Raw genomic sequence first — 57,671 nt, forward strand, 5'->3', positions numbered from 1 at the left:
GTGAAAGTAGTGAAACTGGTAAATTACCAATCCCATGCTCACTCATCACTCCGGCCAGCTGCTGCAATTGTTCGTAGCCTTTGACAACCGCTCGTTCAGCCCAAATTTCGAATGCTGATCGCACTCCCTGAGAGAGATCATGCCGGCCATCGGCGTACTGGATCAGGTCGGTAAGAATCGATATGGAGCCCAGCTCAGAGTTATGTTCGGCGACCTTTTCGAGGGTTTCAGTGATGGAGTCTGATTGATCTTCCAAGGCTTTCAGTGAATTAAAGCGAGCGCGATAGTCGAAGTACTGCTCACGAAAGCTCTCTCGCTCGGCCCTTCGATTATCCAACGAGCGACGAATTTCTTCGATCTGCTCCTCTAAGGCCTGCTTCTCAGCGATCCCTTCATCTAGGAAAGCTTGCTTTTCAGAGACGCTTTCTTCGAATAGACTTACCTTGCTATTCATCTGACTGAGATCTTCGCGAAGCTGGTCAATTCGTGCGCGGCGCTCCCCAACATCTCCCGTGATTCGCGTTCTTTCTCGCTCGATGGATTCACATCGCAGACCATTGCTTTCCAAAAGTCGGTCCAAGTTACGAATTTGATCACTCAAATCCTCTGACTTATTCTCAAAGACCAGCGCCGACTCTTCAACTTGCTCAACTTCATACCGAAAAGACTCAATCACATCGCGGCATTGCTGAAGATTTTCCTGAGCCTGATCATATTCCGTCATAATACGTTCGACTTGCTGCCTCAGGATGTCTAAACCCTGATCTTCGCTATCGAGTGATTCATCAAGTTCAATCAAGCGTTTTTCGCCAGACTCTAGCGCTGCCATCGCTGAGGAAATCGATCCCTCAGCCCGCGCGATCTGCTCTCGCAATATAGAAATATCTTCGCGAATCTGATCCAGCTCTGGATCTGCTTCAGCGAGAGCTTGCTGCAATTCTTGGACGCGAACATCAAGCTTGCCAATGTCATTCGAGGTTTCGATTTCAACATCGGTATCTTTTTCCAGCTTCAATGTCAGCTCTTGGAGCTTACCGGTGTAGTGAAAAAAATTATGACCAAAAAGATTCAGTTCTTGCTCTTTTAAGCGATCCGATAAGCCTTTCCACTTTTCAGCTTTTTCAACCTGGCCTTGCAAGGCTTCGAGCTGTCGCTCAAGCTCGGTCACGATATCTTCAATTCGATCGAGATTATCGATGGTGGCTTCAAGCTTCTTCTGCGCCGCCTGACGGCGGTTTTTAAAAACCATGGTACCCGCAGCTTCTTCTAGAATCTCGCGCACATCTTCCGGCTTCGCATTTAGAATTCGATCGACCTGACCCTGTTGGATCATTGAATAACTGCGGCCGCCAAGGCCAGTGGTCGCAAAAAAGCCCACGATGTCTTTCAACCGGCAGGGCTTTTTATTGATAAAGTATTCCCGTTGTCCGTCCACATAAAGGCGGCGAGATAAGGCGATTTCGGTTTCATGACGGTATTCTGGCGGGCAAAATGGGCTGCTATCTGAATTATCGAAAACCAAGGTTACCTCAGCCATGCCGAGGGCCTTTCGCTTGTGAGAGCCAGCAAAGATAATGTCCGTAGCAACCTGGCCGCGGAGATGCTTAGCGTTCTGCTCTCCCATGACCCAGCGAACGGAATCGATCACATTTGATTTGCCGGAGCCATTTGGACCGACAATTCCCGTGATGCCTTCATTAAAATTCAGGGTCACTTTGTCAGCGAAAGATTTAAATCCAGAGACGATCAGCTTTTTTAAGTGCATAGACAGAAACCGTGTTCAAAGAAAACAAAAGACCACAAGCCGATTAGAAAACAGCAGTCGGCTCCTGCGTCACGTCAATTCCCTTTTCCGCGTCGATGTCAAACACTAGCACAGAATCCCCGTAAAAAGAACATGAGATAATCTTGCTAGGACTTCCACTCTCTTCCAAAATCGCCAGCTGATAAGCCGATTGGCGATAGTCAACACCAGCCCAGCGCTCGATAGGGAAATCGGGCTCAACTGCTCCATCGATCCGCTTCGCATCAATGGCATAGATCAAATCAGACGCCGACCAATAGGCTTCATCCCTAAACTGGTTGACAAAGACAAACTCATTACTCCCCTTTTTGGCAACGCCAAAATCACCTGGGTAACCTGTTCTAGCAAGTGAGGTAAAGCCCATGACACGCTTCACCTGAAACATCTCTTTGAATGACTTAGTAAACCCTCCCTCAGCGTCATCAGCAAGGGTTGTAGGATCTGGGAGGTCAAACACTGAGCCATCGTCTAGAATGTTAAATTTAAGAATATTGTTCGCATCTGTGGAGCCATTGCTAGCCACACCTCGATGAGACAGGTAGATCACCTTGCTATCATCGGTTTCCTGAACTTCCCAGAAGTTAGTTCGATAATACTTGATTCCATCAGTCTGGCTAGCGACGTCTTCGGGAGCTACATCAGTGACGGTCGTTCCATCGCCAATGTCTGCAGCTTGACCGGCAAGTTTATCCAGAAAAAAGTACAGAAACTTGAGCTCGTTGTTCGCGTAACGGTAGACAGTCTTACTTGATCCATCAACTTCAATTACCTTGGTCTCGTCTTTGTCTGTGACGCTGCCCATTTCTTTTAGAGGAAAATCGTTCCTTTCCGCCTCAGATAGATTCAAAATCGCCATCTGAAATGGGTAGCGAGCTGATATGGTTCTGATTGCAGCTAGACTCGCTTCAAAATTATCTGGAATTTCATTTTCGCCGTCCACCGTGATGGTCGTTGTCGTGCTGTTGGCGTTGTTTGCCAGATTGATATCTAAGCTAAGCTTATCAATGGCACTGTAGTCGCCTTGAGTCTGCTCACCAAAGTCTGTAGGGAACGCCAGAAGATAATCATCTGTGCTTGTCTCATAGATATACATCGCGCGGCGAGCGTAAGCGTAGTCTCTGACTTTCTTAAAGCTCGTCGCTCCCACATCGCTACTGTTGATGGAAGCCACGTAGATTTCACCACCAAGACAAGACACAACAGCCCAAGTGCTTGATGAACTGATGATACCATTGATAGGTGAGCATTCTAGCTCTTGGGACACGTTTGTCACCAGGCTCCCATCGCTGCCTATCGTGTATATTTCCACAGAACCATTGCCGTCTAGGGCGGTTCTGTCAAAGGTAGCAATCATCAAGCTGCTGCGAGTAAAAATCGAGCGCCCCATTCGTGGTACTTTGTGAGTACCGACCTTTTCAGAGCCAGCCTCCTGAGAAAGATCCAAAGTTAGAATAGAGCCTGTGTTATAGTTGCGATCAAAGTCCGAGTTCAGGACAAAGGAGTACTGCCCGGATGTAGCTACGTCGACAGGGCCAGCTATCCGATTATCTATGCTCGGAAACTTCTCATCTGTGGTGCAAGATAGGACGCCCAGGGAGACGGAAATTACCGAGATTATTTTTCTTATATGGATTGAACCAACGAACATTGGTATATACTCCTTACTAAACAATACAATTTCGCGCCTTTACAATGTCATTGAATGACAATGGAAGGCAATGTTAATTTTTGGTTGTACCATGGTCTTGAGGCTAGTAATAACCGATTTGAGCCTACCCTTTGAGTAGGTAGAATCAGGACAAGAGTTAGGAGTAAGTATGGCGTCTGTTAATAAAGCGATTATTTTGGGGAACCTTGGACAGGACCCTGAATTAAAATACACACCTAGCGGCACTGCAGTGTGTACTCTCAGCGTAGCTACAACGGACGTTCGCAACGATCCTAATGGTGGCCGACAGGAGCGCACAGAGTGGCATCGCGTTGTCGTCTGGAGCAAACAAGCGGAAAATTGCGCCAAATATCTCAGCAAGGGCCGCAGTGTTTATGTAGAAGGCCGCATCCAAACCCGTAGCTGGGAAGATCAAAGCGGTCAAAAGCGCTACTCTACAGAAGTGGTCGCGCAAACTGTCCAGTTCATTGGTGGCGGAGCGTCATCTAGGAACAATGAGTACAGCAGCCAGCCCAGCGGCGGCTACCAGCAGCAGAACAAGAGCAATTTCACACCACCACCAGCTGATCCATCCCCAGCTGACCACAGCTTTGGCGGACCTGATACTGCAAGTTTGGATGATATTCCCTTCTAGAATATCGACTCCAGGGCAAAGGCGGAGTGGTTCACTTCGCCTTTTTTGTAAAAATAGCTACATTTTCTCACGCCCCCCTACAAGACTTCATAAACACTCGAAATTAAAAGATTTATACCTCATGCCTTGAGATTGGCCCGATTTCAGGGGATAATCAGGTCAGTTTTTGACCTGATTAGAACATTTAATCGGGTCAGATTTTGACCCGATTAGGAAGCTTAATTGGGTCATAAATCAACCTGATTATCTGAAACAAATGGGGCGTAGGAGTCAAAAGTATTCACTCATGACATACATCTGGCAAAAAAAGAATTGGACGCAGTTCAACTGGGACTCAAACGAACTGATAACACCCCTTGCAAAAGCAAGAAAGTGCCAAGGCTATCTATTAGGCAAAGCCGATTTCTTAAAACTAGAGTCCGAAGCTGATCTCTTTGTTGAGGAAGCTTATCAAACCAGCTCCATTGAAGGGGAAGCACTCTCCAAAAAGAGCATCAGGTCCTCCGTCGCAAAACGCCTTGGACTAACTGCAGCCGGATTGCCTGAAGCAGAGAGAAAAGCAGATGGCTTGGTTCAAATCCTTGTGGATGCAACCAAGAATTATCATACTCCCCTCACAAATGAGAGACTATGGGGCTGGCAGGCCGGACTATTTCCGACAGGGTACTCAGGTATCCGCAAATTAGATGTCGGCAAGTACAGAAGTAGTACTATGCCTATGCAAGTTATTTCTGGGCCGATGGGTAAGGAAAAGGTGCACTTCGAAGCACCCCCATCAATCTCTGTTGGACCCGAAATGAAAAGATTCCTCAGTTGGTTCAACTCCTTACCAAATCAAGAAACAGACGGAATTATCAAGGCTGCTTTAACGCATTTTTGGTTCATCACGATCCATCCATTTGAAGACGGAAATGGAAGAATTGCGAGGGCCATTACTGATATGGCCCTAGCTCAGGATGAAAAATCAAGTAGAAGACTCTACAGCCTGTCGTCCGCAATCAACAAGCATCGAACATCCTACTACAAGATCCTAGAGAGCTGTCAAAAATCTCAAGGCGATCTCACCCCATGGCTGACTTGGTTCCTAGAAATCTTCTGTGATTGCCTAGAATCATCAAAGAGTATGATTCTAACAGCAGAAAAAGTTTCTTACTTCTATCAGAACATCAGTCAGAGCACATTAAATGCTAGACAACAGAAAGTTATCGATAAGATTATCAGGAAACTACCAGAAGAATTCGAGGGAGGGCTAAGCAACAAGAAATATGTAAGTATCACTAAAACATCCCCAGAATCAGCTAAGAGAGACCTTAGAGACTTGTTAGACAAAGGAATTTTATTAAAGAACGAAGGAAAGGGACGTGCATTTAGCTATCGCTTGAACGAAAAACTTCTTGCTCCCCCCAACAATTGACTCATATCCGAATTCCAGCCCCGCCCATGATAGACAGCAAGTTATCAAACCCCTGCGAAGTTCCCAAGAGAAGCTGATTGCGAATAAAAATCTTTAGGTGAAACGAACCACCAAAGTGAAACTTCTGGCCAATCCCTAGATTGAACATGATATGGTTCTGAGAAAGAGGGTCAGGTCGACCGTTGCTGCCATAAGAGTCTGTTTCAGAAATAGTCGCACCGATCTGATTGTTAGCTATGGTAGCCTGCTCATTTTGCTCTTGGTTTTCGGTATTATCCGGGGTGAATAAGCCCCTAGGCACCTTGCCATTAGCTAAAACATCGCGTTTTTCATAAAAGGTGGAACTAGCAATCCCCGCCCCTAGCTCTACAAAAAGATCGAAGTAACTGGTGTTATTCAAGAACACCAACTGCTTGCCATAAACTGGAGTCCATACAAGGTTCGCCATGATGAGGTTGTTAATCTCACGAATAGGAACATAGGCGGGGCCAAATCGGGGGAAATTGTTGCCATCTTCATCGGCATTCTGAATCAGACCAGCATCCCCATCAACAAGAGCACAGGCGGGCCCCACTTCATCTTGGGGATCGTAGAAAAAATTCTCGATACAGGTTCTTTCAGATCGATCTTCATTGATACCGAGGGTTAAATCCAGCCCCACGCCCCAAGTTTCTGACATAAAATATGTCACCCCCCCACCGACAAGAACGGTATTGAGGTAGGATTGGTTCATGATGATTCCTAAACTAGGAACGCTTATCTCGATCTTCTTCCGCTTTGGATAGATCTTTTTCTTAACCACGTCCCGACCCTCGGTCGCCTTACGATAGGTCGCGCTCCAAGCCATCGGACTTAAAGCTAAGGATACACAGAGTCCTAAAGCTCCTAACCAGCAATATTTTTGCATGGTTGTTGGCCCCTTATCAAAAAATTTTGCCTAAGAGATAAGAAGGCCTTGAGCCTTCTTATCTTACTGGGTCATAGAAGCGAAGGTCGACTCGAGCAGTTGCAAGCGGTTGGTGCAATCGTCTTTGGCAGCGTTTAGGGTTTGATCATCAGCGTCAGCATCGATATCCTTAGGTACAGAAAAATAAAACTTTATTTTTGGTTCAGTACCTGACGGGCGCGCGCTGATTTTCGAGCCGTCTTCCAATGTAAATTGTAGCACGTTGGAACTTGGGAGTGGGACTTGATCTGTGGGCTGAAACTTCCCATCGATCTGTTCGTACTCTTGGCTCGTTTGCAAATCTCTCATCTTAAGCACAGAGATTCCGGTAATTTCTCGTGGTGGTGTGGAGCGCAGGCGATCCATCATCGCGCTGATTTTTGCGGCCCCTTCCATACCAGGTAGAGTCACCGTCTTAAGTGATTCCATATAAACACCATGACGGCGATACATCTGATCGAGAACATCACTACAAGTAAGGCCCTTAGCCTTATAATGGGAGATCATTTCCGCCGCGATGCAGCAGGCTGAAACTGCATCCTTATCCCGAACGAAGCTACCAGCAAGAAAGCCAAAGCTCTCTTCGCCACCACAAACATACTTGCGATAGGGCTTCACCCGACCAGCCTCGATATCCTCTACAAGTTGGCAAATCCACTTGAACCCCGTAAGAGTCTCTTCGCAGCTCGCCCCGTAGTGAGTCGCAATTTTTTCCTGCAAGTCGGTAGTAACAATCGTCTTAATCACCAAGGGGTTGTCAGGCAGCTTGCCGAGGGCCTTTTGCGAGGAAAGGACATAATCCACGAGCAGACACCCAATTTGATTACCATTGAGAATGGTGTAATCATCCCCTTCTTTGACTACAATACCAATCCGATCAGTGTCAGGATCAGTACCCATTATCAAGTCGGCATCAAGCGAGCGGCCGAGGTCGATAGCCATCTTTAATGCTTCTGGGTCTTCAGGATTAGGAAACTTTACTGTTGGAAAGTCACCGTTAGGATCTCTCTGTTCGGGAACAGAAATCACATCCTGGAAGCCGAACATGTTCAAGGCTTTTTCTACAGGAAAAGCTCCCGTACCATGGAGCGGAGTGTAGACGATTTTAATGGGTGCTCCATCTGTAAAGCCCCGAAGTTCCGCAACTCGCTCGAAGTAGGAGTCATCTAGCTCACGCCCCACCTCTTCGATCAAGCCCTTTTCCAGGCCCTTTGAAAAAGACATCACTTTGATATCCTCATAGGCCTTGAGCTTTGAGTAGCGATCAATCACAGCTTGATCGTGAGGCGGTACAATCTGCCCACCAGTCTCCCAGTATACCTTATAGCCATTATAGTTCGGAGGGTTATGGCTGGCTGTTACACAAACACCACCGACACACTTAAAATACCGAACCATGAACGACAGCATGGGAGTCGGTCGCAGCTCCTTGGTGATATATGCCTTGATCCCATTAGCCGCCATCACTTCAGCAGTTGCTTCTGCAAAATCCCTGGAAAAACGACGGGAGTCGTATGAGATAGCAATGCTTTTATCACTTCGCTCGGGAAAGAATTCGTTGATATGGTCAGCAAAGGCTTGGGTAGCCTTTCGAACGTTATAAATATTCATGCGACTGGTGCCAGCACCTAGAATGCCGCGCATTCCACCAGTTCCAAACTCAAGATCTTTATAGAATCTTTCTTTTAGCTCTTGGCTATTACCCTCGTCGAGAAGACCTTGAATCTCTCGGCGGGTATCTACGTCAAAAACTGCGGATGTTGCCCAATAATTTGCTTGAGCCTTCAATTCGCCTTCCAACCTGGCCTCCTGGGACGCAAATTTACGGTCTATAAGAGTCGAGCATAGGACAGGAGACGCTAGAAGAAAAGAGGAAAGGAGCGTCTAAGGCTCCCAGGGCCATTCAGCGACGATCGCTTCCAGCTCTGCATTGCTCTGACTTGCCTGAGGATAGGTCATAAGTGCAACTAAGCCAAAGCCATTGTAGCGATGGCCACCACATAGCTCTCGGCCGGTCATGAGCGGCTGAACGTTTGCCCCCACAGTCGGCAGGTTAATCATAACATTTGGGGCTTTCACCAACGGTAGATAAGCTTCCAATTGATTTTTATCACCGACGAGCGAGGTCACATGGGACGCATTGGTAGTATTTGCCCAAGAAATTGCCTCTTCCATCTCTTCATAGGGATATATCACAACGTCTGGGCACATGAAGACATTACTCTGATAGGAACTGCTATCATCAAATTCATTAAAAACGTGAACTCCTGGGGACACAAAAAATCCTTGGGAGCTTGGATCGTAGGCCTTACCCCACACCAAGGTTTCTTCAGCCTCGCGCTTGGCCATTGTTTGAAAGCGCAAAAACTTGTCCACAGCTTTTTGGGAGTAAAGCGGCCCCATGAGGGGTTTGTCCTCGCTGTCGGTCGGGCCGATACGAAGATTGTGAATCACCGGAACCACCTTCTCACCAAAGGCTTCCAGCTGATCTTTGTGAACAAAAATCCGGCTCGTGGATGTGTTCAATTGCCCAGCGCTCTTCACGACACCCAGCAAAGACAAGCGAATGGCATCATCCATACTAGCTGAGGAATGAATGATGACAGAGTTCTTGCCTCCAGATTGGAGCATCAACTCTCGATCGAGAACGTGGGAGTAGTCACCCCGAATTGTATCGCAGTGCTCTCGGGAGCCAGAGTAGATCACGCCTTTGATCCGTCTGTCCTGGAGCGCCTTTGAGAAGTACTGATAGTTGCCGAAAACCACATTCACAGCACCATTAGGCAACTCTAAGTTTGACAAGAGATGAGATAAAATAAGGCCGTTCAAGGCTGCATGGCTCGATGGCATGATTACCAAAGGACAACCAGCGACCAAGCCTGCAATCAAAGACTGAACGACTGTATTCAGAGGCGTTGAAAACGTCTGAAAAACCGCGCAGACCCCGAGGGGCTGTAGAGCGAACTTCGCATCGCCACCCTGAAGCCGGTAGGGCGTCACGATCGATTCAATTAATTGATCTCGCTTTTCCAACACTTGGTTGAGCTGACGTATGGCTGAATTAAAATCTTGTTCAGCTTCCCACAAGGGCTTGCCCGCCTCGTGCCGCAGGGCGAGTACCAAAAGATCTCGATAATCTACTGTAACCTGTCTAAATTTTTCGAGAAATTCTAGCCTTTGGTCCAGGCTTAAGGAGCTAAGTTCTGAAAATGATTGATGAGCTGCATCGATCGCTTGTTCCACAAGGAACTTGCTGGTGTTAACATGCACCAAACGCTGGCCGTTGCTGGGATTCAGGGAACCACTTAGGTCCTGGCCGCGACGATCGTTGACCCACTCACCACCAATCCAATGACCTTTGAAGTCTGCGGGATATTGTTTCGATTCTAGAACCTGTTGGATCGTATCCAGAGTCATCTCGGCCTCCCCATCGTCCGATTTTGGCTTCTTTTATTATAACTCCTCAAGCTCGCTTTTTAGAACCTAATCCAACAAATATCAGATGCTGTGTCATGCGGTGCTACCGTTCGGTATTTCGGCAGATTTTGAAAAAAACTTAAGTATTTTTACTATTTTCCCACACAAAATTCCGAAAAAATACGGTCCAGAAGATCATCATGCTCCACATCTCCAATAATCGAGCTCAAAGCGCGGATGGCGTGTTGCAGCTCAAAGGCTAGCATCTCTTCGTAAAGACCATCTTCGATTCCTGAAAAGAACCTTAGTAAGAAAGACTTACAGTCTTCAAGTGCTGTTGCGTGGCGGGCAGAAGTGATGAAAGGCTCTTCCTTTAGATTACCAACAAACCCATCCACTCGTGCAGCAATATCGCTACGAAGCAACTCTATCCCATCACCAGTCTTGCAAGAGATTTTGAGAGCCTTATCTTCGAAATCAAAGTCATTGGAGACTTGATCGATTTTATTAATCACCGGAATGCATTTTTCAGTCGGTACGGCAGCAATAGCCTCTTGAAAGTAAGTAAGCTCATCCTGGCTTGCATTAGCCGCCGTCAAAATAATCACCAAATCAGCCTCGTGGGCAAGCTTTACCGCCGCCCCTACGCCAATTTTCTCTACAACTTCTTCTGTACTTCTAATACCAGCTGTATCAACTAGCCGAATCAAGCGGCCTTTCACGAGGCAGCGCTCTTCCAGGTAATCACGGGTTGTCCCGGCAATATCAGTGACAATTGCCCTTTCCTTGTCGAGAAGTGCATTCATTAAAGACGACTTCCCCATGTTCGGAGCGCCTATGATAGTCACCATCAGGCCCGAGCTTGCAACTCGCCCGCTGTCATAGCTATTTTGCAAGGCCTCAACTCTGGTCAAGACCTGCTTCACTCGATCGCTAACGTGGTCCAACGCCACCCCTTGGGTGTCGCCTTCATCAGGAAAATCAATTCTCGCTTCCAGATAGGCCATTGCACCAATGATCTCGATGCGCAACTGCTCGATCACTTGACCCAGGCGCCCGGTAGCCAGCTGCCGAGCGGCCAGCCACTGCTGATGAGATCCGGCTTCAACCAACTCCCGAATACCCTCGGCAGCCGTCAAATCCACCTTGCCATTGAGAAAGGCTCGTTTGGTGAATTCCCCAGGCTCTGCTGGTCGACAGCCATGTTGAAAAAGACTCTTAAGGATTCGATTCACAATGTAAGGCCCGCCATGGCAGAAAAGTTCCGCCGAATCTTCTCCAGTAAACGACCGAGGCCCAGCAAAAAGCGCTAACATCAACTCATCCACCACATCACCCGTTTCGGGGTCAACAAACGATGAGAGAGTCATTTCTCGCTCAGGAAACTCATCTCGTTTTGGAAAGAAAGGAGCTAGCATCGAAAAGGTGCAAGCACCTGAGATCCTAATAATCGAAACCGCTGCTGCCCCTTGCCCAGAGGCTAGTGCGGCGATTGGTCTATCAGTATGCGAAAGCCCAGCATCTGCCGGGCTTGTCTTCGCATCCAATTTTTTAAGCTTAATCAGTTTAGACTTGCTCATACTGGCCGTCGGCCTCATCTTTCTTCTTAATCGGCAGAATCATCAGCTTACGATTGGGTCCAGTGCCTATTGATTTAGTATACACGCGATCGTCTTTGTCGAGGGCCATGTGGATGATCTTGCGATCGTATGAGCTTTTGTAATTCAGAACGATCGGTCGCTTGTTTTCATGAACTTTTTCAGAAAGGTCTCGTGCCAGTTCCACTAGATCAGTTTCTCGCTTTCGACGAACACCCTTCACATCGACGAAAATACGAAACGGCAATTCTCGCTTAAGGTGACGAGGCTTTTTGCGAAGGATGTGCTCTAGAGACTCGGCCAGTTTAGAGTTTTTAGCGATCTGTGCTGACATGTATTCGTCGTCTATATCAAGAATCAACCTTTGATCAGCAAGCTCTGCTGTGACCTTCACGTCCTGACCACTCACGTACTGACAAATGCCGGCGCAAAACTCTCGCAAATCATCTTTAAGTTCTTCGATTTCTCGATCACTCATATCTGCTTGCTCGTTAGTGCTTGCCGAAGCTGGCACTCTTTTTTTGCTGGAACCGTTGACTTTGCTCCAGGCTGCGATCTCTACTTTTTTCGCTAGAAATGAAAAGAATCCGCCATTGGTTTGAGAAACCACTCGATAATCAACATCACCTTGTTCGACATTGAGAAGGGACGCTGCTTCTTTTAGGGCTACATCTACTGTTTTTGCGGTTACTCTTACTTCTTCTGACGATCTATTCTGCATTTAACTCTCCTAATTAACTGTCAGTTTCTCTCAGCATCGGTTTGTCACAATTCTAAGTTGTTAGTTTCATGTATTGAAACCAGAATAAGACAGCTTTAACCAAACTGCTTGTCTAAGCGGCGATTGAGCCACTGCTGCTGTGCGATCGAAACTGCTGTGTTGGCTATCATATATAATACCATACCAGCGGGTAAGGACAGCATCATCACCGTAAATATGAGCGGCATCATGAGCATGATCTTCTCTTGATTCTTGTCCATACTGGGGTTTGGAGTCAGCTTCTGTTGGACAAACATACCAACCCCAAGCAATATTGGCGTTATGTAGTATGGATCAGCTGACGCAAGGTCATGAATCCAACCAAAAAATGGCGCATGCCGCAGTTCAATCGCTTGGGAAAGAACGTTATAAAAGGCGATAAACACGGGAATCTGAGGCAAAATGGGCAAACAGCCTTTAGCTGGGTTCACCTTATGTTTCGCCATAAATGCCATCAACTCTTTCTGCTGACGCTGCGGGTCATCTTTGTACTTCTCTCGCAGCTTTGTCATCTCTGGATTAAGCTTCTGCATCTTCTTCATCGAAACAGCAGCCGCCTTAGTCAAAGGGAAAAACAAAATTTTGAGAATGACTGTCACGATAATAATCGCAATGCCATAGTTATGTACCAGTGAGTAAAACCACTTTACTGCCAGAAGCAACGGCTTTGCTAGGATCGAGAACCAGCCAAAGCGCACCGTATTCGTAAACTTAGGATCTTCTTTTTCCAGAAGCTCAACATCTTTCGGCCCAAAATAGCCTTTAAAGTTGAGAGTTATCGATTGATTTGGCTCAACTAAACCCTGTTTTTGGTAAGCAACCAAACTAATCGGACAAATCGCGGCCTCAGAGGGAGGGCTCATGCGGTTCATAACAAAATTCATCTTGGTGTCGGGGCTTAAAACCGCAAGGAAGTAATGCAAATCAAAGCCGATAAAATCGAGACGCTCTTGATTCAAGGCCTCTCCAAAAACCATCCCATCAGAGTCTTCGCAATAGTCCTTGGCAATTTCTTCTTCTCGACTGCCATCAAGCCCATAGATGAATGCTTTGTTTTGGGCCATAAATGCTGCGGGGCCAAAGCCACCAGATTCCTGGGGGAGATAGACGTTTTGAAGTACAAGCAGGGAACTCGTCAGATCTGCCCGACTATCTGAAGTATTCGTGAAGGTCACAGCTAGATCAAGGCCATAGCCACTTTCTGGGACAACAAACTTTTGCTCTACCAGAAATTTATCCTGTTGCTTGCTGAAGCTGATTGTTTGACCATCACGGACCGCCGAGTAACCTTTTTGGGGTCTGCGACCCACAGGATCGAGGCTTCCCTGAACCATCATCGGGTTATCCAGAAGCTCGACGAGGGCATCCGATTTTTGTTCTTGGCGATAGTTCTTTAGCTTCACACTGAGCAAGGTCGAGTCCTGATCGAAAATAAAGACCCGGTTTTCAGTTTCGATGCGCAAGTCCTCTGGAGACAAGCGCTCCACTTGAGGCTCGCCGATGGCTGCTGGTTCGCTACTCGTTGCGACGCCTTCCTGGGGGCTCGTTTCGCCAGCTTTCTCTGCCGACTTAGCCTCTCGTAACTGCTCATTCAGAGCATCTAACTCAGCGCGCTCTTCAGGACTCATATCCTCTTTGATATTTTCCGCCATACGTCCGGAAAAATAATCTGGATACTTTTGTTGCATATAGTAGTTGTAGGCTACAAAACTGAACATGGTTGCGATAATGACGATGATCGTTCTTCTATCCATATTCATGGCAGGTCAATTCCTCCTGGATGCCATGGATGACACTTCCCTAAACGGGCCCCAATTTTGATGAAAGATTTTGGAACTGAGTATTTGTCGAAGCATTCCACCGCATACTGAGAACAAGACGGGTAGAACCGACAATTTTGTCCTAAGAGTGGCGATAAGAATCGTTGATAGGCCTTGATCAAAAGAATGAATAAGTGCCCCAGCATGGCTTCATAACCCTTTTTCCAAACTCTCGTAAGAACATACCTTGGTTGAGGATACAAAGCACGCGGCGTCTGCGGATCTCTTCAATTTTAGGAAACACGAGCCTGAATCTTCCGCGCCAACCTTACAAGCGAAGACTGTAAAGATTCTTTTAGCGTATGAACATCTGCATTAGCCGCCGGCTTGCGCGCGATGACTACAATGTCCATAGGAAGGCGATGATCCGAAATCGAACGGAAAGATTCTCTCAAGAGCCGTTTGACCTTGTTTCTGACAACAGCAATGCCCACTTTACGAGAAACAATCAACCCCATCCGTGTCTTGTCGAACTGTGCAGGTACACCTAAAACGACCAGATGCGGAGTCACCACTTTGATATTTTCATCTAAAGTGATCTTAAACTCCGCTCGCTTTAAGAGCCGATGTTCTTTTGGAAAACTAAACATGGCGAGGCTGTGGCCGGGATAAGCGGCTCACCCTTATTTTTGGTAGACAGAAACCGAAAGTCTCTTACGACCTTTAGCTCGTCTTCTTTTTAAAACGTTGCGACCACCAGGAGTTGCCATTCTGTAACGAAAGCCGTGAGATCGGATACGTTTTTTTCTACTTGGTTGATATGTTTTCTTTGACATAATTTACTCCCTTGATCTAGCCACTTAACTCGGTTTAAATAACGCACTTCATGAAATTCAATCTGCAAAATGTCAAGCAGCCGCAGGACTATATCAGAAGGTTTTTGCTATTTCAAGAGTACAAAGCTAGAAACTTCTCTCAAAAGCCATATTGACTTATTCACCAGACTAAGCTAATTTGCCTCATCCAAAAACTATCTCAAGAGTAGGTACCCTATGCCTGGACTCCAAAAAACACTATTTATATTAGTCATTTGGCTGTTGTCAGGCAGCTCTATCAGCGCGGCACCATCTCCTTACATCCGGATACAACCTGTTAAAATCATTAACGAGACAAAACGCGAGCGACTCGTCTACTGGCAACCCTGCGGCTCCGAATTTCAGGGTATTATCCTGGGGGGAAGTCAAAAACAACCTAAAATAGGCGCCGTTCTCAGCTTTCCTCAAAGCCAGTGCCTCAGCGCTTCCGAGAAGCGTGTGATCCCTTTGAGAGGACTACTCAGCCAAAAGCTAATAAGGAAAGCAATGAGCTTTAACCCTCTGCACGAATCGCAACGTCTCATGTGGCTTCCCACAGAGAATACGTATATCCACCGGCAGCAGCTTTACTCAAATTACCGAACTTATTGTAGCAAGCCTCTTGGCCAAGTCGTGAAGAAGGTAGGCTCTGGGCTTTCCGTAGCAGTGCTTGGCACAAAAAGTCCCAGCACTTGCCCCCTAATGACCAAGACCACAAAGTTTCGCGGATTATCAAAGTACATTCAGAACGTGCATATTAGCCGCGACTCGCACAAGCCTTACCGGACACTCTTACGCCCTATTCGCCAAGGTTCTATCACAAGGCACCAAAGCTACACAGAGCTACGCTATCTACGCTATTGTCATGAGGCTCCCATTGGCCTGGTAAAAAAGTCGGGCAAATTTGCTGTACTCGTGGCCCAATATAGCCGCGATATCTGCGCACCCGGCGTCGTGCCAAGGTCTTGGGCTGCTTTTCAAACTAAGCTATTCCAATCCCAGCTCGCAGACGACAACCTGATCTCATTTCAATCCTTACCCAACACACCCCTAAGCCTTGTCAGCCCAAACTCTATTGCGATGAAAGCCAACAAACTTCAAATCACCACGCCTAGGGCGTGCCCCGGCTACCAAGGACTGGTTTACCGTGAAACCAGCGATACCATTCTTGTATCCACCCTCAGACCACTCACACAGAGTCCGTGCAAAAACAAGCCAACAAGGGTATCGTTAAAGCTCAGCGGCTTCGCCGAGGAATCTCGCCAAGTCGCACCTCTTAGAATCGTTTACTAACTTGGATCATGAATGCGTTGTTGGATAGAACTATCGCGTAAGGCGCTGATTGAAAACTATAGGATTTTCGAACGCGTATCGTCACCGTCCGAACTCATGCCGGTGATCAAATCCAATGCTTATGGTCACGGCCTGAAAGAAGTCTACGCCGCCCTTTGTAGTGTGGTAGCTCCGACCTGGCTCGGGGTAAACTATGTGGAAGAGGCCGAAGAGCTAAGAAGCTTTGGCTATCAAGGCTCTATATTAGTCGTTGGCCCGGTGCCCCAAAGCCTTTACGAGCAGGCAGCCAGGGCGCGAGCGGATATATTCATCGGTGATCTTTTCAGCTTAGAGACCTGGCTGCAATTGCCTTTAAAACCAAAGATTCACATCAAAATCGATACGGGTATGTCTCGCCAAGGCTTCGAGCCTGAGATGCTACCTAAGATCTTAGAAACTCTTAAACCATTCAAGAGCGATATCGTTGGCCTAGCTAGCCATTTCGCCAACGTGGAAGATGTTGTCGAATTATCCTATGCACACAAGCAGCTAGAACGCTTCGAACAAGGTCGCAAGGCTCTAGATACCGCTGGGCTCCACATCAAAACTCACATTGCATCAAGCGCCTCAACACTGCTTTTAGAGCAAGCTCACTTTAATATTACTCGGGTTGGGATCTCTATGTTTGGCCTATGGCCGTCTCAAGCCACAAGGCTTTCCTACCTTCAAACCCACGATAAGTTGGAGAATCTGAAGCCAGTTCTGTCTTGGCTCACAGAAGTTGCCCTAACCAAGACCGTTCGGGAGGGCGACTGTATTGGCTATGGCTGCACGTACAAGGCCATGAAAGATATGACCATTGCTGTGTTACCCGTGGGTTACTACGAAGGTTATCCTCGGATTGCTAGCGGCCGCGGGAGCTATGTCTTAATCAAAGGGAAACGGTGCCCCATAGTAGGCCGTATATGCATGAATATGATGATGGTCGACATCAGCCACCTCAGCAAAGTGCAAACTGGCGATCGGGTAACTCTCATCGGGAGCGATGGCTCAGAAACCATAGACGCCGAAACACTGGGGGCTTGGGCAGAAACCATCCACTATGAGGTACTCACCTGCCTTAACCCTAGAATTCCGAGGAAGGTACTGGATGATTGATCCTCGAAAACTTTGCCAGATTGAGTTTCCAACAGAAGATTTAGATGCTGCCATCACATTTTACGAAGTGGTCTTAGGCTGGCCCACCGTGCCTATCGAGATTCATCGCTATGTCGTGCTACAAACCCCAAAAGACTGCCCCTACGGTATCAGCCTCGTGCCGAGCCACGAGGAAATTGGTCAGGGCCCCGTACTTTACTTCAAGTCAGAAGGGTCTCTAGCTCTGGATCAAGTTGAAGCCCTGGGAGGGCGGCTGGTATTTCGCGATCAGCGGCTCCCGGGGTATGGGGTCATCACTATGATCGAAGACCCATCCGGCAACCGCATTGGTTTCTTTAATAAGAGCTTAGATTAAACTCGCTCCACTAAACCTTGCTGGCTAAGACGGGCGTTATCACTAATATAACCATCTGTGAAAGCCGCACCATCTTTTACAGGCCACTTTCGCTCAATGAACGCCCGTGTCACCGCTTCCTTAATCCGACGATTTTCTGAAGTGGTATCAGATAAGAAAGGTTCCAGGTACTGAGCAACCTCATTGGATTCCTGCTCAATTAAGGACTCCGCAGCAGCAAAGCGCACTCGCTCGTCAGAATCTTTCAGAAAGTGACTGATACTTTCTTCAAAGCCACTTAGCTGGAAGTCTCTCATATAGCAGAGAATATCGTAGTTCTTGTCGACCTTTGCCTGATCGAATCGAACGTCTTCTAAAACCAAAGCCGCCTTGAGAGATTCGACAACTTGCTTCTCATCCGTCACAGCTTTGAGAGCTTTGATCGGCCAAGCGATGCGATCCGTTTTCTTGATCCACTCTTCGATCACAGGAACACCTTCTTCCCCAAAACGAATCACTCCTTTTAGGGCCAGATCTTTTTCACGACTATCTAAGATACCGTGCTCTAGACTATATTCGAAGCGCGAAAGCAGGGCATTAATCACTCGTTCCGCACCTTCTGCATCGTCTGCCAAAAACTTCAGAGCCGACCAGCGATCTTCCTTGATAGCTTTTGGATTCTTCACAAGCTTCGCTGCCTTTTCGAGCCGCTTTTCTGAGCGTGTGGCTTGATAGTCTTTAAATTTCCCAAAGAGTCCCATGTTTATCCTTCCAAGTGGACCTGTGACCACGAATACATCCTTCGACAAACTCTAGTCTAGAACGGGCTGAACATCCGTGACAACATCCTCACCAAATTTTTCTTGCAATTCCTTAAAAACGCCATTCATCAGTGTGATACGTGATGAAGGACAACCTTGACAACCGCCACCCAAGCGAATCGTTGCTACACCCTCACCATATGCTTCCAAGCGAGCGAAACCGGAGTGCAACTCCAACATCTTTGAAACCGGACCTTCTAAGTATAGAGCAATTTCGTTAGCTACCCCTTCAAAGAGATCACTAGTCAAAGGCTCAACAAAGCTGCCATCATCATCCATTCCCAACATAGCTCGCATGGCATCCATAGCCTCAGTTTCATTGAGCCCATGAGCAACCTTGCCCGACGGTCCGTGGGTCGCCTGCCAGCTCCCATCAACTTTTTGACTTAGTTCAACGGCATTAAGGGATTGTTCGATAGTTTCTTCCAAGGCTCGATCCTTTCTCTGCGCTCAAGTGAGCCGAATTTTCACCCTACTTTCCACGAGTCCCTAGCCCATGTCAAGGGACCAAGCCGCATTAAGCGGAAAAGTGTCCTCTAATACGGAGCGGCATTTCCAACACCGCGAGATAGCACCAGTGCAAATCCTGCATCCAACTCAGGAGTTCCTAGGTAGGTATCCTGGTTTACCTCAGATGCCAACACTTCCACCGTCCAAACCCCTTCTTCTGCCTGATCAATAATGACACGCTCAACCGTGTCGATCTCGTCAGGAGCACCATCTGGCTGGGACTGGGTCGAATCCTTAAGTCCAGCATTACCCCAGAACACCTGACCCGACGGAGACGTCAAACGAAGATCCAGATCGTTTACCCGAGCCAAACCGCTGCCAATAACCCCAGGAGGGTCACGATAAACCAATGTCGCCAGAACAGAATCGCCTGGGCCGATTACAAACTCTTGTTGAAAGCGGTCATTCATCTGCAAAGGCACCGACTCGTTAATAATGGTCAGGTCCTGACGCTGCCGATATATCTGGCGAAGATCTGGAAATCCCCACCCTTGATGAAACCGATTCATGTCGCCATCACGTCCGGCGAAGGCGTATTGTGCAGCACCATGAATGAGAAGAGCCTTAGCGGTCGCACTATGAAGCCTATCTTGACGATCGATACCATTCAAATCGCCGCGCATCGCCATTTCCAAGAGAAGTCCAACATGCCCGGCAACCATCGGGGTCGCTCCCGACGTACCTCCGAACTCAATATAGCCGCCGCCAAGATTGGTCGTGTAGGTAGTATCCATATATCCAACTAAATCTGGCTTAATCCTACCGTCCTCGGCGGGTCCGATGCTGCCACGACTAAACTTACCTGCATCCCATTGATCATCGCTGGGATCAGCAGTCTCAAAGTGGTAAACGCCACCAACGGATATAACGTTCTTTGCCCAAGCTTGAGGTCTTGACCAGCGCGTGCCAGCATTGCTTTGCGACTGCATGATAGGAATATCCAAATCAAAAACGATCTGATCCATTTCAGCCGAGCGAAGGGTATAATCCAATGTTGTGCTATATCCCCAAGATGCTGTTTGGAACATGACTCCATGATCTTCGATCAATCGCTCAGTAAGCTCATAACGGCCCCCTTGGGCCCGACTGCCCGGTTCCTCCAAATACAGCTGCGTGTAGTGGGTATAGTAGCCCTGGCCATTGGGCAGTAAACCACGAGACTTCTCATTGCCCAAACCACTGCCAAATAAGATCCCAAATGTCTTATGGCCATGGCTTGATACGGTGAGGTTATCAACGCCAATTGGCTTTTCACGAAATTCACTGGCAGCAAAATCCGGATGACTGGGGTCAATACCTTCTAATACATGCCCTTTAATACCTACCCCTGTATAGGCGGGAACTGCCGAATCCTGAGCAAAGTTAGTTTCTAGGTAGTTAGCCCCTCCTTGAATCCTGGCATTGTCCATATCCAATTCAATGTTTTGGGAGTCAGGCTCAGCCCAAATCACCAAGGGACTTTCAAGTAGTTCGTCCAACTGAGAACGGCTTTCAACAAGCCCATGAAAAAAGCCCGCTTTCGAATACGAAAGAACTTTGATGCCGCGATTGACTAACTCAGCCCGAAGCAGTTCCATTTGGCTCCGCTCTGCGGCCTGAATCAACCAAACCTTTTCTTCGGAGGCATACCCCCCAACTGGCACTTTCCAGCTGGAATGAAAGTTTTTAACCCAAGAAACAAAGGAGAGACCCACAAGCTGATCAACGAGCTTTTGTTCCCCAGCCAGCACAAGCCGATGGCCTCCCATCACCCGCAGGACTCGCGCCCCGTGACCCTGCAACCAGTCTCTTATGCTCGGTACAAGCGGCGTCTGTAACTGGACCAGATAGAGACCGGTGGGGGAACTCTCAAGACTTAAGTCAAAACGCAGTGGCAAGCTGGTTGATTTTGGCCGGGGCACGGACCAAACCTGATTGCCGTAATTTGCTGTATAGCTTTGTCCTTGTTCTCGCCACTCAAGAGACACAAGCTCCCCATCCAAGCCGAAGCTTCGCACAGAATCGATGCTGGCGTTGGTTTGATGAACTGTTTGACCTTGAACAACGATTTTCTCAGATGAACCTGTTTTTATAATTTGATATGGAAGCTCTCTGGCTCCACAAGAGCCGAGAAAGAAAACTGCTACGCATCCGATTATTGAAGTTTTCATAGCATCACCATGTCCTTGGATGGGGGCTGCGATTTTTTGACACATTATCTCCGATCGAGTTGTCAATTCAAATCAAATTTTGTGAAAGCTGTATCTGGTATGATAAAAAATCCAATGATCTTAAAGAACTTCAGGAGAAAACATGACTCATCCGAATCCTCACATTTGCGCCATCTTGCTTGCGGCAGGGAAAGGCACGCGAATGAAAAGCAAGCTTCCCAAAGTCCTCCATGAAGTCGCTGGAACACCCATACTCTCTAGAATTCTACATACACTCCGTAGCTCAGGAGTCCAACAGCACTGTCTTGTCCTAGGAGGAGACTTACAGAATTTTGATGGCATCTTAAAGGAAAATTCAGATATCACCTGTGTGATCCAGAAAAACAGGCGTGGCACGGGGGACGCCGTGGCTTCCGCCCTATGTGCCTTCGAGGGCTACAATGTGCCATCTTATGCTTCAGGCGAAGTCTACGCAGGCTCTGTCGTCAATGCCAGTCATGTTTTGATAAGTGCGGGTGATACTCCTGCCTTGTCAGCAAAGGTCCTGTCAGACTTTGTCGAACGCTCACTAGCTGAGGATGCCAAGCTATCTGTTATAGGCATGCGCCACCCGAAACCCTTTGGCTATGGCAGACTAGTTGTAAACGATGGCACCCTTGACAAGATTGTCGAGGAGAAAGACGCGGACGCAGAAACTCGGAAAATCAACCTATGCAACACCGGAGTCATATTCGCTGAAACCAAGTTTCTTTTCGATTTGGTCCATCAGCTCAACAATAATAATGCCCAGGGGGAGTATTATTTGACGGATTGCTTTGAGCTTGCTCGTGAACAAGGCTCCCCTGCGATGGTTTTTGAAACCGAAGAGTTCCGATCATTCGACGGGGTCAATAACCGTAGCCAACTTTGTCAGATCGAAGATTGGATCATTGCTCAAAAACGATTAGAACTCATGCAGGAGGGCGTTACCTTTAAACTGCAAGACACCTGCTATGTGGAAGACCAGGTTAGTATTGGCCCTGACTCAACGATTGGCCCCCACTGCAGCTTGATTGGTCATACCAAAATTGGAGCCAACTGCGTGATCGGTGCCCAGTGCATCATAGAGAACCAGATTTTACCCGATGGCACAGTCATTGAGCCAGGCTCAGTATTGCGAACTTAGAAACTTGTTACGAATTTGCGCCAAGTAGCCTAGCTTATTCTGAGGAGCGCTAGGCTCGATTGGTTAGATTCTTTTTCATAAGGAATTGAAGATATGTGTGGAATTGTTGGCTATGTCGGCCCGCGCAACGCGGTTCAACTTGTGTTTGATGGCTTAAAAAAACTTGAATATCGAGGCTATGACTCAGCCGGAATCGCAGCGATCAAAAATGGTCAAGTTTACCTAGAAAAAGAAAAAGGGAAGCTTGTTAACTTAGGGGCAAAACTCGACCAACTGCCTAGCGAATCTCAACTAGCTGTAGGCCATACTCGTTGGGCCACCCACGGCGGACCAAGCCAGGTCAACGCCCACCCCCACCAAAGTGAAGGGGTAACAATTGTACACAATGGCATTATTGAAAACTACGACACCCTAAAGTCCGAGCTAAAAGCTCAGGGTGTCGAGTTCAACTCGGATACCGATACGGAAGTGATCGCGCACGTCCTCAGCCAAGAGTATGCAAAAGACAGTTCTCCTCAAAAAGCTCTGCTCCGGGGAATTGCAAGACTCAATGGCGCTTATGCCCTAGGGGTTCTTTTTTCTGGTCAAGCCGACACTATTTTTCTAGCTAAGGAGGGCTCTCCCTTAGTCATCGGCGTGGGTCAAGACGAGAACTATTTTGGTAGCGACATCACAACCTTCGCAGAAGTAGCAAAGCAAGCCATCTTCCTTAATGATGGGGAATGCGCCTCGATTAGCGCCAAGGAAGTCAGGCTCTGGGATTTTTCAGGAGCCGAACTTAAACATCACTACACCAGCATCAACTGGACTCCTGGCAGTGCCGAGAAGCATGGCTATCGACATTACATGCTGAAAGAGATCCACGAACAGCCTTCAGTGATTTCCCACTCTATCGAACACTTTTTAAAAGACGGCAAGCTCAATGAAGAAGCTTTGGGTATTACCAAGCTTGACTTAGATAAGATCCAAGACATTAACATTGTCGCCTGTGGTACAGCGTTTATTGCTGGCTTACTAGGGAAGTATTTTATAGAGCCCCTCACAGGCCTGCCAGTAAACGTGGATCTTGCCAGTGAGTTTCGCTACCGCAATCCCCACATGCTGGACGAAGGCCGAACCCTGGTCATCGCCGTATCGCAGTCAGGGGAAACTGCTGATACCCTTGCATCGCTCAAGCATGCAAAGGAAGCTGGTTGCCAAATTTTCAGTGTCTGCAATGTCGAGTACTCGTCTATCGATCGTATCAGCGATAGCACCTTACTGATGAACGCCGGTCCGGAAATTGGGGTAGCCTCCACCAAAGCCTTTACCTCGCAGATCTTGTGCCTCTATCTTTGGGCTAACGCCTTTGCCAAGCAAATTGGCAAACTTTCTCCGGAGCAAGAAAACCAAATGACTCAGGAGCTGCACAGCCTTCCGGTTCACATCGATCTTGCCATGAATTCCGAAGACAAGGTAAAAACCATCATCAATGACTACTATGAGTCACCGAACTTTTTATATATAGGTCGCGGCCCTAGCTATCCTATTGCACTGGAAGGGGCTCTCAAGCTTAAAGAAATCTCCTATATCCACGCAGAAGGTTACGCCTCTGGCGAATTGAAGCATGGCCCCATAGCCCTTGTGGATCGCCACATGCCCATTGTTGCCATCGCGCCTCAGGATGAGTATCACGACAAGAGCATCAGCAATATTGAAGAGGTTCGCGCCCGTGAAGGCATGGTGATTGGAATTGGCCACGACAAGGATGACAAGCTACAAGCCGTTTGCAACGATGTGATCCCTTGTCCGCAGGTCAACAACCCGGCGTTCCAGGCAATATTGTCATCGATTCCCATTCAATTCTTGGCCTATCACATTGCTGTCAAGCGCGGCACCGATGTGGATCAACCGCGAAACTTAGCCAAATCAGTTACTGTCGAATAAAAAGACCGGGCTGCATAGCCCGTCTCAAGAGGATCATGTGAGCCACCTACTCGAAAAATTAAACCAAGCCCAAAAACAAGCTGCCTCCCACATGGATGGCCCCTTTGTTGTCTTTGCCGGAGCCGGCAGTGGCAAAACTAGGATCATCACCACACGCATCGCCTACCTCATTGAGCACGGCGTGAGACCCTGGGAGATCTTAGCTGTCACTTTCACTAATAAAGCAGCGGGAGAGATGAAGGAACGGGTCGAAGCCATATGCCCCGAAGCCAAGCGCGCTACGATTACCACGTTTCATTCTGCCTGCGCTCGCTGGCTAAGAGAGTTTGCATCAGAGCTTGGCTTTCAAACTAATTTTTCGATTTATGACGATAGTGACTCCAATAAGCTCCTAAAAAAACTACTAAAGGAGGCAAACCCTAAAGGGGATATTCCCAACCTCCTGGCCGACATGAAGTCGTTCCTTCACATTGTGAAAACCAACGGCTACTTTCCCTCCGATGTGGAGCGCCTTCACCAAGAGATGAGCCACCTGATCCCCATCGGAGGGGTCGCCCTGTACCGCCGCTATCAGGAGGAACTAGCCAACTGCAACGCTATGGATTTTGGTGACTTGCTACTTAACGTTTTGTTACTACTGAGACGCAACAAGACTGTTTCGGATATTTTAAGCCAAAGATTCCGCCATGTGCTAGTGGATGAGTTTCAGGATACCAATCGGACCCAGTTCGAAATTATCCGGCGCCTGAGCGAGCGTCACGGCAATCTTTTTGTGGTTGGGGACGACGATCAGTCTATCTATAGCTGGCGTGGCGCGACTCCTGCCAATATCATTGACTTTCAACGAACCTTTCCAGGTGCGAAGAAAATCGCCCTTGAGCAAAACTACCGGTGCTCCGGGAATATTGTAAAAGCGGCTAGCACGATGATCGCCAAGAACGTTAATCGAGCCGAGAAAACTCTTTTTACAGAAGCTCACGAAGGCGATTCCATCGACCTTCACATCGAGTCTGATGGTGAAATGGAAGCCTGGTGGGTGATCAATAGCATCAAACAGGAACGCCCTAACTTTCCTTATGATGATGTTGCTATTTTCTACCGAACCAATAGCCAGTCTCGCTCCTTAGAAGAGGCACTCCGACGCGAAAATATTCCCTATACGATATTTGGTTCTGTTGAATTCTACGATCGTATGGAGATCAAGGATATCCTCGCCTATCTAAAAGTACTCGTGAATCCCAATGATGCGATATCAATCACAAGGATTATCAATACTCCCACTCGCGGCATCGGTGCGAAGGCTGTTGAAACTATAGAGCGAGAGACCAAGTCACGGAAACTTCCGATGATGGACGTCATCCGCCAGCTAGCAGACGAGAAAATCCCACGAGTCAGCCCTAAGTTCCGTTTCTTCGTTGATTTAATGGATGCTCTCAAAAAAGATCTTTTGGGGCGCCCACTTCCTGAAGTCATCGAAACATTGCTCGAAGCCATCGAGTACCCGGAGTATCTTAAGAAAAAATTTCCCGATCAGTACATCGACAAAACTGATAATATCCACGAACTTGGATCTGCAATTGCCGATTTCGCCAAGCGGGAGCCAGAAGCGACATTGGACGATTGGATTCAATCCATCACCCTCGTCCGTGATCGCCAGGATCTCGATACTGTGTCTGGCGTATCGCTAATGACCTTGCACATGGCCAAAGGGCTTGAGTTCCGACGGGTCTATCTTACAGGCATAGAAGATGGGCTGCTTCCTCACCGCAATAGCGTTGAAGATAATCAGCAACTCGAAGAAGAACGACGCCTCCTATACGTAGGCATCACCCGAGCTAAGGAAAAGCTCAGCCTCACAGGAGCAAGCAGAAGGCGGACATTTAACAACTACGTCGTCAATAGCCCGTCTCGGTTCATTGCCGAGCTTCCTCAGGAAACCCTGAACGTAAGCTTCGCCGCGAAACAGGTGCTTGATGCCTATCGAGCTGACGACGAGCAACCCGACGAAGAATATTTTGAGCATACCCAAGAGGAATACTCATACGAACCGGAACCAGAAGCCCTAGAAAAAGGCAGCAGCGTGTCTCATCCCACCTATGGCCGTGGCGTGGTGGAGGGCTTCGAAACGAAGTTTGGCCAAACCAAAGTGATTGTTAAGTTTTATGACTTTGGTTTTCGCAAAATCAAAGCATCGCAATTGAATGCAGCAAGTTCGTCTTTAGATTACTAGGCTAGCTCCTGGCTGCGCTTCTTCTTATCTTGAACGCACGGAAGAGGCTCCGACACACCTACTCTTCGTCTCAAGTGGTATGCTATAATAAGAATCATTTAAGCTCTGATTTGGAATAGTCATGCCACCATACCGCATTATCATACTGATGGGAGCCCTGGTATTAACCGTGGGGATGATCCGCGGCGAGAACCCCATAAGCACCTATTGGGAGCTAAAGGACAGCCAGCAAATCCTTGAGGAAACCGTTAGTGGCTTGCAGCATGATGTCCGATCTCTCGAAGACGAAATTTACAAGATTGAAAAAAGCCCCCATTATGCCCACAAAGTCTTGCGAGACAAATATCATGTCACGGAAGCGGGTGAGTCTATTGTATTCTTTGCCGACTAAGGAGTTCGTATGAACAGGTTATTGACCCTAGCAAGCTGCAGTTTTCTCATTAGCGCTTGCGACACGAATTTTACCCAGTATTTAGCAACCACAGACCAACAGGAATCCATCGAACAGCAGCTTATTGAAGCCCAGTATGAGTATGATAAAGGTAACTATGATGATGCATTGTCAGCGGCCTTAGACGCTCTCGCTGTAAATCCAAACGATGAAGAAAGCTCAGTGACGGTTGGCTATATCTACTTGAGTAAAGCTGGTTTGGACGCCTTTTCACTAGCGAGTCGTTTGATCGACAACGGTGAATCCAACCAAAATACTGATAATAAGACTGCCAGCCTTTTCAGTACCATTGCTGATGTGATTGGTGTGACTAACACAGAGCTTCAAACCTTAACAACTGAGACTCAAGAAGTAGCAGGAGTTTCTATATACATCCCGGACACGGCGGGAAACGTTCGAGAAACAGAAGAAAGCCAGATTGTTGCAAACTTCAATAACGCTATTGAATACATTTGCCCGTTTGTTGACGAGAGCGCAAAGCTATTAGATGGTGACGATGCTAACGACGAAAGACACAACGAAACCAACTGCCCACCAACTGCTTATGAACGAAACTTTAAAGGCAAGGCGAACTTTGCACTGGCCTTAGCCCACCTTGGTGAAGCCATTACCTTTTATTCCGTCCTCTTCTACACCGACGCAGATCAAACCAACCCCAATATAGAGCGAGCTGTTGAAGGGATTGGCGATTCTACAAACAATGCTTCAGCATACCTGACCCAGATTGATGCGCTTTCAACGGCCATCGATGGTATATTTCCAACTGGAACGGATGATTCGATGATTAATGCGGTCTTTAATAATCTAGAGGTAACGAGTCGTGCCTTTGGAGCCATTGCAGGCTTACCTGATGATGTCACTAAGTCCATCACGGATGCCATCACGGATGTGAAAGAGAAGGCGAGCACAATTTCGGGAGCAAACGCTAACGCGACAGCTATGAAACAGAAGCTAACCAACGACTTAAGTAAGAAGTTGGCGAGACAAATCGAAAGCCTTCCCGCAGGCTCTGCAGAAATAGATGACATCTGCACCCAGTTTGAAGAGATCACTGACGGCGACTCTAGTGTAAGGACGCCAGACGAGTGCCAGTAGAGGCTAGAGGGACAGCCTCCCTCTAAAACTCATCCTCGTCACCAACACCCCGACCAGATTTTTTCATCCGCTCAAGCTGCTCTTTATACTTCACACTATGACGACACCAAGGCCGAACTTCCAAGCGACGCTTGGGAATCGGTTCACCAGTTCCTTCACAGTAGCCGTAGTCTCCGGTATCGATCTTGCCAAGAGCATGCTCGATCTCGCCGAGAAGCTTGCGATCGCGATCCAGAAGTTTGAAGGTTAGGTTTTGCTCAGTTGTCATTGAAGCGAGGTCCACTTCATCGAACATCTCATTCTTGTCGAGTTCGATGTTTCCGCTTTTGACCATGTTCTCAGATTTTTTGAGAATCTTTTCTTTTTCTTCTTTTAACAACGCCCGGAACTTCTCCAGCTCTTCTCTGGTGAGGAATTCATGGGTGTCTAACTGGTTTTCTGTCTGTGCCATCAAAATATCCCTTCATGGCAGATTCAGTTTGTAAACGGTTCTATCTAATGGACTTCACTCGTAATAACAAATAGTAAATTTTTTATTTTTGAATTTCAATAGATTACGACTAATGCGCAAAGTCTTCAAAGATATCTTGTTGTTTACACTCCTCTATCTGCGTTTGTAGTTGATCCAATAAACTCAAAGCCTGCAGCGGCGTCATCCGGTTAATATTTAGCCCTCGAAGCTTGGCAATCACACGGTCGACCACCTCGTGATCGTTTGTCATTTCGCCAGTTTGCGCATCGAAGCCCTGAACCTCAAGAGGCGGAATCGGAGCCGCGGCCTTATCGTCTTTTTTTGCCTTTGTTTTGACTAAAGACGCTAACTGATTTTGGCCCTCGGATAAATACCTTTTTGCACGGCCGATCACTTTATCGGGCACTCCTGCTAGCTTCGCCACTTCAATTCCAAACGAGCTACTGCTCGCTCCCGGGATCAAACGATGGGTAAACTGAACGGATTCACCTCTTTCCGAAACCTCCACCTGCACATTACGCACGGCTTCCAAAGAATCTGCTAAGGGAACCAACTCGTGATAATGAGTGGCAAAAAGTGAATAGCAACCAATGTCCTTGGCAAGACTTTCTAGAATTGCCGAAGCGATTGCCATCCCATCTTGTGTCGAGGTTCCTCTGCCGACCTCATCTAGTATCACAAGGCTTTGAGGGCTAGCCTGCCTCAAAATCGACGCTGCTTCAGACATTTCAACCATGAAGGTGGACTGGCCACGGGATAAGTCATCAGCAGCCCCAACTCGCGTGAATAAGCGATCGAATATGGGCAATCGAGCCCGTGAGGCGGCCACGTAACAGCCGATTTGATGCATGATGGCAGCAATGGCCGTTTGACGCATAACTGTAGACTTACCAGCCATGTTCGGACCAGTAATAAGCAGATGACGATCGGGTTTACTCATGACCACATCATTAGGCACAAACTCATGGCGGCCGACAAATCCCTCAACGACCGGGTGCCGACAAGCCACTAGCTCAATCTCACCTGACTTGGAGTGGTCAGGACAAACATATGAATTTTCGAGGGCCAACCAAGCAAAACCCTGGATCAAATCGACAAAGGCAATGGCTCCAGCAATGCGCTTGAAACTCTCACGAAAGCCACCAACCTGATCAAGAAGCTGGGTGTAAAGCTCATACTCCAACTGCAAGGCATCGTCTGTCGCGGTCGCGAGATCATCTCCGAGAGCGACCAGCTCATCTGTCACAAACCGCTCGTTATTCACCATGGTTTGGCGGCGAATAAAACTTTCCGGCACCTTGTTCAAGTTGGCTTTCGTAACTTCGATAAGGAGACCGAAAGTTTTATGATTTTTAATTTTGAGGCTGGCAATTCCAGTCTCGTCCCTCAACTTTTGCTCGTACTGGCTAATTTTATCGCGACCGTTGGCTGAAAGTTCCCGCTTTTGATCGAATGTTAGATCATGCCCTTCTGCAAAAACCCCCAGCGACCCTAGGGGACTTGGCGTTTCCGCCAGAGCTTGCCCTAGCAATTCAAGGGGTTCTCTTGCCTCGGAAAACACAGAGCAAGCCTGAGTCATCGCAGATCGCACTTGTTCTTTGGACTGAAGGATGTCTTTGAGTTCTAATGTAATAGCCAAGGTATCGCGTATTTGCGCTAACTCTAGCGGATGTGCCTTGCCACTCAGAACCCTAGTACTTAGGCGCTCTAAGTCTGGTGTTCCCTTAATCCGCTCCCGCAGATCTTTAAGATAGCTACCTCCAGCATCGAGACAAGCACGCACATGATCCTGCCTTTCCCGAATACAATTCAAATCTACAAAAGGTGCAGCTAATGATGAACGTAAAAGCCTAGCTCCCATCGGGGTGCGTGTTCGGTTAATCTCCCTGAATAGGCTACCGCGACTCTGACGACGACGGACCGTTTCGAAAATCTCTAAGTCACGTACTGCCGTTTCATCGAGAATCATTGTCTGACTCTCTTGAAGAGGACGAATGGAGAGAAACTGCTCGGTGGTAGCATGTAAGGCCACCAAATAATCAATGACTGCGGAGACTAGCTCCCGCCCCGCAGCGATTGCTCCACAAGGTAAATCAGCCAAGGACGATACCGAGAATTTTTCCTCAATGAGAGCCTGCTGTCGCTCAGGATCTCGCAAGATGCCTTCAGGTAGGCTAGCTAAGGATAGGCTGGAATCCGCCATGTAGGGTTCCAGTTGTTTCTTGACGTCGTCATGGATAAAGCGTCGCGCCAGCAGCTCTCTAGGGCGAAACCGTTGGACGTAGGAAGACAAGTCAGCAAAAGACTCAATCGAACCGGCCCTAAAATCACCGGTGGAAATATCGACCAAGGCCAAAGCCCAAGCTCGTTCATTCGGGCTTTCATAGACAGCCATCAGATAGTTTGGCGTATCTGCTTCAAGTCCTTCCAAATCTTCGATACACCCCGGTGTGAAGACTTGGACAATTTCCCGCCGAACCAAACCCTTGGCATCTTCGGGATTTTCAACTTGATCGGCAATTGCCACCCTATAACCCAGTTTCAGCAGCTTTAGCCAATAATTGCGGGCACTATGATGCGGTACTCCACAGAAAGGGATCTTTTTCTTGTCTCCCCGCTCCCGTGCCGTGAGAACCAGTTCAAGCTGTGGAGCCACCTCTTCGGCATCGTCACCAAAAATTTCATAGAAGTCGCCCATCCGGAAAAACAGAATGCTATCCTCAACCTGGGCCTTAAGTGAGAAAAACTGCCGCATCATAGGCGTCAGTTTTGAAGTATCGATCAAGTCCTTGCTCATTCTTGCCTCAATGAAATGCTGAAGCCAACGTTATAACCTTTGGATATTCTAGCCGCCCCTGGCGAATCATGGATTCGATGGTAGAACCAGTCGTAATCACATCGTCTACTAAAAGGGTCTTGGCAGGCACTTCAATTTGCCTTAACCGTTCTGGCCTATCAAAGCTGATGATCATATCACGTTTTCGCCGCAATTCACTTGGGATTTTGGACCGTTTTTTAATTCTTAAGTAGCTCCTGGTGGGCATCCTTTTCAGCATAGCTCCCGACTCTTTCGCCAGAACCCACGCCAACTCATACGCTAAATCATATCGACCTTGCCAGCGACTCCAGAGACTCGACGGCGCTGGAACGATAGACTCGACTCCCTCTAAACAAGCTGGCAGCTCCTTCCAAGAAAGCATGCTATCGATCAAGCCTGAGATAGCACCCCACTCTTCTTTAACCTTGCTGTTGAGTATCAAGCGCCGTACCAAGTCTTGGTAGCGAAAGCGTGACCATACAGCAGCAGCCTCATTGCCATAGGTCAAATACTGCTGGCCCCCAGACCACTCACACTCCTCAAGCTCGATGTAACATCTAGAACAAAAGCGCGTATTCATTTTGGATGGAGTTCCGAGGCGCCGGCAATGGCAACAAATGTAGATCATCGCATTCTTCCTTAGGTTCATCAGGAAGGACGTTTAGCATCGATACCTAAGCATCGCCAGGGACCTCAAGTCAAACGATCGATGACCTGAGCGAGGTCAAGATCCTTTTGGGTAATTCCACCCTGGTCATGCGTCCATAGCCGGATGGTCACGGTACGATACACAACATTGATGTCAGGATGGTGGTTAGCGTCCTCCGCAGGTGACACCATAGCTTCAATAAAACGGACAGCGTCGGGAAATCCCTTGAAGCTAAACACCTTCTTTAAAGCATGTCCATCGAGCATCCAGCCAGGATGCTTACGAGCAAAGGTAGCAACGGTATGTAAATCAAGAACTTGACTCATAAAGGACTCCGGTTTCCCATTGTTCATATGAAAACTTTTTAATATTATCTCGGCACAATATAAGGAGAACCTTCATGCGACTATTCACCTTAATCAACTGCTTGTGGCTAGTATCTTGCTTTCCAAGCGCTAAGTCTAGCCAGTCATTAAATGTTACCGGCTCTAGCACTGTGGCCCCTTTAGTGGCTGAGATTGCCAAGCGCTTTGAAGAGAGATACCCAGATTATAAAATCAATGTGCAGACAGGTGGCTCCAGCCGCGGTATCTCTGATGCTATGAAAGGCACTGCAGATATAGGCATGGTATCCCGAGCTCTTCACCAACAAGAACAAGCTTTGAAGCACTATACGATCGCCAGCGACGGCATCGGCCTCATTGCCCATCGGGACATCAACATAGAGGATCTTAGCCACAACCAAGTTTTAGCTATTTTTCAAGGCAAGGTTAAAAACTGGCTACCGATCACCGGCCAGAACCAAGCCATCACAGTGGTTCATAAAGCCCAAGGGCGTTCGACATCCGAACTGTTTATCAAACACTTCAAACTCAAATATCAAGATGTGGATGCTCAGATTATTATTGGAGACAATGAACAAGGCATCAAAAATGTTTCGTCAATTCCGGGAGCCATTGGCTATGTATCTATCGGAGCTGCGGAACATGCCGCCAAGCAAGGGCGAGCTATTAGGCTTGTAAAGTTGGAAGGCTTGCAGCCTAGCACTAAGGCCGTTGCCTCAGGAAATTACCCTATCCTACGTCCACTAAACCTAGTAATCAAAGACCAAAGCAACCCAGACGCTCTTAAATTTATAAAGTTCGCTCGATCCCAAGAAGTCTTCGATATTGTAAGGAAGCTCGATTTTGTCCCTCCTAAAATCTAATGGATTTATATCTCTGCTTCTAAGGTTGACTAGCCTTACAGCAGGTGCCTTAATAATCCTCATCTTTGCCTTCTTAGTCAGAGAGTCCTGGCCAGCATTCCAGTTAGGGTTCTTCAAGTTCTTTACCGACGGAACGTGGAACCCAGGCGACGGGGACTTTAATATGGTGCCTATGATAATCGGCAGTCTTGCCGTTGCAATGGGCGCGATTGTGATAGCCGTTCCAGCTGGGGTTGGTACAGCCATTTACATGGACTTTTACGCTTCTCCTTGGGGCAAGCGATTCATGAGAAGCACCATCGAATTACTTGCCGGAGTCCCATCGGTCATCTTTGGCTTCTGGGGACTTACTGTCATCGTTCCTTTGCTATATCAATTATCTCCTCCTGGGGCCAATCTTCTGGGAGGCGCTTTAGTTCTGGCGGTGATGGTGGTGCCAACTGTCGCTATATTTATCAGCAACGGTGTACAGAGTCTTCCAGCCTCATGGCTGATCGGCGCAGAAGCACTCGGCCTCTCGACAGCCAGCACCATCACCAAGCTTGTTCTACCAAGTATTCGAGGCTCTATAGTAAGTGGGATTTTGATTTCCTTAGGGAGAGCTCTTGGCGAAACCATGGCTGTGCTCATGGTTTGTGGCAATATTATCAAAGTTCCAACCTCTATCTTCGACCCTATCCGCACCCTAACAGCTAATATTGCCCTGGAAATGGCTTATGCTCTAGATCAGCACCGATCAGCTCTCTTTTTAAGCGGGTTACTTCTGCTTTTGATGGTGTTCGCTTTGATGGCTGTAGCTCAACATCGAGCCCTACGAGACTCTTATGCGCCCTAATCCCCAGCAACTCAATAAGGCTGCAATATGGATCATCTGTGGACTATCAGGATACTTGATGATCTCTATCTTCATTTGGATTTATTACGACATCCTTATGGAGTCTTTCAAGCACCTTGATATCGCATTTTTTATCGAAAGCCCTGAGAATGCTGGTCGAGCAGGTGGAATCAAACCAATCCTGATGAGTACCCTGCTTATTTTAGCAATATGCCTCGCGGTGAGCTTTCCTCTCGCTTTGGGCACTGCGGTCGTCTTATCAGGACAGTTTATCCCTTTAGGTAGTTTTGGTCGTGTGATACATCAAGCAGTACTTGTTCTTGCCGGAGTGCCATCAGTAGTTTTTGGACTATTCGGCAATGTCTTGTTTTGCCAGTACTTAGGTTTCGGCTACTCGATCTTATCGGGAGGCCTCACCTTAGCTTGCATGATTCTACCTCTATCAATCAAACTCCTTGAGGACAGTCTCCGCTCCGTTCCTAGCGAAACCTTATTGTCATCGAAAGCCTTAGGCCTAAGCTACTACAGCACCATTTTTAGAATTATCTTGCCAAGTATTACACCTCAGCTGACAGCAGCGTTTATTTTGAGCATCGGCCGCGCCATGGCAGAAACCGCAGCTCTTTTATTCACCAGCGGCTATGTTATGCGAGAGCCAAGTTCTATTTTCGACTCAGGGCGCACACTATCTATCCACATTTTCGATCTTTCGATGAATGTATCCGGAGGCGATCGTAACGCCTACCTCACGGCCTTCACTTTGTTGATCGGCTTGCTACTGGTTAACCTCATCGGACATGGGATCAATCGCACCTGGAGGTACTTCCAATATGGCCATTGAAATTGATGTGAAAAACCTATCCATGGCGTATGGCCAGCAATCAGTCTTTCAAAATATTAGTGCTAGCTTCGAAAAGAACACCATCAATGCGATTATTGGCCCATCCGGTTGCGGCAAGTCTAGCTTCGTCTCCTGCCTCAATCTACTTTCAAGATCTTTTCCAGATGCAAGGGTCAGCGGAGATATATTTTGGAACCAGAAAAATCTTAATCAGGATGACGTTGAATTAAAACAAGTTCGTCGCAAGATTGGGATGCTCTTTCAGCAAGCTACACCCTTTCCTAATAGCATCCGAAAGAATTTACTTATTCCTCTACAAGAACACTTCAAACTTAGCAAAGAAGAACAGAATCAGGCGTTGGAGTCGGCACTGTCGCAAGTCGGCCTTTGGGATGAAGTTAAAGATCGCCTTAATCGCAGCGCCTTAGATCTTTCGGGTGGCCAAAAACAAAGGCTTTGCCTTGCAAGAGCCCTAATATTAGAGCCCGAAGTGATCTTAATGGATGAGCCCTGCAGTGCTCTCGATCCCTTAGCAACTCAGACAATTGAAGCACTGATAAAAAAGATCAAAAGCAGAGTCACCGTAATTATGGTCACTCACAATATGGCTCAAGCTCGCAGAATCGCCGACCATGTCACACTATTCTGGCACAAGGAGCAAATTGGTGGCTATATCGATGCCACAGGACCAGCGCATCAGATGTTTGAAGACCCTCCTACAGAAACAGCGCAAAAATACGTCCAAGGGCTTATGGGTTAGGCTCCATAAAAGGTTGCAACAACCCGGCGGCTCCCTCCGTGATTGCGATGCTCACATAGATAGATCCCCTGCCAGGTGCCTAACATTAAACGGCCTTCATGAATAGGGATCGTCAGGCTACTTCCCAGCAGGCTAGCCTTAACATGAGCCGGCATATCATCAGACCCTTCCATAGTATGAGTATAGGGCAAGCCCTCTGGTGCAACATGTGACATCGCCATTTCTAGATCTCTCTGAACATCAGGATCGGCGTTCTCATTGATAGTCAATGATGCAGATGTATGTTGGATAAAGAGGTGGAGAAGACCCACTTTTATTTCTGAAAGCTCCCCGAGGGCACTCGATAGCTCGGATGTAATCAGATGAAAGCCACGAGCTTTGGGGCTAAGTTGAACAACAGATTGAAACCACTTCATATGGCACCTCAGGCGTGGTGATACGATGTCCCTCGGATGATAGTACTGGCCCGATAGACTTGCTCCCACACCATAACCCATGCCATATCACTTGGAAAGACCGCGTTTGATAGGCTCCAAACATGCTGAGATGCTTTTTTCAACTCTTCGGGCACCCCATAGGGGCCACCAATCACAAAGCTAACCGTTTTCACACGGCCATCATCTATGCTAGTGCGAAGAGTTTTGGCCAAATCTGGGGAACTAAAGTTTCGCCCTCGTTCATCTAAAGTATAAATTACATGCCCGGGGTCGGGCCGAAGCGTGGTGGGATCAATATCTAGTTTAGCGAGCAGATCGCGGGTGGATTTTTCAACTCCATCTTGGGCTTTCAAAATACGGCTATCTAGCTTACAGAAACTCTTGAGCCGAGTTTCGTATTTCTTAGCTAACTGCAGATAGGTCTTATCCGCTGGTTTCCCCACCTTGACGATCTGGATCTTCATAGGTCCTTAGTCTTCCAAATGGACAAGATCAGCATCGGACCATAGGTCTTCTAAGGCATAGTAGTCGCGAATTTCTTCTAGGAAAACATGAACAATCACCGACCCGTAGTCAATGAGAATCCAATGACCCGTTTGCTTTCCCTCAATAGCGATAGGCCGCACCTGAAGGTTTTTCTTCAAATACTCTTCGATGCTGGAGCAAATAGCCTGAGTCTGACGATCACTGCTAGCCGAGCAAACAACTTGATAGTCACAGATATCCGATCGATTGCGAAGATCTTGGATAACCAATCGCGATGCCTTTTTATCTTGTGCTGCCTTGCCAATCGCCTTCGCGATGTCCAGATTATTCATGGGTTTCGTCCCTCTATTGATAAAGTCTTTTATCTTTAATGATTTTGATCACTGCCGGATCTATATGTTCGGCGTTTCCTTCCGGTTTGGAGCGGAACGCGCGACTTGCTGCATCAGAAACCTCTGGCAAGATCACGACTTGCGTACCAGAATCCCAACGCCCTCGTTGTCCATCCCAATGAAGCTTTAACTCAAGGTTTTCAGCTATATTCACACTGAGATCTCGAAGATCTAAACCGTCTCGACCAACTATCAAAATCGACCACATCGACAAGATCTGCTTTGCCTGATACCAGCCTGCAAAAGACTGCCATTGATCAGCCCCGATGAGCAAGGCCCCACCGACTCCCCACTCTCGATCAAAATGCTGCAAGGTATTCACAGTGTAGCTGGGTTGAGGTAAATGAGACTCTATATCCGAGACCTCAACATTAGATCCGATAACCCGACTGCCAAACATCGCGTTCGTCATCGTCAGGCGGTCTCGGTAACTAGCAGTTGGAGACTTGACCTTAGCCTCCGAGACAGGCGGTACGTACGCGGGAACAACCACGCACCGAGCTGGCTTTACCACGTTGATCGCTTGGCGCAATACCGCTAAATGCCCCAGATGAGGGGGGTCAAAGGTGCCGCCATATAGAACCCAAGGAATCTCATCCATTATAACTGGCCTAGTTCCTGCTCAAGCGTTGTCGCTGTGATCATCTCATATTCTTGCTCGTTCTTGTGAGGCGGTATGACTTCAGACTTGTCATCAACCTCAACTTCGAGCTTTTCTTTTTCCTCTTGCACGATCTCCCAGAGTCGCAACTTAAAGTTCTTGATGCCCTTTTGAGCTACGGAAGACAATCGAATAATCTCAATATCTTCGCCTTCGAATGGATCAATAAACTCATCCCACTCAAAGTTCTCCCAACAAAGATCCGTCTTAGTGAAGATTAGAATTGATCTCTTGGAACTCAGAAGATCACCAAAGTTGGCCAACTCTTTTTTCAAAAGACGATATGCTTGGATAGGCTCAAGACCATCCCAAGCAAAAGGATCGATAACGTAAGCAATCACCTTAGTTCGTTCCAAGTGCCTTAGAAACTCGTGCCCTAAACCCTTGCCTTCATGAGCCCCTTCAATCAAACCAGGAATATCTGCAGCTACAAAAGACCGATCCCAGTAGTCGCCGCAATCTTGCAAGTCGACCACTCCAAGCTGAGGCTGCAAGGTTGTAAAAGGATAGTCAGCAACCTTAGGCCGGGCCGCACTGATAGCGCTCAGCAATGTAGACTTCCCTGCGTTGGGAAAGCCTGCGAAGCCTACGTCAGCGATCAGTTTAAGTTCAAGGCCGAGAAATAGTTCAAGGCCTTCTCCCCCTGGAGTATATTCTTCCGGTGCTTGGTGGGTCGCAGAAACGTAGCGAATGTTGCCAAGGCCTCGCTTACCGCCCTTGGCGACTAGGATTTTTTCCTCCCCCAAAACCTCACATATGGGTTCGCCTGTATCCTTATTGTAAGCAACAGTTCCCAGAGGCACAGGTATGATCATATCCTGACCATTTTTCCCCGTACAACCATTGCTACCACCTCGCTCACCGTGACCAGCTGCATAGAGCTTTTTATAATAGAGGCCACTGAGAGTGTTCAGCTGAGGATTGCCTACCAGGTAGACACTACCACCAAAGCCACCATCACCACCATCGGCACCCAGTTTCGGGGCGTTCTTTGCGGCGCGGAAACTCACCATGCCTCGGCCACCATTACCAGACCTAATATGAATTGCTGTTTCATCTACGAATTTCAATGAACTATTCCTTATGAATCAGTGATTCTAATCTTCTAAATAGTCGCGAGCGACTCGTCTAATTCTTTGGTCGTGACAGAGGGCAAGGAGTGCCAAATGCAGGGCAGATGTGGGGAAGGCACAGGGCTTCGTAGATCGGAAACCCTGAAACGTTCGCCTTAAACGGGAACGATGCTTACGCTTTTTCGCTTGGTGTTGGTGTTGTACTGAACAACGCCATCAGCTGTTGCGAAAAGAGTGTAGTCTTTGCCTGTTCCTACATTTTTTCCTGCGTGGAAAGTACTTCCCACCTGTCGAACCAAAATGCTACCTGCAGTGACTTTCTCGCCACCATAAGCCTTGATTCCGCGATATTGAGGATTCGAATCGCGGCCGTTCTTACTACTACCACCGGCTTTCTTGTGAGCCATATCTTACCCTTTCTTACGGAGCGCCTTAGTGAGAGATGCTGTTGATCTCGAGGACGGTTACTGGTTGCTTGTGACCCTTAGTCTTCTTGTAGTCTTTGCGTCGCTTGAACTTAAAGACGATGATCTTAGGGTTGTGAGCTTGCTTCTTAACTGTTGCTTCAACTTTTGCACCTTCTACGAATGGCGCACCAACAACAGTATTATCACCACCAACTAAAAGAACCTGATCAAGAGTGATTTTATCACCCTCTTTTTTTCCTTCTAGGAAATCGACAGTGAGTTCATCACCTTGGCTGACACGGTATTGATGGCCACCAGCCTTTACTACGGCATACATGCTGAACTTCTCCTAACAATAATTCCGGGCTCTTAACCCTTTTTCCATTTGCTTATATATTCACTTGAGCCAAAGTCGGTATAGCTAAATAGACCCAGAGAGCGTCACATATTCTAAAAATCGCCGTCTCTTGTCAAATGAAAAATACGACTATAAGCCTCTTTAAAATATGTCTAATGAGTATAGTAGGATAGTGAATTATCCTGGTGTATCAAACCCTTGACGCACTTCTCTTGGGGTTTAAATTAAGCCAAAATAACGGATAAGAATCGAAGCTCCAGCTCCGATAAACGGACGCATGTGTGGCCACGCCACCGAAGGCAAAGAATGCCGGGCACCAGGAAGGTATGAACCTAGCAAGTGGTTCCTTTGGAAAGTTAAGATCCTGAAATCATTTACAAGACTTATTGGCATAAGTCGTGCTTGGTTCAGGACACATCGACTCACTTTTTCTATCGAAACCACGTAGAGGAACCTTAAGCCGTGAACCTGGAATTTAATACCCAGCAAAATCGTTCCTTTTCCTTAGCTCCCCAACCGAAGCTACGGATGGATCATACGCCCGACTTGCGGGGCACACCGCCCTTGTTTGAGCGCACTTTGCGTTCAGAGAGCCCAGCTCCTGAACGCTTACGGAACCCTAGCCGAGAGACATCCGACCGCCTTTCCGAGAGACATCGACATAATTCATCGAATGAAACCCAAAATGAACCTGGAGACTCTAAACTCAGCGACGATCGCGAAGAACTACGAGAAAGAAAAGAGCATAAGCCAAGCGACATAACTTTCATGGTTCCTGTTCCACTTGCTGGACTCGTACCTCCACAAGCTATGATGCCAGATCAAGCGATTGCCACTGAAGGTCAAGACGTGATGCAAACCCTGGGGACGCTTTACAGCAACCAGGACCAACTCCGTCGGGATGCCCCAATCCTATCGTTACTGACGGGCAAGTTAGAACAGCTAAACCCCCAGGTGATTCCAGGACTTGTAACAGAGAACAACTTCATACAAAACGCCATGTCAGCTGAGGACATCTATCAGTTTTTGAGCACTCCTCAGGACCTACCTCAAATGATCGACGACTTAGGGCTAAGTAAAATTGCAGAAGCAATGCAGGGAATGGAGATCACGGACTCGTTCCGCACACCAGCCCAAGTACTCGATACATTAGGACTCGACTCCCAACTCATCCAGAGCGAGTTGAGCGTGTTGAAAGGCTATCTCGATACAGATGGTCTGAACCCATATATGGTTCGAGCAGCAGCACTTGCTGGCCAGAGCAAAACCATGGATTCGATACCAAGCCCAGCTGCCGGCCCTTGGGAGCAAATACCGATGAATGCAGACCCAAGCCAACAGACCAAAGGAAGTGCCTTAAGTCGCGCCTTTAATCAGATCCAATCGGAGCCAAACGCCCCTCCAAGACCGGAAACTCTGGGAGCCACACATACGACAATTCAGACCTTGCCGAATGTAGTCACAATCCCCCAAACCCCTGATGACTTCATATCGTTAGGGGAACAAGACCCCTTCAAGCAGATGGAAGGCAGTTGGCAAAACGTAGAATCTTTTGCCAACCAAAAGCCTACGGTCCCCATCGCCCCGACGGAAGAAATTCAACGAATGGCCGTCCTCAAAGATATTTCCTACTCAACTTTACAGAGGAACGCGGCCATTGCTGAACAAGTAGAAGCCGACAACCTTGACCAAATAGACATACCGATACAAGACTTAGGGGATGGTATTGCAGGTGCCGAGGAAGGCATCATGCCGAGCTCAACGCTCAGTTCTGACGACGGAGAGCGCAACCATCAAGACTCCCATGGAGAGCGAGGCCGCCAAGAGGAACCTGGACTGGGCCCCATCCGAAATGCAGTATCAGATACTTCAACCCCAACAAACTTCACTGTCGACGAAGCAGCGCCGCAGGACTCCGTTGACCAAGTCAAGCAAGTCCGTAAGCTTATTCTCGACAAGGCACAAATGATGCTTAAAGAGGGTGGCGGATCGATTAAAGTCGACCTTGGTACTCCCAGCCTAGGCCAGCTAGATCTTGCTATCGACGTGAGCAACGATGCCATTAAACTGAGAATCACCGCTGAATCAGATCGCGCCAGAGAGATGATTGCTCAAGAGCTTCCTGCTTTACGACAAGCCCTACTCGACCAAAGCTTGGATTTGAAAACTGTAGAAATTGGACTTCGCTATGAAGAACAGTGGAACCAAGGTCATCCAGAGCAACGCCAGGAACAGCAGCACGACCGCGGGCACGAGAGAGATGAGACCATTGTCTGGAATCGAGAGTCCGATGACCAAAAATCTTGGCAAAACGGAATCCAAAGACAACTTCATCGTCAGTCCATAACGAGGGCTCAACCACACTCTGGCAATATCCAGATTAGAGTATAGGTGATATATGGCAGAAATGAGCGGTGCTCTGCAAAATCGAATCGCCCCTCCTGTCTCACAGTACAACTCCCAGGAGTTTAGCGATGTAAAAGTCGACAAACAGACGGAAGAAAAGCGCCCCAACCCCAACCGAACTTCTTTCAAGGACCTTATTTCCAATTCCATGGACGAGGTTTATAAGGAGCGCGACGCCAAGAAATTTGGTGATCTGAGCGCAAACACTGAAGAAGAGTTTTTCGAAAAACTTGCGGAACAAACCAAACAAACGAGAGAAGTTAAAAAAGAACTCGGCAAGGATGAGTTCCTACAGCTATTTGTTGCCCAACTCCAAAATCAAGACCCTCTAAACCCCGACGACGGCACCGAAATGGCTAGTAAGCTAGCTCAGTTCAATGGCCTTGAGCAAATGATGAACATGAATAAAACCATGGATCAGATGGTAAAGGCCCAAAATGTCGGTCGCAACCTGCAAATGGTGAACTATGTAGGTAAAGAAATCGCTATCGATGGTGGTCGGGTCAAACTTAGAGACGGAGAACTTTCCCATTCGGACTTTGAAATCAACATGCCTGTAACCCGAGCTAGCTTAACTGTTCGCGACTCTTCGGGAATGGTGGTCATGGAAAAGGAACTTGGCCCCATTGAGAAGGGCAAGCACAAGCTGGACTGGGATGGAAAAAACTCCGCTGGCAACACTCTCAACGATGGTCTCTACACCTACGCGATTCACGCCAAGAACATGGATGGTGAAAAAGTCCCAGTAAACATATCGAGTCGCACTATCATTAGCGGTGTCGATGTTCAAAGCGATACCGGCGCCCTATTCACAGAGCTTGGCAAAGTTAATCTAGAAGATATCAAAACTGTCGGAAATCCTGGCTACGATCGAGATCGGCCCGCCGACAAGGCTCGCGCAGCCATGAATGACAAGCAAGCCATCGAGTCTTTTGAAAAGCGCAAGGCTGACAAAGTCGCTGCGGACGATGAGAAAAAGGCAAATGACAGCCTAAAGAATCTGGCCGCTGAAGCCATCGCCAAAACTAAAGCCCAGCAAGAAGCCAAAAAATCCCAGACAGAAAATCCCGATGCCAAAGCCTCCCTAACCCCAGCCAATGGGGAGAAAGACCAGAAGACCGCAGCAAAGGCAGGAGATGAAGCATCTCCAGACTCAGAACCGAAGGAATCTGCAAAGGTAACAAGCTAAGTCTATGAAAGCCTTGAATCAGAAACTACAAATTTCAGTGCTGACTGCACTTTACCAATTGATGGCTTTCCTGGCTATGGTCTCTTCGTGTACTACCGCGGAGGAAAAACCTCCCCTTAAAACATTAAAAAAACAAGATGCCATTGAACTACCACCCAGCTGTGAGCAAACAGTTTCATGTACGGATTCGGCAAAGAACCTACCCTATATGTGTCAGCTTGAATATCAAGCACAACCCCTCGCAGCATGGGGCGACTCGCGATGCCTTGCTGCCCAAAGCCTTCACCGAAAGCTTTGTATACTGAAAGCAGACATGAAAGACCTCGACGCCGTGAGCTGTGTTCCTGATCCGAGCGCTGGAGAATGTCCCATCACGCCTGGATTCTGCACTCTTGAATTTCGACCTAGCAAATGTGTCGCCTTGCAGTACAACCAATCCAACCTAGACTGGAATCTTCGTCCAACAGCTTGGGGTTCAAATCCCTGTGTAGCCAGAAAAAATCTCAAAATCGCGGCCTGTTTCCAAGGCCTTGTGCCAAGCCTCCTAAGTGACATCCAATGTGAAAATGACTCTACCAACGGAGCTTGTCCACCCAAGTATGATTGCTTAGGAGCTAAGTATGAAAACACCACCTGCTCCATCTCAAAGCTGGCAGACACAACACTTGATGAAGCCTGGTCAGTAAAGGCAAAACATCGATGCGAAGCCACATTCAAGCTCAAGCTTAAGGCTTGCCGCTTCGCAAACCTGGATAACAAAATAAACCCTAGCGACATGGGAGACATCGAATGCGATTAGCACCCCGATCAATCATTTGGCATTGGCCTATCTATCTAACGATCATGTTGTTCATCTCTTGTGGGAACGACGACGACGGCGAAAATCCAACTGAGTCTAACGACCAAAGTATCTATTCTGTAGACCTATCATCCGCCAGTGAGGGAGATCAGTATATCATCACTCCCTACATACTCGGTGATACCAGCACTATCAACGGTAAGCTTGCCACATCTGCTGGCTCCTACAGCATCAGCGTATCAGGGACAAGCTTGCAGCTTATGAAGCCCAAAACTTGGTTGACACCTAGCCAGAACCAATATGATTTTGATCATAATCTGAGGACTCTTCTAAATCGCTTTAACCCAAATGACAAAGCGTCTCGGGAAAGAACCTATCAGGGACTTAAGACTTTAGAAGAGCAATATCTAAATCTTCGACATACCAAGCCGAATTGGTCTCACGGGTTCTTGCAGCTGGAAAAAACCATCAAGGCTACTAAAAATAGACCTCCTCGTATCCCGCTCCAATCTAGCAGCTCATGCCCCTCAACATTCTATACTCCTGCTAGTGATACAGAATACAGCATTAATGATGTCAATGTGGTGGCTCAAAAAAATGATGAGGATGACTACTGTTTGATTTACATCGAAAGCACATCAGCTTCCGAACAAGACAGCATCAAGGTGCAGACCAGCATCCAAACAGCGATCAGCACCTATCGCACCATCTTTGATAGCCAATTTGATCAAAGCTTCTCAGCCTATCAGTTTAAGCCCTTTATCGTTGTGGTTGATACCGATGATGAAGACTATTGGCCAGCCTCACTGGTGAATCTTTCAGGAGCCTTTTTATCTGAGCTTTCTATCACTCACCAGAGACCAACAATTTTTATCGCCGCCAATCAAAATCTTTCTGGGGACTTAACGGATGCGGCTGCAACCGCTAGCTTCCATTCCACCATCGCACACGAATTATTTCACGCTGTATTTCATTTCTATCGGGTTTGGGTCCAAGGCAATGGCTCTGGTGAGCCAGATACTGTTTCCATCGATGAAGGGTTAGCCCATCTTATGGAGGATATATTAGGATATGGGGAATCAAACTTTTCTACCTTCGCAGGCGCATTTCTAGCAACATTTATCGTTTCGTCATATGCTGTTTTCGATGAAACACAAGATGTCCTGGCAGATGTCAACCGAGGTGCAGCTCACACGTTTTTCTACTACCTCGTAAGCCAAAAAGGGGGTATCACTTTCAGCAACGGCAAGCCTAGTGGTGGCGATGGTCTCACGTTTTTAAGAAGTATCGTTACAGGTAGTACAAGCGGAGTAGCAGGAGTAGAAGCTGCCTATGGCAGCACTTGGAAAACCGCGTTTAGCAATTATCTAGAAGCACTCAACGTCAACAATACAACTTTCGAAGAAACTGTCCATGATCTTCAGACTGTAACTGCAGTGACCAATTCATTAGGTGAGACTGCAAACTATGGCATGTCTTTCACCAACTTTGGCGACCTCGTCACTCTCGAAGAGCGACTTGCCGATGAAAGCTATACAAGCTTCGACCCAAGCTCTCTAACTGATATATCATTGGACTACTACCAAGCATTTCCTTACCTACTCACAGTAGGTTCCGGAGACTCATCTTTCATTGTCACGTATGGCGAGGCTTACACCAATTCAGGGGTAAGCGTTGTTCGTGTAAAATAGCAGGGTAAGACCATGACTAAATTCTTAGCTTTAGCCCTTTTGGTACTCGCCTCACCAGCTCTAGCTGAAATCTACCAAGGACGTCTGGCGATGCTTGGCTCGATGTACAATCGAAGACCATTCTTAAAAGATGATCAGGGCAAAGTTACCGCTATCTGTAAAGGCCATAACTCGAAGGTGCTCAAGAAACTTGTAAGCTTCGCGGTTCGTGTTGAGGCTATTAAAAAAAATGCTGAGACTCCTCACAAAGCCTGCCTTGATGTGAGTCGTATGGAGGTTACGGCATCTCCTGAAGGCAAACCCGTGCTACAAGGCTACCTAGAGCGAAATGGCGACCTGTATGGTGTTAAGATCAACCATAAGGATCTTGTGATCGTACGACCAGGAAAGAACGACTTAAGTGAACATCTAGGCAAAAAAGTCATTCTAGATACCATTCCCAAGTATCCGACTAAAGCTAAAAGACCTTACAAGGTGATCAAGAGTATTACTTTAGACACCATATTTCTCAATGAAAAGGAAACCCCATGATAAGAACGCTCATCTTAACCCTTAGTTTCAGCTTTCTAGCTGGAGCCGCTCAAGGTAAAACTCTATTTAAGTATAAGAAAAAAGAAATCAAGCCAGTTTTGGCAGAGTCTGTCAACAAGCTAAGCGATGGCAAGTATGAAATTAAACTCAAAGCCAATCAGCAGGTACAAGGTAAAGACCTTACACCTGAGCTGGTGAAGCAAAGCGTCGAAGGCAAGCTTAAAAAGTCTCTCAAAACTGAAGTGACCAAAGTAGACGACCGCACGGTTCACATCACCTTTGATGGTCAGGAGGAGACCTTCCTCAAGCGACTATCTAAAACTAGAATCAAAGCTCGAAAGAGCGTTTCCCTAGCACTAGATAGCAGCGTGTCCGATGGTGGTATCCGAGCAAAGACAGGCAAAGATCCAGCCAGCGATGATGAAATTAAAATCAAGGTTACCAAAGTCACAGCAGACCAAGTAGAAGGAATTGCCCTCGATATCGGGAAAAACTACAAGAGTCAGGTAAAAATGGGGCGAAAGCTCCGTATTAAGGCCAAAAATACTGATACTTTTGAAAAGGGCAAGCACGCCTTTATCAAGCCGAAAAAGGATGGAAAGGACTGGGTCCTGCCTTAGCCCAAACGGAGAATAGAGTGTTCTCAACGCTCCCCTGTGATGTCATAGAGAGCTTCCTGCAAGCTCTCTATTTCTGCCCGCCCGGGCTGTAAAGCGATCTCGATATCGAAGCGCTCCACCAGCAATTGGAAAAGTTGCTCTTCCTCGTTCATGAATCGATCAATAATATCTTGGCGAGTCGTAACGAAGATCTTCTTCGATTTGGTACGGAGAGCAAATCTTTCTATATCCCGAGCCAAATCAAGCACCGCTGATTCAGTACTAAGGCAACGACCACTACCACCACAGTAATGACACTCAACAGTAAGTGCCCGTTCCAGCGACTCCCGCGTTCGTTTGCGAGTCATCTGCACAAGGCCTAATTCGTTAATGGCCAGTACATTGGTACGCGACTTATCCACTTTTAGAGCTTCTTCGAGCCGCTCATTCACCTGCTGCTGATCTTCATAAAGTTCCATATCAATGAAATCGATAATAATGATACCGCCTAGGTTCCGTACCCTCAGCTGGTGAACGATTTCGTCGACGGACTCCAGATTGGTCTTTAAGATCGTTTCTCGGGCGTTATGGGAGCCAACATATTTACCGGTATTCACATCGAACGATGTGAGTGCCTCGGTTTGATCGATTACAAGATAGCCCCCTGAGGGTAGCCAAACCTTACGAGACAATGCTTTGGCAATATCAATCTCTAAGCTGTAGTGATCAAAAATTGGGGTTTCTGACTCGTGGAGCTTCAGTTTGTCATCGGCCCCTGGAATCACCCCCTGAAGGAAGTGACTCAATTGTGAATGCGCCTGGCTATCATCAACCACAATTTCAGACACATCCTCAGAGTAGAGATCACGCGTTGTCTTCAAGATAATGTCAGGTTCTTGATATAGGAGCGCTGGTGCGCCTCGCCTTCCCATAAGATCTTTAACGTTGTTCCAGACACGAAGCAAATAGTCCAAGTCTTTTTTGAGGTTTTCAGGTTGCGCCTCTGCCGCTGCCGTTCTAACAATGAGCCCCATATTTTCTGGTCTGATGGCTTCAACATCCCGCTCAAGTCGATCTCGCAGCTCAGAATCTTCGATCCGCCGCGAAATCCCCACATTGTCAAAGTCAGGCATCAGAACCAGATACCGGCCTGGAATGGTTATCAGCATGGTGACCCGAGGACCTTTGGTCCCCAGGGGCTCCTTCGCCACCTGAACCATGATCTCATCCCCCTCCTTCAAAATTTTTTCGATGGGGGTCTTGTTTGAGTTGCTTCTTGGATCAACATCCTTGCCATTGTTGAGCTTGAGATTATTGAGGTACTCTTCATCGACAACATCGCCTCCATATAGGAAAGCAGATCGATCTGAACCGATATTGACAAAGGCTGACTGCATACCCGGCAGCACACGACTCACCTTCGCCTTGTAGATGTTGCCCACCATTCCTAGACTTGATTGTCGCTCAACGTATAGCTCAGCGGCTCGATCCTGCTCCATTAAAGCAATTCGAGTTTCAGAGACGTTGACATTGATCACGAGCTTTTTATCCACTTATTTTCGTCCTTTTTTCAATTTCGTCTTTGATGCGGTCACTCGCTCCAGTCATTCTGTTTACATGTTCCACTAGCTGTTCGAAGCGATCACCGACATCAATCGAGAGAGACTGCCACCAGTCAGTCAGTTCCTTAGAATTTGTAACTACTTTGGCAAGTTGTTCGCTGACAAGAGCTTCAGCCTCCTTACTGGTATGATACAGAGGTCCGAAACAAAGATACAGGCCTCGTACAGCAGGTTCGAGTACATTATGTACACGATGATGCATGGCTCCACCTACCATGGCTAGCTCGGCGCAACCATATAGCTCCGGCAGCACCCCGATCACATCGACAAGAATACCATCATGATGTGAGGCCAGTTGATCCAATTGGGTAAATTTGCAGAGCTGGATATCACAAGCTTTGGCCTGAGACTCAACCCACGCAAGCATGTCTGACGATATATCATGTGGGGCCACAATAAGCCGCCATTGTTGGGTTTTCCCACATTTTTTAAAGCTATCAAACCCCAGCTGCACATCCTTATGCCAAGCACTGCCTAGAATAAAGCAATTTCGTCTTGGCCAGCTCTGGTTGAGGCGTCCTTGAATGTCACTCAACTTGGCTTGTCGTTCTTCGGCTCGCTCTCGGACCCGATCGTACTTAGTATCACCTGTCACCACAATCTGCTCTCTGCTGGCGCCTAAGGTTTCTAAGAAGAAGTCCTGATCCCGAGATCCCACCACAAAAATTCTATCAATCCCTGCAATCAATCGCCGCTTAACCAGTCGAACCAAACGATTGCGACTGACTCTGGGACTTTCCACACCATTAACCAGGTATACAGGACCGTAGCTCTTGGCTTGATAGAGGAAGTTCGGCCACAATTCGTAGCGGACGACAATGGTGAACTGCGGCTCGATAGCCTTCAAGAGCAAGCGCCAGGCAAAGTAATCATCCCAAGGAGCCTTACAAAAGAGACGCGACTCTCCTTGACTCTTAGCAAATGTGACACCACTTTCCGAAAAAAATATCAAGACAGGCAAGAGGTCTGGATGATCCGCCTCGAAACGCTTGACTAAGGGTAGAGCCTGCTCGTATTCACCAGCAGAGCTGGCGAATACTAGGAAGGTTCGACGCCCGTGACACTGTTCCCTGAGTACCTCCCTCTCAGATTTAGATAAAAAGCGCCCCAAACACTGGGCCCGCAACGAAGCTACCCGCACTCCGAGCCAGGATATCAGCCTGCCAAGAGGTGTCATTACGCATGAGTATAGAAATATGAGAAGTGGTTCCATAACTTACAACCAGTGATAGGGCTATTTCGGCAATTGTGAATCTTGAAGATTCGGCTGAATCACATCATAGACGTGAGACGCGATATCTGCGGCAGGGAGAAGGCTAAAGCACAACTTATCACCAAAGCGGCAATCAGCTTTGCCATGTTTCGAGCACGGCCTGCACCCCAATGGGGCGGAAAATGCACGGCTACTAGCTTGCCAAGGAGGAAAACCAAACGCCTCGACAGTAGGTCCAAACAAGACTGCACTAGGAACGTCCAAGGCCTCACCGATATGACACAAAGAGGAGTCATTACTCAAGATGATCGAGCACTCCTTGATGGCAAGGGCTGACTCCCATAAGGATAGCTTACCAGCCAGGTTTAAAACAGGGGCCTTCCAACGCAGCTTATCCACAATCGTCAACGCCCGACCGCGATCATCCTCATTGCCAACAAAGAGCAAACCTAAGGACTTCTCAGCAAGCCCATCGGACTCCAAATGATGGCGTAGGTAATTCAAGATATCGACAAACAAGTCCTCTGGTGCCCGTTTTGCCTCGTGAGACGCTCCTGGCGCTATAGCAATCCAATGGCCAAACTTCAGTTCCTTTTGCCAGGGTCTTTGGCCATCGTCATGAGATGTGGGCAACTTGGGACGAGCTTGGTAGGACTTGATTCCATCGTACAACTCCACAGGCAGATGGGACCGCAACGCGAGTCGGAGAGCTGTACTCATCATGTCATACTGATATTTTTCAGCCTTTTGGTAATCTGTAGGCAAGGAGTTCCGACGGCCACGGAGCCGGGCTGCCACAACCATTTGCCCGCGTTTAAGGCTCTTTTTATGGCAGTTAAATATCTGAATACCATAAGTTTTCTGGATAGATCGACAAATCGCACGAGAGCGAATACTCATCTGTAAGTCTACGACTAAGTGAACTCCCTTGACGGCTTCTACCACCTCTTCCACATAGTTTGATTGCTCCGGGTTGACCTCCACAGTCTTCACTCCGGGATAGGCTGATGCGATCAGCTGCAAGGATGGGCTCCGGCCAATCCAAGTCAATTCTACTGGTGCGGACAGAGAGCCCAATAGGTCGATACAGGCGGTCGCTAACACCACATCACCAATGCTTGTGCTTCGAAAAATCGCTACTTTTACTGCTGGCGGAGTTGGTGATGGATTTAACAACGACGTCTCCTCGCTGAAAGTTCCAGGAATTAAGATCTGTCACCCTATCAAAACCCGATCAGATCTTATACTCATATATTAAAGGGAGTTCATTATCATAAGGCAATATTTTCCTCACCACTGTGATTGATACGCCACAAGGTCCTGGTAAGATATTAGAGAAGGTATCGCATTCTCAGCATCGGGACCGTTCTTTTGGCTACAAAAAATAACCAAAAACCAAATCGTCAGCGGTTTCTCAACATCATCTACTTTGTAGACTCTAACAAAACCAAGACGTTCAAGTTCAGTCTGAACAAGAGCTACATTGTCATGGGCGCATTAATCTTCACAGTACTGTGGTCATTGATCAGCACCATACTACTCATTAACAGCTATGACAGATCATCACTTCAAAGCCAGAGGGTCCGCTCGCTTCTTGCAACTATATTCAACTACCAAACGCGCTACGACAAAGTATATGAGAAAACCTATCCAAACGATGGCAGCCTTCCTCGCCCCCTTCCCCAATTGAGCGACTATGACAAGAAACAAGCCCTAGCTGATAGCGATAGTAACTCATCGGACAGTTCTGATCAGGACGTGAGCGACAACGATGCTTCCATGGCTCTCGCTGCCAAAACCACAATGCAAGATGACGATAACGACATCGGCGATGAAGAGATCGATGAACTGGATACCGAGGAATCTGCCATGGAGGTCTCTGACAGTAGCGATGACACAGCTACTGATGGAAACGATAAGCCTCCTGTAAAGTTAGACAAGTATCGACTTACCCAGAGAGGACAAAAACTCTCTCTCGAATTTGCAATCAAAAACTTGGTTCGTCCTCAAAAAGCCAACGGCTACGTTATTGGATTTGCCAAATTTATTGGGATTGACGGTACAACAACCACAGTTTCGTCACCAGGTAACATCAAAGAAGGACAGAAAATCAACAAATGGAAGCTGCCCCGGAGCAATCGCTTCAGCATCCGCTACTACACGAAAAAAAATCTAGTCTTTGATCTGCCTGACAAAAGAGGCGGAACCTTTGAATCCATCAAAATAATTGTCGGTGGAAAGAACAACGAACCCTTAGAATTCATGTATAATATTAAAGGTAGCGAAGGTGCATTCGCACCAGCCCTTGGAACTATACCGAACAATAGCAATGATTCTTCATCTGGAAATTCTGAAACGCCGTCTCAGGGGACTTAGCCTTGTCTTCCCGGTCTTTCTTTGCCATTGCACATCGACTCCAAAAACAACTCCACCTGTCGCTTCCAAAACGATCCCTTTCGACAGTAGCGACTGGCTCTCAGAAAATATTCCTGAAACTATTCCTTTCGACACGAAAATCTTACCTGTTTTCCAAGTCAGCCGCCGCTTTGCAGAACTCCGCCAAGGCCCAGGTTTAGAGTTTCCCTTGCTTGATAAACCACTCAAGCAAGGTGAGCTAGCAATCCGACTCTATCGATTTCAATATTGGTATAAAGTCGTCTCCCCGGAGTCTGGTGCCAAGGGTTGGGTTCATAGAAAAACTCTTTCCAAAGCAAAAGGTGTAAAAAAACACATCAAACTTTCGTCTCAAGCCCTTCCAAACGTTTTCGTTAGCAAGCCGGGGGCCGCACTCTATGACTACCAATCTAAGAAAAAAATCGATGTATCTTTACCAGCTGGCTATCGGTTTAAAGCTCTTAACCATAAAGGACCGTTCGTACTTATATATTTACCCAAAACCCATTCTGTGGCTTGGATCAAACGGGGGCATATTCGATGAAGTTTCTCATAACAATCGGTTTTACATTAATTCTCAGCTCGTGTCGCACAACGATCTCGGGTTATGTCGTAAGCCCTGAAGGCAAACCTATCAAAGCTGAACGAGGCAAGGTAAATGTGTCGCGATTGGATCAAAAAGGTTTTTCTGAAATTGTGGACTTTGGTAGCGATGGCTTTTTTGAGACTCAAGAGGAGATTCAGCCTGGCCAATATCTCATCGAGCCTCTGATTCCCGGCTACCAATCGAACTCCTTAACCGTTGATATCACCGAGGATAGGCAGGTAGAGATTCAGGCAGTCGCTCTTCCCCCTAAGCGTTCAAAGGCCATCGAGGCCTACAACGGCATCACCGTTGATCAAGGATCTGGCGGAGCCATTATCAATCCCCCTAGGCTTTGAACTTGTATATGAGGACGCACCATGACGTATAAATCCATTTATTCCCTGACAATACTGATCCTAATCAGTTCATGTAAGAAAACATCAGTCCCCATTAACGTCACCATTAGGGCTGTTAACGAGCGTAAAAAACCGATTACCAATGCCCAAGTATATGTAAACAAATCCTTTGAAGGCCGCAGCAATTCCCAAGGATATTTGGTCTTTCAAAAAGAATTCGAACCTGGTGAACGAGTTTTCTTCGAAGTTCGCAAAGAAAGTAAAAACCTCTATTACGCTCCTTACTACGAAAATCTGGTTCTATCGGAAGATAAAAAAGATCTCAGCATCAAAGCCATTCTTTATTCGGTACCTAAGCCAGGGATTGAGAAATCAGATGAAGACTCATCTGAACCTCTCTCTTCTGAAGACAATCCATCTACTCAAGAAGATATTTCTGACGAGAACCTAGTTGCGACCGATCCAGAAAGCTCGCTCCAAGTTACTGACAGGCCTGAAAATCAGGAGAAATCGTCAGATCTCGCTAGTGAGCAAACTATTGAAAGTCTAGAGAAACAAGACCCTAAGAGGGAATCCCCCGAATTAAGCATCGCTACCCCAGTCATAGCAAATGAAGAGGCTGGTTCTGAGAAAAAGGCTCTGCCTGACACTGAGATTCTAGCTCCAGCATCAAACTTAGCAACCACAAGCCCTCCCGTGCTTACCTTCTATGTTAGAGGCAAAGGTGAACCAGTTTCACAGGCTCATATCTTCTATGGCCTCAAAAAACGCGGCCAACTCAAGGAGGCTTGCATCACCAATAAAATGGGGCGCTGCCAGCTACGTGGCGGGTTTGAACCTGGGGTTCAATACTCGTACCTCGTTCGCAAACGAGACTATATTAGCTCTCTTGGTGAGACGACTTTCGACAACAACGGTAAAATTCACCGTGATTTGAAGCCAGGCCATAGTATTGATGTTTTTGCTCTCACAAACCACTATAGTTATCGACGCGGTCTAACTAAGGTCACTATCACTATTGACAAGAAAAAAGTTGGTGAAACCGATGAGTTTGGCTTCTTTTCAACAACCTATCGTGGCAAACGAGGAGATTTAATCGAAATTGGCCTTAAGACTCGTCAGCACCTCCCTCAAGACTTTGAAACAGACTATATTGTGGGTGGCAACGTTTCCCTCGTAAAATACTTTAGCCCGATAAGCCCGGAACCAGTTCGCATAGCAACTATGCCAGCCCAGATTGCTGGACGACTGCAAGGCAAGACTCTATCAACGTTCACAGGTAATCTTGATCAACATCTCAAGTCGTCTTTAAAACGCCATTTCTTCAACTCAGCCTCATTCGCCGCGGTAAATAACGAACTGATGCTAAAAAAAACCGATACAAGTAAAATGCTACGTAAGATTCGAGGAGGTTGGAATGACGATGAAGCAAAGTCAGAAATAGATGCAGTACTGCTACCAACTGTAGTTGTTCATAGCCCGATGACTCTCGAATTATCACTTATCGATAGCTCAGGAACTGTACTTGCCGCGGGCAAAGAAAGTTTTGACAGCTTCAGTGATCGCAAGGCAATCCAAAAATCTGTTGAAATGCTGAGTAAAAAGATTCTACGACGTTTCCCATTTGAAGGTAGTATTACCGATGAGTCCGAAGGATTATTTACTATCAACCTCGGTTTTGGCGAAGGGCACTCGGTTAAACCGGGAGACAAATTTGATGTCTATGGTCTCCAGTCCGACCTAAAAGGCCAGAAGAAGCGTCATGCCCGTATCGGTAGCCTTGAAGCGACACAAGTTCGAGAATATAGCAGTCGCGCCAAAGTCTTGCATACCGAAGCACGGTCCATCATCGATATTGGTGATCAAGTGGTTTTTCGAAGGCATCAAGGGGAATCTGGAAACAAAATGACCTTCGCCGTTACCGATCCTGATCAAAATCGCGACCTTTCTCAAGCTAATATCTATTTCCAAGGCGAGTGGATCGGAGCAACCGATGAAGACGGCCGCCTTCTCAGCAGCAATCACAAAACAGGACGAGGATTGCTAAAGGTCATCAAGCATGGTTATGAAACCTTTCAGAAAGAAACCAAACTGGGGCGCACAGGCAAAGTTGAGATCCCTTTGAAGCGGGTGAGCGCATATCTTCGCATCGACACCGAACCTCAAAACTTAAGCGTGTTTATCGATAAGAAGTTTGTTGGAAAAACTCCCTTTGAGAAACCTGTGGCCGTACCCAGCGGCTTCGTCAAGCTCGAAATACTAGGAGAAGGAGGGCTCAAAAACTTCAAACAGGTTCTTGAGCTTGAAGAAGGCACGCTCGACCTTACAGGTGATCGAAAAATCACCATGGAGAAGGACTTTAGAAGTAAGGCAACCCAGCATGTGAACAGCGGTAGATTTCAGGAGGCCGTGCAACTTCTTGAAGAGGTTCCCCCACAACACTCTGACTATCTTCATGCCCAGCATCAGGCGGGCGTGATCTATATGACCCTACTCAATCAAGCAGCCAAAGCCGCTGCTGCCTTTCATCGCGTCACAAACCACCCAGAAGTAAAGTCTTATCGAGACAAGCGCTTCATCGGAAGCCACATCAATGAAGGAGTATCACTCTATCTAACAGGACAAAGCCTCCTCAAGGAGGGCAACGAAGACGCTGCTGCTCCACACTTTCGCAAAGCCATCGAGGTTCTAACCCAGGCTGAACCTCATATTCGCTTTATCAAGAAGGTCGACTACCAACAAGCATTCGACAATCTGTTCTACTATACTGCTATCAGTCACCAAGAACTTTGGTCTCTTACCCAGGAAACTCAGCATTTACAAGGCGCAGAAACCCACTGGCGACAACTACTCGCCAACCGTCAACCTGAAGAGAGCAAAACCCCTATGATCAAGAATGCCAATGTCTATCTAAAACAGCTTGAGGTCGCTCTCAACAGAACTAAGAGACAAAACCTATGAGTCGATGCTTAGCCATCTTTGTGGCAATAGCGGGATGGGGACTTTCATCTTGCTCCAGCTTGCCTGACAATTGGTTCGCAGAAAAAGCCTTCGAAGCAAAGGACGGCTCCTATTTCCCCGATTTTTTGCTCCAATTTTTCCCAAGGAGTGATTCTTTTCAAAAGCGTTTTCCAACAATATCTCAGGCAAGGCGTGGTATCCGACTAATCCAGGTAAAACCTCTCGTTACAGAAAAAAATAGACAAAATGAGTCAAACCTGAGTTGGTCTCGCAATGGGCAATATCTTAGCTATGAAACAAGCAATGATCGGCACCGATCGATCTATATTCGTGAACTTACTGGACGATTTCATCAGAATCTCACCGTCCAGAGAAAAAGACAGAGATCGTTTCTTGATGGAATCATTGCATCTCGCATCCAATCCTACAACTCTGGACTTACCTGGTCACCCACCGAGCAGCAGTATGCCTTCATGTCCAATGGCGGAGTGGGAGAGTACAATATCTATGTGGGCTCTGTGGAGAATAGTCCCGAAGTTGTGGCTCAAAGCCCAAGCAAGGACGGCTATGCAACCTGGGGCCCATTTCAAGACGAAATTGCGTTTGTAAGTTCTCGTTCTGGTAATGGAGACATCTACCTCTTGCAGCTTAAAGATCAGAATGTGCAACGAATCAGCGATAGCCCAAACACCGAACTATTTCCGGAATGGCTTCCAAAGGGCAAGGGCATCGTATACACGAGCGGCCCATCAAGCTCTCATCAAATCGTAGTCAGACGCCGTGACCAAAAAGGTTGGGGACGCACCCAAATGCTGACCCAATGGCCGAACGATAACTTAAGACCCAAGGTATCACCCTCAGGAGAGTGGGTCGCGTTCTATGGTAGCCAAAACAGCCACTGGAATATCTACGTTCTACCACTAGGTGGTGAGACTAGTCACGAAACGAGCATGAATCGCTATGTAATAGCAGAAGACGTAGTCGTAGACCTCAATACTGGGCCAGCTTGGTCCCCTGATAGCTCTAAGATTTTCTTTGTCAAGCGAGACCCAAGCCGATTCAATCCAATTTATGCCTACGATTTAAGGGTCGGCAAGGCCTATCACATCAATACCAAAACTAAGATGAATCGCGACATGATGATGTCATCTCTTGGGGTGTTAAGTTTTCGAGCTCAGGTAGGGGCCTGGGATCGCGTTTATGTAGCTCTCACAAATCTAGGCCATCAAATCCAAGGCCGACGCAGATTAGCTAGTATTAGGAGCAGAAGCAAACACATTGTCCATTCTCACCGCATTAGCCATGAAAGGGTGAATCTGTGAAATCCTATATTTTGAGCCTCGGACTCATTGCGCTATCTTCAACATCTCTCGGTGTAGAATCGACTCGCATGGTCTATGGGGAGAACACCAAACTACAAGCCTTCGATCCCTACACCAGCCACGAATCAGCTGGTCACCGGCTGGCTGACCTCTTATTCGATTCGTTAGTAACAACAGGCCCTGGAGGAACTTACGAACCTCACCTAGCCAAGTCTTGGACCATTGAGAATGATGGAAGCGCAATTCATGTTGTTTTAAAAGAAAAGGTTTTTTGGCATAAAGAAGGCAAGGAACCTCTAAAGCCTCTTAACGCCGCAGATATTGCCACTACATTACGCTTAATCAAGAGCCCCAACAGCGAAATCCCCAACGCAGAGCGATTTCAGGTGCTCAAAAGAGTTGAGGTCCTTTCCAATCACCGGGTGAGAATTCACTTCCACCGCGCCTTAGCTCAACCCCTTAAGTTTCTTATGTTTAAGGTCCTCCCCAACCACAAGTTAGAAAGCACCAAAAGCCTCACTAGGGATCACTCTTTCAACCGCACGCCAATAGGCACAGGGCCTTTCGCCTTTGTTAAGAGCACACCTCAGGGAGAAATCCAGCTAAAAAGAAACCCTTTCTACTTCAAAGAGCTCCCG

The 57,671-nt window shown here is 47.4% G+C and carries 54 protein-coding genes (2 of these 54 cut by a window edge); 26 read left to right on the forward strand and 28 right to left on the reverse strand.

The window, feature by feature from the left end:
• Positions 1 to 1,765, reverse strand: partial view of a chromosome segregation protein SMC gene (gene smc / locus B9N89_RS24370; RefSeq protein WP_132323629.1) — the 5' end (the start) only. The gene continues 1,844 nt to the left of window position 1, outside the view; the window shows 1,765 of its 3,609 coding nt (coding positions 1–1,765); its start codon is at positions 1,763 to 1,765; the stop codon falls past the left edge of the window.
• A gap of 43 nt (positions 1,766 to 1,808) precedes the next feature.
• Positions 1,809 to 3,452 carry a hypothetical protein gene (locus B9N89_RS24375; RefSeq protein WP_132323631.1) on the reverse strand — a complete coding sequence of 548 codons (1,644 nt, stop codon included), beginning with the start codon at positions 3,450 to 3,452 and terminating at the stop codon, positions 1,809 to 1,811.
• A 169-nt stretch (positions 3,453 to 3,621) separates the two neighbouring features.
• On the opposite strand from B9N89_RS24375, the gene B9N89_RS24380 reads away from it, so the two are divergent.
• A complete protein-coding gene (locus tag B9N89_RS24380; protein ID WP_132323633.1) occupies positions 3,622 to 4,107 on the forward strand; it encodes a single-stranded DNA-binding protein in 486 nt (161 codons plus the stop codon).
• Positions 4,108 to 4,393: 286 nt separating this feature from the next.
• Positions 4,394 to 5,521: a Fic family protein gene (locus tag B9N89_RS24385; protein ID WP_200820785.1), complete on the forward strand. Its 1,128-nt coding sequence runs from the start codon at positions 4,394 to 4,396 to the stop codon at positions 5,519 to 5,521.
• 1 nt (position 5,522) lies between these two features.
• Here the strand turns inward: B9N89_RS24385 and B9N89_RS24390 are convergent, their stop codons facing one another.
• The 9 genes from B9N89_RS24390 to rpmH form a co-directional block, all read right to left on the reverse strand.
• Entirely contained in the window at positions 5,523 to 6,428 is a 906-nt protein-coding gene (locus B9N89_RS24390) for an outer membrane beta-barrel domain-containing protein (RefSeq protein WP_132323637.1), read from the reverse strand.
• Between the two features lie 63 nt (positions 6,429 to 6,491).
• Positions 6,492 to 8,267: a phospho-sugar mutase gene (locus B9N89_RS24395; protein WP_132323639.1), complete on the reverse strand. Its 1,776-nt coding sequence runs from the start codon at positions 8,265 to 8,267 to the stop codon at positions 6,492 to 6,494.
• A gap of 84 nt (positions 8,268 to 8,351) precedes the next feature.
• Positions 8,352 to 9,884, reverse strand: coding sequence for an aldehyde dehydrogenase family protein (locus tag B9N89_RS24400; RefSeq protein WP_132323641.1), 1,533 nt, complete (start codon positions 9,882 to 9,884; stop codon positions 8,352 to 8,354).
• Between the two features lie 152 nt (positions 9,885 to 10,036).
• Positions 10,037 to 11,464 carry a tRNA uridine-5-carboxymethylaminomethyl(34) synthesis GTPase MnmE gene (gene mnmE / locus B9N89_RS24405; RefSeq protein WP_159455608.1) on the reverse strand — a complete coding sequence of 476 codons (1,428 nt, stop codon included), beginning with the start codon at positions 11,462 to 11,464 and terminating at the stop codon, positions 10,037 to 10,039.
• Positions 11,451 to 12,203 (reverse strand): R3H domain-containing nucleic acid-binding protein, encoded by a 753-nt coding sequence (locus tag B9N89_RS24410; protein WP_132323645.1) that lies wholly within the window; start codon positions 12,201 to 12,203, stop codon positions 11,451 to 11,453. The genes mnmE and B9N89_RS24410 overlap by 14 nt, the downstream gene beginning before the upstream one ends.
• Positions 12,204 to 12,298: 95 nt before the next feature.
• On the reverse strand, positions 12,299 to 14,002 hold the full coding sequence (gene yidC, locus B9N89_RS24415) for a membrane protein insertase YidC (RefSeq protein WP_132323647.1): 1,704 nt from the start codon (positions 14,000 to 14,002) through the stop codon (positions 12,299 to 12,301).
• Complete coding sequence (yidD, locus tag B9N89_RS32500) at positions 13,999 to 14,208, reverse strand: membrane protein insertion efficiency factor YidD (RefSeq protein WP_132323649.1); 210 nt, start codon at positions 14,206 to 14,208, stop codon at positions 13,999 to 14,001. Before yidD ends, yidC begins: the two co-directional genes overlap by 4 nt.
• A gap of 87 nt (positions 14,209 to 14,295) precedes the next feature.
• On the reverse strand, positions 14,296 to 14,652 hold the full coding sequence (gene rnpA, locus B9N89_RS24425) for a ribonuclease P protein component (protein WP_132323651.1): 357 nt from the start codon (positions 14,650 to 14,652) through the stop codon (positions 14,296 to 14,298).
• Positions 14,653 to 14,685: 33 nt separating this feature from the next.
• Positions 14,686 to 14,838: a 50S ribosomal protein L34 gene (gene rpmH / locus B9N89_RS24430; protein WP_132323653.1), complete on the reverse strand. Its 153-nt coding sequence runs from the start codon at positions 14,836 to 14,838 to the stop codon at positions 14,686 to 14,688.
• 216 nt (positions 14,839 to 15,054) lie between these two features.
• On the opposite strand from rpmH, the gene B9N89_RS24435 reads away from it, so the two are divergent.
• From B9N89_RS24435 to B9N89_RS24445, 3 genes are read left to right on the forward strand one after another with little or no spacing between them, the layout of a single operon-like run.
• Positions 15,055 to 16,149, forward strand: coding sequence for a hypothetical protein (locus B9N89_RS24435; RefSeq protein ID WP_143478261.1), 1,095 nt, complete (start codon positions 15,055 to 15,057; stop codon positions 16,147 to 16,149).
• Between the two features lie 12 nt (positions 16,150 to 16,161).
• Entirely contained in the window at positions 16,162 to 17,286 is a 1,125-nt protein-coding gene (gene alr / locus B9N89_RS24440) for an alanine racemase (protein WP_132323657.1), read from the forward strand.
• Entirely contained in the window at positions 17,279 to 17,641 is a 363-nt protein-coding gene (locus tag B9N89_RS24445) for a VOC family protein (protein ID WP_132323659.1), read from the forward strand. Before alr ends, B9N89_RS24445 begins: the two co-directional genes overlap by 8 nt.
• On the opposite strand, the gene B9N89_RS24450 is transcribed toward B9N89_RS24445, so the two are convergent.
• From B9N89_RS24450 to B9N89_RS24460, 3 genes are all read right to left on the reverse strand, one after another.
• Positions 17,638 to 18,381, reverse strand: a complete 744-nt coding sequence (locus tag B9N89_RS24450) for a HEAT repeat domain-containing protein (protein ID WP_132323661.1) — start codon at positions 18,379 to 18,381, stop codon at positions 17,638 to 17,640. The genes B9N89_RS24445 and B9N89_RS24450 overlap by 4 nt on opposite strands.
• Positions 18,382 to 18,432: 51 nt before the next feature.
• Positions 18,433 to 18,870: a NifU family protein gene (locus B9N89_RS24455; RefSeq protein ID WP_200820786.1), complete on the reverse strand. Its 438-nt coding sequence runs from the start codon at positions 18,868 to 18,870 to the stop codon at positions 18,433 to 18,435.
• A gap of 107 nt (positions 18,871 to 18,977) precedes the next feature.
• Entirely contained in the window at positions 18,978 to 21,101 is a 2,124-nt protein-coding gene (locus tag B9N89_RS24460) for a S8 family serine peptidase (protein ID WP_159455609.1), read from the reverse strand.
• 142 nt (positions 21,102 to 21,243) lie between these two features.
• Here B9N89_RS24460 and B9N89_RS24465 point away from each other — a divergent pair, with 142 nt between their 5' ends.
• From B9N89_RS24465 to B9N89_RS24485, 5 genes are all read left to right on the forward strand, one after another.
• Positions 21,244 to 22,266, forward strand: coding sequence for an NTP transferase domain-containing protein (locus tag B9N89_RS24465; RefSeq protein ID WP_132323665.1), 1,023 nt, complete (start codon positions 21,244 to 21,246; stop codon positions 22,264 to 22,266).
• A gap of 93 nt (positions 22,267 to 22,359) precedes the next feature.
• On the forward strand, positions 22,360 to 24,192 hold the full coding sequence (gene glmS / locus B9N89_RS24470) for a glutamine--fructose-6-phosphate transaminase (isomerizing) (RefSeq protein ID WP_132323667.1): 1,833 nt from the start codon (positions 22,360 to 22,362) through the stop codon (positions 24,190 to 24,192).
• A gap of 37 nt (positions 24,193 to 24,229) precedes the next feature.
• Complete coding sequence (locus tag B9N89_RS24475; protein ID WP_132323669.1) at positions 24,230 to 26,422, forward strand: ATP-dependent helicase; 2,193 nt, start codon at positions 24,230 to 24,232, stop codon at positions 26,420 to 26,422.
• A gap of 121 nt (positions 26,423 to 26,543) precedes the next feature.
• Positions 26,544 to 26,813 carry a septum formation initiator family protein gene (locus B9N89_RS24480; protein WP_132323671.1) on the forward strand — a complete coding sequence of 90 codons (270 nt, stop codon included), beginning with the start codon at positions 26,544 to 26,546 and terminating at the stop codon, positions 26,811 to 26,813.
• A gap of 9 nt (positions 26,814 to 26,822) precedes the next feature.
• Positions 26,823 to 27,968, forward strand: a complete 1,146-nt coding sequence (locus tag B9N89_RS24485) for a hypothetical protein (RefSeq protein ID WP_132323673.1) — start codon at positions 26,823 to 26,825, stop codon at positions 27,966 to 27,968.
• Between the two features lie 22 nt (positions 27,969 to 27,990).
• On the opposite strand, the gene B9N89_RS24490 is transcribed toward B9N89_RS24485, so the two are convergent.
• From B9N89_RS24490 to B9N89_RS24505, 4 genes are all read right to left on the reverse strand, one after another.
• Positions 27,991 to 28,419 carry a TraR/DksA family transcriptional regulator gene (locus B9N89_RS24490; protein WP_132323675.1) on the reverse strand — a complete coding sequence of 143 codons (429 nt, stop codon included), beginning with the start codon at positions 28,417 to 28,419 and terminating at the stop codon, positions 27,991 to 27,993.
• A 109-nt stretch (positions 28,420 to 28,528) separates the two neighbouring features.
• Entirely contained in the window at positions 28,529 to 31,237 is a 2,709-nt protein-coding gene (mutS, locus tag B9N89_RS24495; protein WP_132323677.1) for a DNA mismatch repair protein MutS, read from the reverse strand.
• 7 nt (positions 31,238 to 31,244) lie between these two features.
• Positions 31,245 to 31,886, reverse strand: a complete 642-nt coding sequence (locus B9N89_RS24500; protein WP_132323679.1) for a ComF family protein — start codon at positions 31,884 to 31,886, stop codon at positions 31,245 to 31,247.
• Between the two features lie 65 nt (positions 31,887 to 31,951).
• On the reverse strand, positions 31,952 to 32,233 hold the full coding sequence (locus B9N89_RS24505) for a 4a-hydroxytetrahydrobiopterin dehydratase (RefSeq protein ID WP_132323681.1): 282 nt from the start codon (positions 32,231 to 32,233) through the stop codon (positions 31,952 to 31,954).
• A gap of 74 nt (positions 32,234 to 32,307) precedes the next feature.
• On the opposite strand from B9N89_RS24505, the gene B9N89_RS24510 reads away from it, so the two are divergent.
• Genes B9N89_RS24510 through B9N89_RS24525 form a run of 4 tightly spaced genes read left to right on the forward strand, consistent with a single transcriptional unit; the run spans position 32,308 to position 35,550 of the window.
• On the forward strand, positions 32,308 to 33,114 hold the full coding sequence (locus B9N89_RS24510; RefSeq protein WP_132323683.1) for a phosphate ABC transporter substrate-binding protein: 807 nt from the start codon (positions 32,308 to 32,310) through the stop codon (positions 33,112 to 33,114).
• Positions 33,095 to 33,949, forward strand: a complete 855-nt coding sequence (gene pstC / locus B9N89_RS24515) for a phosphate ABC transporter permease subunit PstC (RefSeq protein ID WP_200820787.1) — start codon at positions 33,095 to 33,097, stop codon at positions 33,947 to 33,949. The genes B9N89_RS24510 and pstC overlap by 20 nt, the downstream gene beginning before the upstream one ends.
• A complete protein-coding gene (locus tag B9N89_RS24520) occupies positions 33,939 to 34,790 on the forward strand; it encodes a PstA family ABC transporter permease (protein ID WP_165931732.1) in 852 nt (283 codons plus the stop codon). Before pstC ends, B9N89_RS24520 begins: the two co-directional genes overlap by 11 nt.
• On the forward strand, positions 34,780 to 35,550 hold the full coding sequence (locus B9N89_RS24525; RefSeq protein WP_159455610.1) for a phosphate ABC transporter ATP-binding protein: 771 nt from the start codon (positions 34,780 to 34,782) through the stop codon (positions 35,548 to 35,550). Before B9N89_RS24520 ends, B9N89_RS24525 begins: the two co-directional genes overlap by 11 nt.
• Here B9N89_RS24525 and B9N89_RS24530 read toward each other — a convergent pair.
• From B9N89_RS24530 to rplU, 7 genes are all read right to left on the reverse strand, one after another.
• Positions 35,547 to 35,966, reverse strand: a complete 420-nt coding sequence (locus B9N89_RS24530; RefSeq protein WP_132323687.1) for a secondary thiamine-phosphate synthase enzyme YjbQ — start codon at positions 35,964 to 35,966, stop codon at positions 35,547 to 35,549. The genes B9N89_RS24525 and B9N89_RS24530 overlap by 4 nt on opposite strands.
• Positions 35,967 to 35,974: 8 nt before the next feature.
• Positions 35,975 to 36,451: a 23S rRNA (pseudouridine(1915)-N(3))-methyltransferase RlmH gene (locus tag B9N89_RS24535; protein WP_132323689.1), complete on the reverse strand. Its 477-nt coding sequence runs from the start codon at positions 36,449 to 36,451 to the stop codon at positions 35,975 to 35,977.
• A gap of 6 nt (positions 36,452 to 36,457) precedes the next feature.
• Positions 36,458 to 36,805 carry a ribosome silencing factor gene (gene rsfS, locus B9N89_RS24540; protein ID WP_132323691.1) on the reverse strand — a complete coding sequence of 116 codons (348 nt, stop codon included), beginning with the start codon at positions 36,803 to 36,805 and terminating at the stop codon, positions 36,458 to 36,460.
• 13 nt (positions 36,806 to 36,818) lie between these two features.
• Complete coding sequence (gene nadD, locus B9N89_RS24545) at positions 36,819 to 37,466, reverse strand: nicotinate (nicotinamide) nucleotide adenylyltransferase (RefSeq protein WP_132323693.1); 648 nt, start codon at positions 37,464 to 37,466, stop codon at positions 36,819 to 36,821.
• On the reverse strand, positions 37,466 to 38,596 hold the full coding sequence (gene obgE / locus B9N89_RS24550) for a GTPase ObgE (RefSeq protein ID WP_132323695.1): 1,131 nt from the start codon (positions 38,594 to 38,596) through the stop codon (positions 37,466 to 37,468). Before obgE ends, nadD begins: the two co-directional genes overlap by 1 nt.
• A gap of 158 nt (positions 38,597 to 38,754) precedes the next feature.
• On the reverse strand, positions 38,755 to 39,006 hold the full coding sequence (rpmA, locus tag B9N89_RS24555) for a 50S ribosomal protein L27 (protein ID WP_132323697.1): 252 nt from the start codon (positions 39,004 to 39,006) through the stop codon (positions 38,755 to 38,757).
• 25 nt (positions 39,007 to 39,031) lie between these two features.
• Complete coding sequence (rplU, locus tag B9N89_RS24560; protein ID WP_132323699.1) at positions 39,032 to 39,343, reverse strand: 50S ribosomal protein L21; 312 nt, start codon at positions 39,341 to 39,343, stop codon at positions 39,032 to 39,034.
• Positions 39,344 to 39,826: 483 nt separating this feature from the next.
• On the opposite strand from rplU, the gene B9N89_RS24565 reads away from it, so the two are divergent.
• The 6 genes from B9N89_RS24565 to B9N89_RS24590 are packed head-to-tail and all read left to right on the forward strand — an operon-like array spanning position 39,827 to position 46,600.
• A complete protein-coding gene (locus B9N89_RS24565; RefSeq protein WP_132323701.1) occupies positions 39,827 to 41,755 on the forward strand; it encodes a flagellar hook-length control protein FliK in 1,929 nt (642 codons plus the stop codon).
• A 7-nt stretch (positions 41,756 to 41,762) separates the two neighbouring features.
• Positions 41,763 to 42,959 carry a flagellar hook assembly protein FlgD gene (locus tag B9N89_RS24570; protein ID WP_132323703.1) on the forward strand — a complete coding sequence of 399 codons (1,197 nt, stop codon included), beginning with the start codon at positions 41,763 to 41,765 and terminating at the stop codon, positions 42,957 to 42,959.
• 4 nt (positions 42,960 to 42,963) lie between these two features.
• Positions 42,964 to 43,758, forward strand: coding sequence for a hypothetical protein (locus tag B9N89_RS24575; RefSeq protein WP_132323705.1), 795 nt, complete (start codon positions 42,964 to 42,966; stop codon positions 43,756 to 43,758).
• The gene (locus tag B9N89_RS24580; protein WP_132323707.1) at positions 43,749 to 45,449 is read left to right on the forward strand and encodes a hypothetical protein; all 1,701 of its coding nucleotides are present in this window, start codon (positions 43,749 to 43,751) and stop codon (positions 45,447 to 45,449) included. Before B9N89_RS24575 ends, B9N89_RS24580 begins: the two co-directional genes overlap by 10 nt.
• Positions 45,450 to 45,461: 12 nt before the next feature.
• Positions 45,462 to 45,980 carry a hypothetical protein gene (locus B9N89_RS24585; RefSeq protein ID WP_132323709.1) on the forward strand — a complete coding sequence of 173 codons (519 nt, stop codon included), beginning with the start codon at positions 45,462 to 45,464 and terminating at the stop codon, positions 45,978 to 45,980.
• Entirely contained in the window at positions 45,977 to 46,600 is a 624-nt protein-coding gene (locus B9N89_RS24590) for a hypothetical protein (protein ID WP_132323711.1), read from the forward strand. The genes B9N89_RS24585 and B9N89_RS24590 overlap by 4 nt, the downstream gene beginning before the upstream one ends.
• 23 nt (positions 46,601 to 46,623) lie before the next feature.
• Here the strand turns inward: B9N89_RS24590 and B9N89_RS24595 are convergent, their stop codons facing one another.
• From B9N89_RS24595 to B9N89_RS24605, 3 genes are read right to left on the reverse strand one after another with little or no spacing between them, the layout of a single operon-like run.
• Complete coding sequence (locus tag B9N89_RS24595) at positions 46,624 to 48,132, reverse strand: Rne/Rng family ribonuclease (protein ID WP_132323713.1); 1,509 nt, start codon at positions 48,130 to 48,132, stop codon at positions 46,624 to 46,626.
• The gene (locus B9N89_RS24600) at positions 48,125 to 49,414 is read right to left on the reverse strand and encodes a 3-deoxy-D-manno-octulosonic acid transferase (protein WP_132323715.1); all 1,290 of its coding nucleotides are present in this window, start codon (positions 49,412 to 49,414) and stop codon (positions 48,125 to 48,127) included. Before B9N89_RS24600 ends, B9N89_RS24595 begins: the two co-directional genes overlap by 8 nt.
• 21 nt (positions 49,415 to 49,435) lie before the next feature.
• Positions 49,436 to 50,590 carry a glycosyltransferase family 9 protein gene (locus B9N89_RS24605; protein ID WP_132323717.1) on the reverse strand — a complete coding sequence of 385 codons (1,155 nt, stop codon included), beginning with the start codon at positions 50,588 to 50,590 and terminating at the stop codon, positions 49,436 to 49,438.
• A gap of 195 nt (positions 50,591 to 50,785) precedes the next feature.
• Between B9N89_RS24605 and B9N89_RS24610 the strand changes: the two genes are divergently transcribed.
• The 6 genes in view from B9N89_RS24610 to B9N89_RS24635 are tightly spaced (at most 21 nt apart) and all read left to right on the forward strand, a layout consistent with a single transcriptional unit that may run on beyond the window.
• Complete coding sequence (locus B9N89_RS24610) at positions 50,786 to 51,790, forward strand: hypothetical protein (RefSeq protein WP_132323719.1); 1,005 nt, start codon at positions 50,786 to 50,788, stop codon at positions 51,788 to 51,790.
• A complete protein-coding gene (locus B9N89_RS24615) occupies positions 51,744 to 52,352 on the forward strand; it encodes an SH3 domain-containing protein (protein ID WP_132323721.1) in 609 nt (202 codons plus the stop codon). Before B9N89_RS24610 ends, B9N89_RS24615 begins: the two co-directional genes overlap by 47 nt.
• Positions 52,349 to 52,750: a hypothetical protein gene (locus tag B9N89_RS24620; protein WP_132323723.1), complete on the forward strand. Its 402-nt coding sequence runs from the start codon at positions 52,349 to 52,351 to the stop codon at positions 52,748 to 52,750. The genes B9N89_RS24615 and B9N89_RS24620 overlap by 4 nt, the downstream gene beginning before the upstream one ends.
• A 21-nt stretch (positions 52,751 to 52,771) precedes the next feature.
• Positions 52,772 to 55,711, forward strand: coding sequence for a peptidase associated/transthyretin-like domain-containing protein (locus B9N89_RS24625; protein ID WP_132323725.1), 2,940 nt, complete (start codon positions 52,772 to 52,774; stop codon positions 55,709 to 55,711).
• Complete coding sequence (locus B9N89_RS24630) at positions 55,708 to 57,033, forward strand: TolB family protein (protein WP_132323727.1); 1,326 nt, start codon at positions 55,708 to 55,710, stop codon at positions 57,031 to 57,033. The genes B9N89_RS24625 and B9N89_RS24630 overlap by 4 nt, the downstream gene beginning before the upstream one ends.
• Positions 57,030 to 57,671 carry the start of an ABC transporter substrate-binding protein gene (locus tag B9N89_RS24635; protein ID WP_132323729.1) on the forward strand. The gene runs 945 nt beyond the window's last position, so only the first 642 of its 1,587 coding nucleotides appear in the window; it begins with the start codon at positions 57,030 to 57,032; its stop codon lies beyond the right edge, outside the window. The genes B9N89_RS24630 and B9N89_RS24635 overlap by 4 nt, the downstream gene beginning before the upstream one ends.

This window comes from Pseudobacteriovorax antillogorgiicola (assembly GCF_900177345.1).
Classification (GTDB): domain Bacteria; phylum Bdellovibrionota_B; class Oligoflexia; order Oligoflexales; family Oligoflexaceae; genus Pseudobacteriovorax; species Pseudobacteriovorax antillogorgiicola.

Excerpts from the sequence above, each read along its gene's own strand:
- B9N89_RS24375 (WP_132323631.1), bottom strand. The coding sequence starts at position 3,452 with ATGTTCGTTGGTTCAATCCATATAAGAAAAATAATCTCGGTAATTTCC.
- B9N89_RS24380 (WP_132323633.1), top strand. The coding sequence starts at position 3,622 with ATGGCGTCTGTTAATAAAGCGATTATTTTGGGGAACCTTGGACAGGAC.
- B9N89_RS24385 (WP_200820785.1), top strand. The coding sequence starts at position 4,394 with ATGACATACATCTGGCAAAAAAAGAATTGGACGCAGTTCAACTGGGAC.
- B9N89_RS24390 (WP_132323637.1), bottom strand. The coding sequence starts at position 6,428 with ATGCAAAAATATTGCTGGTTAGGAGCTTTAGGACTCTGTGTATCCTTA.
- B9N89_RS24400 (WP_132323641.1), bottom strand. The coding sequence starts at position 9,884 with ATGACTCTGGATACGATCCAACAGGTTCTAGAATCGAAACAATATCCC.
- mnmE (WP_159455608.1), bottom strand. The coding sequence starts at position 11,464 with ATGAGCAAGTCTAAACTGATTAAGCTTAAAAAATTGGATGCGAAGACA.
- B9N89_RS24410 (WP_132323645.1), bottom strand. The coding sequence starts at position 12,203 with ATGCAGAATAGATCGTCAGAAGAAGTAAGAGTAACCGCAAAAACAGTA.
- yidC (WP_132323647.1), bottom strand. The coding sequence starts at position 14,002 with ATGAATATGGATAGAAGAACGATCATCGTCATTATCGCAACCATGTTC.
- yidD (WP_132323649.1), bottom strand. The coding sequence starts at position 14,208 with ATGCTGGGGCACTTATTCATTCTTTTGATCAAGGCCTATCAACGATTC.
- rnpA (WP_132323651.1), bottom strand. The coding sequence starts at position 14,652 with ATGTTTAGTTTTCCAAAAGAACATCGGCTCTTAAAGCGAGCGGAGTTT.
- rpmH (WP_132323653.1), bottom strand. The coding sequence starts at position 14,838 with ATGTCAAAGAAAACATATCAACCAAGTAGAAAAAAACGTATCCGATCT.
- B9N89_RS24435 (WP_143478261.1), top strand. The coding sequence starts at position 15,055 with ATGCCTGGACTCCAAAAAACACTATTTATATTAGTCATTTGGCTGTTG.
- alr (WP_132323657.1), top strand. The coding sequence starts at position 16,162 with ATGCGTTGTTGGATAGAACTATCGCGTAAGGCGCTGATTGAAAACTAT.
- B9N89_RS24445 (WP_132323659.1), top strand. The coding sequence starts at position 17,279 with ATGATTGATCCTCGAAAACTTTGCCAGATTGAGTTTCCAACAGAAGAT.
- B9N89_RS24450 (WP_132323661.1), bottom strand. The coding sequence starts at position 18,381 with ATGGGACTCTTTGGGAAATTTAAAGACTATCAAGCCACACGCTCAGAA.
- B9N89_RS24460 (WP_159455609.1), bottom strand. The coding sequence starts at position 21,101 with ATGAAAACTTCAATAATCGGATGCGTAGCAGTTTTCTTTCTCGGCTCT.
- B9N89_RS24465 (WP_132323665.1), top strand. The coding sequence starts at position 21,244 with ATGACTCATCCGAATCCTCACATTTGCGCCATCTTGCTTGCGGCAGGG.
- glmS (WP_132323667.1), top strand. The coding sequence starts at position 22,360 with ATGTGTGGAATTGTTGGCTATGTCGGCCCGCGCAACGCGGTTCAACTT.
- B9N89_RS24480 (WP_132323671.1), top strand. The coding sequence starts at position 26,544 with ATGCCACCATACCGCATTATCATACTGATGGGAGCCCTGGTATTAACC.
- B9N89_RS24485 (WP_132323673.1), top strand. The coding sequence starts at position 26,823 with ATGAACAGGTTATTGACCCTAGCAAGCTGCAGTTTTCTCATTAGCGCT.
- B9N89_RS24490 (WP_132323675.1), bottom strand. The coding sequence starts at position 28,419 with ATGGCACAGACAGAAAACCAGTTAGACACCCATGAATTCCTCACCAGA.
- mutS (WP_132323677.1), bottom strand. The coding sequence starts at position 31,237 with ATGAGCAAGGACTTGATCGATACTTCAAAACTGACGCCTATGATGCGG.
- B9N89_RS24500 (WP_132323679.1), bottom strand. The coding sequence starts at position 31,886 with ATGATCTACATTTGTTGCCATTGCCGGCGCCTCGGAACTCCATCCAAA.
- B9N89_RS24505 (WP_132323681.1), bottom strand. The coding sequence starts at position 32,233 with ATGAGTCAAGTTCTTGATTTACATACCGTTGCTACCTTTGCTCGTAAG.
- B9N89_RS24510 (WP_132323683.1), top strand. The coding sequence starts at position 32,308 with ATGCGACTATTCACCTTAATCAACTGCTTGTGGCTAGTATCTTGCTTT.
- B9N89_RS24520 (WP_165931732.1), top strand. The coding sequence starts at position 33,939 with ATGCGCCCTAATCCCCAGCAACTCAATAAGGCTGCAATATGGATCATC.
- B9N89_RS24525 (WP_159455610.1), top strand. The coding sequence starts at position 34,780 with ATGGCCATTGAAATTGATGTGAAAAACCTATCCATGGCGTATGGCCAG.
- B9N89_RS24530 (WP_132323687.1), bottom strand. The coding sequence starts at position 35,966 with ATGAAGTGGTTTCAATCTGTTGTTCAACTTAGCCCCAAAGCTCGTGGC.
- B9N89_RS24535 (WP_132323689.1), bottom strand. The coding sequence starts at position 36,451 with ATGAAGATCCAGATCGTCAAGGTGGGGAAACCAGCGGATAAGACCTAT.
- rsfS (WP_132323691.1), bottom strand. The coding sequence starts at position 36,805 with ATGAATAATCTGGACATCGCGAAGGCGATTGGCAAGGCAGCACAAGAT.
- nadD (WP_132323693.1), bottom strand. The coding sequence starts at position 37,466 with ATGGATGAGATTCCTTGGGTTCTATATGGCGGCACCTTTGACCCCCCT.
- rpmA (WP_132323697.1), bottom strand. The coding sequence starts at position 39,006 with ATGGCTCACAAGAAAGCCGGTGGTAGTAGTAAGAACGGCCGCGATTCG.
- rplU (WP_132323699.1), bottom strand. The coding sequence starts at position 39,343 with ATGTATGCCGTAGTAAAGGCTGGTGGCCATCAATACCGTGTCAGCCAA.
- B9N89_RS24570 (WP_132323703.1), top strand. The coding sequence starts at position 41,763 with ATGGCAGAAATGAGCGGTGCTCTGCAAAATCGAATCGCCCCTCCTGTC.
- B9N89_RS24575 (WP_132323705.1), top strand. The coding sequence starts at position 42,964 with ATGAAAGCCTTGAATCAGAAACTACAAATTTCAGTGCTGACTGCACTT.
- B9N89_RS24580 (WP_132323707.1), top strand. The coding sequence starts at position 43,749 with ATGCGATTAGCACCCCGATCAATCATTTGGCATTGGCCTATCTATCTA.
- B9N89_RS24585 (WP_132323709.1), top strand. The coding sequence starts at position 45,462 with ATGACTAAATTCTTAGCTTTAGCCCTTTTGGTACTCGCCTCACCAGCT.
- B9N89_RS24590 (WP_132323711.1), top strand. The coding sequence starts at position 45,977 with ATGATAAGAACGCTCATCTTAACCCTTAGTTTCAGCTTTCTAGCTGGA.
- B9N89_RS24600 (WP_132323715.1), bottom strand. The coding sequence starts at position 49,414 with ATGGAACCACTTCTCATATTTCTATACTCATGCGTAATGACACCTCTT.
- B9N89_RS24615 (WP_132323721.1), top strand. The coding sequence starts at position 51,744 with ATGATTCTTCATCTGGAAATTCTGAAACGCCGTCTCAGGGGACTTAGC.
- B9N89_RS24620 (WP_132323723.1), top strand. The coding sequence starts at position 52,349 with ATGAAGTTTCTCATAACAATCGGTTTTACATTAATTCTCAGCTCGTGT.
- B9N89_RS24625 (WP_132323725.1), top strand. The coding sequence starts at position 52,772 with ATGACGTATAAATCCATTTATTCCCTGACAATACTGATCCTAATCAGT.
- B9N89_RS24630 (WP_132323727.1), top strand. The coding sequence starts at position 55,708 with ATGAGTCGATGCTTAGCCATCTTTGTGGCAATAGCGGGATGGGGACTT.